The 49,616-nt window shown below is 37.3% G+C and carries 36 protein-coding genes; 19 read left to right on the top strand and 17 right to left on the bottom strand.

The features are described from left to right. Positions 1-399: 399 nt before the first annotated feature. On the bottom strand, positions 400-1,791 hold the full coding sequence (fumC, locus tag AOM43_RS06155; protein WP_013924771.1) for a class II fumarate hydratase: 1,392 nt from the start codon (positions 1,789-1,791) through the stop codon (positions 400-402). A 200-nt stretch (positions 1,792-1,991) separates the two neighbouring features. On the opposite strand from fumC, the gene AOM43_RS06150 reads away from it, so the two are divergent. After that, positions 1,992-2,552 carry an outer membrane beta-barrel protein gene (locus AOM43_RS06150; protein WP_006341538.1) on the top strand — a complete coding sequence of 187 codons (561 nt, stop codon included), beginning with the start codon at positions 1,992-1,994 and terminating at the stop codon, positions 2,550-2,552. A gap of 40 nt (positions 2,553-2,592) precedes the next feature. Here the strand turns inward: AOM43_RS06150 and AOM43_RS06145 are convergent, their stop codons facing one another. The 4 genes from AOM43_RS06145 to AOM43_RS13520 form a co-directional block, all read right to left on the bottom strand. Continuing rightward, complete coding sequence (locus AOM43_RS06145; RefSeq protein WP_059359480.1) at positions 2,593-3,267, bottom strand: zinc ribbon domain-containing protein; 675 nt, start codon at positions 3,265-3,267, stop codon at positions 2,593-2,595. 70 nt (positions 3,268-3,337) lie between these two features. Then, the gene (locus tag AOM43_RS06140; RefSeq protein ID WP_059359478.1) at positions 3,338-4,366 is read right to left on the bottom strand and encodes a cupin domain-containing protein; all 1,029 of its coding nucleotides are present in this window, start codon (positions 4,364-4,366) and stop codon (positions 3,338-3,340) included. 19 nt (positions 4,367-4,385) lie between these two features. Continuing rightward, the gene (locus AOM43_RS06135; RefSeq protein WP_059359475.1) at positions 4,386-4,895 is read right to left on the bottom strand and encodes a disulfide bond formation protein B; all 510 of its coding nucleotides are present in this window, start codon (positions 4,893-4,895) and stop codon (positions 4,386-4,388) included. Positions 4,896-4,902: 7 nt separating this feature from the next. Then, entirely contained in the window at positions 4,903-5,058 is a 156-nt protein-coding gene (locus AOM43_RS13520) for a hypothetical protein (RefSeq protein ID WP_006341543.1), read from the bottom strand. A 182-nt stretch (positions 5,059-5,240) separates the two neighbouring features. Between AOM43_RS13520 and AOM43_RS06130 the strand changes: the two genes are divergently transcribed. The 3 genes from AOM43_RS06130 to AOM43_RS06120 all read left to right on the top strand — a co-directional run bounded on the left by AOM43_RS06130 (position 5,241) and on the right by AOM43_RS06120 (position 10,168). Continuing rightward, complete coding sequence (locus AOM43_RS06130) at positions 5,241-6,320, top strand: serine hydrolase (RefSeq protein WP_059359474.1); 1,080 nt, start codon at positions 5,241-5,243, stop codon at positions 6,318-6,320. Positions 6,321-6,433: 113 nt separating this feature from the next. Further along, positions 6,434-8,242 carry a hypothetical protein gene (locus tag AOM43_RS06125; protein WP_226987427.1) on the top strand — a complete coding sequence of 603 codons (1,809 nt, stop codon included), beginning with the start codon at positions 6,434-6,436 and terminating at the stop codon, positions 8,240-8,242. Between the two features lie 153 nt (positions 8,243-8,395). After that, a complete protein-coding gene (locus AOM43_RS06120) occupies positions 8,396-10,168 on the top strand; it encodes a hypothetical protein (RefSeq protein WP_059359470.1) in 1,773 nt (590 codons plus the stop codon). A gap of 78 nt (positions 10,169-10,246) precedes the next feature. Here AOM43_RS06120 and AOM43_RS06115 read toward each other — a convergent pair whose 3' ends face one another. After that, a complete protein-coding gene (locus tag AOM43_RS06115) occupies positions 10,247-10,792 on the bottom strand; it encodes a hypothetical protein (RefSeq protein WP_013924766.1) in 546 nt (181 codons plus the stop codon). Positions 10,793-11,189: 397 nt separating this feature from the next. Between AOM43_RS06115 and AOM43_RS06110 the strand changes: the two genes are divergently transcribed. Continuing rightward, complete coding sequence (locus tag AOM43_RS06110; protein ID WP_059359468.1) at positions 11,190-15,644, top strand: ankyrin repeat domain-containing protein; 4,455 nt, start codon at positions 11,190-11,192, stop codon at positions 15,642-15,644. Between the two features lie 175 nt (positions 15,645-15,819). Then, entirely contained in the window at positions 15,820-19,242 is a 3,423-nt protein-coding gene (locus AOM43_RS06105; protein WP_059359466.1) for an ankyrin repeat domain-containing protein, read from the top strand. 34 nt (positions 19,243-19,276) lie between these two features. On the opposite strand, the gene AOM43_RS06100 is transcribed toward AOM43_RS06105, so the two are convergent. After that, positions 19,277-21,784 (bottom strand): glycogen/starch/alpha-glucan phosphorylase, encoded by a 2,508-nt coding sequence (locus tag AOM43_RS06100; protein WP_059359464.1) that lies wholly within the window; start codon positions 21,782-21,784, stop codon positions 19,277-19,279. 164 nt (positions 21,785-21,948) lie between these two features. Here AOM43_RS06100 and AOM43_RS06095 point away from each other — a divergent pair, with 164 nt between their 5' ends. Beyond that, complete coding sequence (locus AOM43_RS06095) at positions 21,949-23,271, top strand: phosphatidylethanolamine N-methyltransferase family domain-containing protein (RefSeq protein ID WP_152618842.1); 1,323 nt, start codon at positions 21,949-21,951, stop codon at positions 23,269-23,271. Between the two features lie 100 nt (positions 23,272-23,371). Here AOM43_RS06095 and AOM43_RS06090 read toward each other — a convergent pair whose 3' ends face one another. After that, positions 23,372-23,581, bottom strand: a complete 210-nt coding sequence (locus AOM43_RS06090) for a YgaP family membrane protein (protein ID WP_036746279.1) — start codon at positions 23,579-23,581, stop codon at positions 23,372-23,374. Then, on the bottom strand, positions 23,574-24,059 hold the full coding sequence (locus AOM43_RS06085) for a DUF6790 family protein (protein ID WP_013924760.1): 486 nt from the start codon (positions 24,057-24,059) through the stop codon (positions 23,574-23,576). The genes AOM43_RS06090 and AOM43_RS06085 overlap by 8 nt, the downstream gene beginning before the upstream one ends. 154 nt (positions 24,060-24,213) lie before the next feature. On the opposite strand from AOM43_RS06085, the gene AOM43_RS06080 reads away from it, so the two are divergent. After that, entirely contained in the window at positions 24,214-25,014 is an 801-nt protein-coding gene (locus AOM43_RS06080; RefSeq protein WP_059359462.1) for a substrate-binding periplasmic protein, read from the top strand. Here AOM43_RS06080 and AOM43_RS06075 read toward each other — a convergent pair. Beyond that, positions 24,972-25,535 (bottom strand): hypothetical protein, encoded by a 564-nt coding sequence (locus tag AOM43_RS06075; RefSeq protein WP_226987426.1) that lies wholly within the window; start codon positions 25,533-25,535, stop codon positions 24,972-24,974. The genes AOM43_RS06080 and AOM43_RS06075 overlap by 43 nt on opposite strands. A 120-nt stretch (positions 25,536-25,655) precedes the next feature. Between AOM43_RS06075 and AOM43_RS06070 the strand changes: the two genes are divergently transcribed. Further along, positions 25,656-26,459 (top strand): c-type cytochrome, encoded by an 804-nt coding sequence (locus AOM43_RS06070; protein ID WP_006341555.1) that lies wholly within the window; start codon positions 25,656-25,658, stop codon positions 26,457-26,459. Between the two features lie 15 nt (positions 26,460-26,474). Then, the gene (locus tag AOM43_RS06065) at positions 26,475-27,935 is read left to right on the top strand and encodes an RNB domain-containing ribonuclease (protein ID WP_059359458.1); all 1,461 of its coding nucleotides are present in this window, start codon (positions 26,475-26,477) and stop codon (positions 27,933-27,935) included. Here the strand turns inward: AOM43_RS06065 and AOM43_RS06060 are convergent. From AOM43_RS06060 to AOM43_RS06050, 3 genes are read right to left on the bottom strand one after another with little or no spacing between them, the layout of a single operon-like run. Then, complete coding sequence (locus tag AOM43_RS06060; RefSeq protein WP_059359456.1) at positions 27,932-28,966, bottom strand: hypothetical protein; 1,035 nt, start codon at positions 28,964-28,966, stop codon at positions 27,932-27,934. The genes AOM43_RS06065 and AOM43_RS06060 overlap by 4 nt on opposite strands. A gap of 7 nt (positions 28,967-28,973) precedes the next feature. After that, the gene (locus tag AOM43_RS06055; RefSeq protein ID WP_059359454.1) at positions 28,974-29,828 is read right to left on the bottom strand and encodes a bifunctional methionine sulfoxide reductase B/A protein; all 855 of its coding nucleotides are present in this window, start codon (positions 29,826-29,828) and stop codon (positions 28,974-28,976) included. A 17-nt stretch (positions 29,829-29,845) separates the two neighbouring features. Beyond that, positions 29,846-30,532, bottom strand: a complete 687-nt coding sequence (locus AOM43_RS06050; protein ID WP_013924756.1) for an FkbM family methyltransferase — start codon at positions 30,530-30,532, stop codon at positions 29,846-29,848. A gap of 224 nt (positions 30,533-30,756) precedes the next feature. On the opposite strand from AOM43_RS06050, the gene AOM43_RS06045 reads away from it, so the two are divergent. The 3 genes from AOM43_RS06045 (at position 30,757) to AOM43_RS06035 (ending at position 36,266) form a co-directional block, all read left to right on the top strand. Then, complete coding sequence (locus AOM43_RS06045; protein WP_059359452.1) at positions 30,757-32,964, top strand: F-box protein; 2,208 nt, start codon at positions 30,757-30,759, stop codon at positions 32,962-32,964. Positions 32,965-32,987: 23 nt separating this feature from the next. Continuing rightward, positions 32,988-34,670, top strand: a complete 1,683-nt coding sequence (locus AOM43_RS06040) for an F-box protein (protein WP_013924754.1) — start codon at positions 32,988-32,990, stop codon at positions 34,668-34,670. A 153-nt stretch (positions 34,671-34,823) separates the two neighbouring features. Continuing rightward, the gene (locus tag AOM43_RS06035) at positions 34,824-36,266 is read left to right on the top strand and encodes a hypothetical protein (RefSeq protein WP_059359450.1); all 1,443 of its coding nucleotides are present in this window, start codon (positions 34,824-34,826) and stop codon (positions 36,264-36,266) included. A gap of 41 nt (positions 36,267-36,307) precedes the next feature. On the opposite strand, the gene AOM43_RS06030 is transcribed toward AOM43_RS06035, so the two are convergent. The 3 genes from AOM43_RS06030 to AOM43_RS06020 all read right to left on the bottom strand — a co-directional run bounded on the left by AOM43_RS06030 (position 36,308) and on the right by AOM43_RS06020 (position 38,015). Next, complete coding sequence (locus tag AOM43_RS06030; RefSeq protein ID WP_226987425.1) at positions 36,308-36,760, bottom strand: phosphate-starvation-inducible PsiE family protein; 453 nt, start codon at positions 36,758-36,760, stop codon at positions 36,308-36,310. Positions 36,761-36,776: 16 nt separating this feature from the next. Further along, positions 36,777-37,397 carry an MIP/aquaporin family protein gene (locus AOM43_RS06025; protein ID WP_013924751.1) on the bottom strand — a complete coding sequence of 207 codons (621 nt, stop codon included), beginning with the start codon at positions 37,395-37,397 and terminating at the stop codon, positions 36,777-36,779. Between the two features lie 87 nt (positions 37,398-37,484). Continuing rightward, positions 37,485-38,015 carry a DUF2147 domain-containing protein gene (locus AOM43_RS06020; protein ID WP_006341567.1) on the bottom strand — a complete coding sequence of 177 codons (531 nt, stop codon included), beginning with the start codon at positions 38,013-38,015 and terminating at the stop codon, positions 37,485-37,487. Positions 38,016-38,218: 203 nt separating this feature from the next. Here AOM43_RS06020 and AOM43_RS06015 point away from each other — a divergent pair, with 203 nt between their 5' ends. Next, the gene (locus AOM43_RS06015; RefSeq protein WP_006341570.1) at positions 38,219-39,058 is read left to right on the top strand and encodes a sulfite exporter TauE/SafE family protein; all 840 of its coding nucleotides are present in this window, start codon (positions 38,219-38,221) and stop codon (positions 39,056-39,058) included. Positions 39,059-39,210: 152 nt separating this feature from the next. On the opposite strand, the gene AOM43_RS06010 is transcribed toward AOM43_RS06015, so the two are convergent. After that, positions 39,211-40,086: a hypothetical protein gene (locus tag AOM43_RS06010; RefSeq protein WP_059359446.1), complete on the bottom strand. Its 876-nt coding sequence runs from the start codon at positions 40,084-40,086 to the stop codon at positions 39,211-39,213. Between the two features lie 175 nt (positions 40,087-40,261). Between AOM43_RS06010 and AOM43_RS13685 the strand changes: the two genes are divergently transcribed. The 5 genes from AOM43_RS13685 (at position 40,262) to AOM43_RS05985 (ending at position 49,550) form a co-directional block, all read left to right on the top strand. After that, a complete protein-coding gene (locus AOM43_RS13685; RefSeq protein WP_226987424.1) occupies positions 40,262-42,238 on the top strand; it encodes an ankyrin repeat domain-containing protein in 1,977 nt (658 codons plus the stop codon). Between the two features lie 37 nt (positions 42,239-42,275). After that, positions 42,276-46,814 (top strand): ankyrin repeat domain-containing protein, encoded by a 4,539-nt coding sequence (locus tag AOM43_RS06005; RefSeq protein WP_226987423.1) that lies wholly within the window; start codon positions 42,276-42,278, stop codon positions 46,812-46,814. Between the two features lie 1,074 nt (positions 46,815-47,888). Continuing rightward, positions 47,889-48,413, top strand: coding sequence for a hypothetical protein (locus AOM43_RS05995; protein ID WP_059359442.1), 525 nt, complete (start codon positions 47,889-47,891; stop codon positions 48,411-48,413). Positions 48,414-48,636: 223 nt separating this feature from the next. Beyond that, a complete protein-coding gene (locus tag AOM43_RS05990; RefSeq protein WP_013924745.1) occupies positions 48,637-49,098 on the top strand; it encodes a hypothetical protein in 462 nt (153 codons plus the stop codon). A 146-nt stretch (positions 49,099-49,244) separates the two neighbouring features. After that, positions 49,245-49,550 carry a hypothetical protein gene (locus AOM43_RS05985; protein ID WP_226987422.1) on the top strand — a complete coding sequence of 102 codons (306 nt, stop codon included), beginning with the start codon at positions 49,245-49,247 and terminating at the stop codon, positions 49,548-49,550. Positions 49,551-49,616 lie beyond the last annotated feature (66 nt).

Genomic DNA, 49,616 nt, shown 5'->3' with positions numbered 1-49,616 from the left:
ATTAGGCTGGCTAGTAGATTTAGAAAAGATCTCATGTCACCCTCTTCAAAATAAAAATGAATAAAACAGAGGGGTTATATTAAAATTGAAAATAGTAATCAATATTTTTCTCTATTTTCTCCAAATTTATTTATTTGACCATGAATTTTATCCATGCAAATCAATCAAATCGAGAGCTGTTTTTATGAATAACACAATATTTTTTGGGGAGAATGTTTTGCAAGCAATGCTGAAGATTGTTTTTTTGGAAAAAATACGAAATTCTTTTTGCTACATAACAATAGCATTGAAAATTTGTCTGTACTTAAGAGAACGTCTTACTTAGTTAGACGTTCTTTTTCCCATTCAGACAAATCATTCGGACGCATGTCCACCTACCCGTTGTTTTAGTACAACTACTTAGAGATGAGGTGCGATCATTTTTTTTGGATCGACAATTTGATCAAATTCTTCAGCTGTCACAAAACCTAAGGCCAAACAGGCTTCTTTTAGAGTTGTGTTTTCTACAAAAGCTTTGTGCGCTGCTTGAGCGGCTTTGTCATAACCTATTTTAGGTGTTAAGGCTGTTACTAGCATTAAGGAACGATCCAGCAATTCTTTTATCCGTTCTTTATTCGGTTTAAGTCCATCAATGAGGTATTTGGTAAAGGATCGGCAGGAATCAGAGATCAAATGAATCGCATTGACAAAATTGTAAATAATCATGGGCTTAAATACATTTAGTTCAAAATTTCCCATTGCTCCTGCCATGGTAATGGCATGGTCATAAGCCATCACTTGAATGGCCACCATTGTCATCGCTTCACACTGTGTGGGATTCACCTTGCCTGGCATAATAGAAGATCCGGGTTCATTTTCTGGCAAAGAAATTTCCTGCAAACCACACCGAGGACCTGAAGCCATCCACCGAATATCATTGGCTATTTTATAAAGGGTTGAAGCTAAAGTTTTAAGTGCACCACTAGCAAAAACAAGCGCATCGTGAGAGGCTAAAGCAGCAAATTTGTTTGGAGCTGAAACAAAAGGCAAAAGCGTTTCCTCAGCAATTTTTTTTGCTGCTAATTCTGCAAATTGGGGATGAGAATTCAAGCCGGTTCCAACTGCCGTTCCTCCCAAGGCTAAGCGGTAGAGTGATGACAAAGTCGCTTCTATGTTGGCTAAATTATCATCTAGTTGCGCAATATACCCGGAAAATTCCTGGGTTAAAGATAGCGGAGTGGCATCCATTAAATGGGTGCGCCCAATTTTGATAATATCCTGAAATGTTTCACTTTTTTTTGCCAAGGCATCACGCATGTGCTTCACTGTAGGTAACAACCGGTGTGTGATTTCTTCGACTGCAGCAATATGCATAGCGGTTGGATAGGTGTCGTTAGAGGATTGACTCATATTGACGTCATCATTCGGATGAATCGGCTTTTTACTGCCAATGACGCCTCCCGCTAATTCAATGGCTCTATTGGATATAACCTCGTTCATATTCATATTCGTTTGCGTGCCACTACCCGTTTGCCAAATTCGCAAAGGAAAATGAAGATGGAGCTTTCCAGTAATCACTTCATCTGCAGCTTGAATAATCCATTTACCTTTTTCTTTAGATAACTTGCCTAACTCCATATTAGTCAATGCGGCCGCTTTTTTGATTATGGCGAGAGCTCGGATAACACATTGGGGAGTAATTTCATGTCCAATATTAAAAAAAATCAATGACCGCGCGGTTTGGGCCCCGTAATAAGCCTCTTGCGGAACTTTCATTTCACCCATGCTGTCAGTTTCGATACGATGTGCCATTTAAAACCTCTATTCATTGTGACTACCCTATCCTTAGGATTTATTAGACTTAAATGAAGATGTCAATGAATTTGTTCCTGTAGGTTTTCGGATAAAAAGCTTTTTAGTTGAATTTGTCTATCTGCTTAATTACAATGCTAGTTTTTGCTTCCGCGCTCTTTTGATAGAGGCACATAACGAACTTTTTGGAGATCAATATCATGTTAAAAAACATGCGACTATTCCTTGCGCTTTTAGTCCTTCCCCTCGCACTCTCTGCATCAGAAGGCTATTATGGGGGGCTCTTTGGCGGGGTCAATTTTCTACATAAATCACATACCCATAATCATTTAAAATATGACGATGGTTACGCCATTTCGCTAGTGGGAGGCTGTGCTTTTTTTGATGCTTTCCGTGCAGAAGTAGAAGGCAGCTATCACCGAAATAATTTGAAAAGTGTTCGCTTTGGAGATGAAAAGTTTTCTTGTGGACATGCCCGCAGCTACTGTGTTATGGGCAATTTTTTTTATGACCTTTATTTAGGATGTTTAATAAATCCTTATGTAGGCTTTGGTGTGGGTGTTGAAGCAACCCATTTTGTTATTTCAGCTTCTAGACATCGCTTTAAGCATACAAGATCTGGATGCGCGCGTCAGGTTATTTTAGGTCTAACTTATCCCATATGCCAACATGTGGAAGCATCGATCGATTATAAATTCAGACGAGGTGTTCGTCATACACTTTCCCAATCGGTCTGTGTCGGAATTAGACAGTTTTTTTAAAAAGAAAGCCCCATTTGGGGGCTTTCATTTTTCAGAAAAATTAACCGATATTATAGACTTCTTCAATAGGGTATTCCGAGAATACTGATTTCGAAACAACTTTTTCTTCATAAAACTTCTCTTCTACTTGATTTTTTTGAATACTACGCTCGACAGTTTCTAAACTGTTACGTGCATCTCGACGACTACCATAGCTATACTTCCACTCTTGTAGTACAAGCATATCCCCTTCAACTTGAGAAACATAGCATACCATATAAGGATAGTCGCCCAGATCATCCGCTTTAAGCACTAACAATACATTAGCAGCTGGGTTTTCAAGATACATTTCAATCGCTTTCTTCATTTGCTGACTTGCGTAAAGGTAGCAGGCATAAAAAATTACGATAGCCAACACCACAAGAGCTTGAAAAATTTTGGGATAAAGAGGTTCTTTGGCACTTTTAATGACCGCGTTCAGCTTACTTTGAATGGTTTCTTCTGACTCTCCCCGTGCCATTTGCTGCTTAACAAACTCAACTCCTTCAACTTCCTGCTTGCAACTAGGGCACATGACATGCGCTTTGCGAAAAAAAGGGATTAACGGAATCCAAAAGAGAGAAAAATAATTCTTATAAACATCGATTTGCTGCTGGGCATGATTACAGTTGGAACAGGCGATTGGCAAAGTGTGTGATACAAGATGAATCGGATTGATTCCATAAACGATATACATAGGCAAAACCTCTTTTTAATTAAAAAATAGATTCAGCCTATATAAATACACAATTTGTAGAAAGTTTTTTTTATCCCCCCCCACCAACAACGAGTAAATCATGTTGGTATTTAGGCAGTTTGTCAAAATAAGAAACCGAGACATTAAATAATGCGGCCAAAATATCGTTAGAATAGGCTCCTAAAACTCCTGAAAGACCAATATCCGAAGGATAGGCATGATTAAAAAAAATGGCAAATTTTGCCTGTTCAACACCCGTGTTTTCAATGTGATGCAAATAGCCACGTGGCAAGAAGCTAATATCTCCCGCTTGCATATCAAAAGTCTCTTGAGATCCATCTGGCGAAAGCAGTGTAATGCGCGCTGAGCCACTGATTAAACAATTAAGTTCCGCAGCATTCGGGTGCCAGTGGGGCTCTCTTGCGCCATTTTGTTCTAGGCAAACGCTATAAACAGCAAGGTTTTTTAATTCAGGAAAGAAAAAACCGTTGCTCATTTTGACCCATCCTCCTGCCGCATGAACTTGAGGGGGAGCAGCTTCTAAATCCATCTTATGAGAATTTGTTACATAAGAAAGCTCATCTTTTGAAACATGCTCTTCTTTGACAATGAAGCCACTTTTTTCCGCTTTTTTAATATCCGAAAAAAATTGTGCATCAAGCTCACATGTGGCTCCTAAAATATGATTGGGCATCACTTGAATCGATTTTGACAACTCCAGATCCTCTGGCATCGCATGATCAAAACATAAAAGAGCTTTAAAATCCTGATCTCCAATATTTTCAATGTGATGAATATATCCTCTAGGAACATACACGATATCTCCAGATTCAATACTAAAGGTATCATGTCCGGCTCCAGGACTGAATATGGTCATGAGGGCCTTTCCATCGATACAATAACTCAACTCATCTGCATTGGGATGCCAGTGCGGTTCCCGAAAAGCCTTCGGATGCAAAACTAAACAAGATAGAGACATTCCCTGCAAAGCCGGGAAATTATCTTGACGCGCATCGATTCTATATCCACCAGCCGAAGATTTTTGAGGACTTACTGATCCCAAAGGAAATACATGAGAATAACTTGTGACCGTAACCATATGACCTCTAGATTTAATTTTATTCGCAAACGCCCCATCCACATTGCAGATAGGTAGTCAATATATTCGCAAGAGAGATAGCCAACGTTAATCCCAAGGCAAACTTGGAAAACCATTCTTGATTCAAGGGCACCTGTTCACTTTTATCTGGGCGATACAAAAAGAGAATTAAACTGATGGCACAGACAGCACAGGCAAAAACGATGAATGACCACGTGTACAAACTTAATCCTAAGACAGGTAATCCAAAAGTTGAAAAGCCGGGACAAACATGTAGAGAAATTTGTCTAAGAGCCACAAAACCCCCAAATAAACAGCTTAGCAAGGATAACGCATAATGGCTCATGCGTACTCCAAAAAATAGATTTAAAAGTAATCCTGCAGCCACGCTAATCATTCCAAGTCTTTGAAGCAGACATAAAGGGCAGGGTTCTTCGTGCCAAAAAAATTGAACAAAGTAAGCTGATAGGAGAACTCCACACAAAATCAAAACAACCAGAGCATTGAGGCCTCTTTCCCATATTTGCATGTATTCCTCACCAGTTAATTTTTAATGTATCAGTTGCTAAATGCCAAAGCATTAACAAAGATAAAAATATTCCCAAGATGATAAAACTAATTGCCAAAATCCTTTGTTTTAAAGCGATAGCCCCTAAAGCGATCGAATAGAATAAAAACAATCCCGCCATCATAAACTATCCTTACAAGTTTTAGAACAGCCCTTTAAAAAGATTTATAAGTTTTTCTTAACCCTATCCAAGGACTCAAAAAAAATCAAAAAAAACTTATATTAACAAATTGATAAAATGCTATAGAGATAGAAAACGAAACCTGTTTAACAATCGCAAATGTTTGATTGAAAAGGGCTAAAAACATGTGCCATATTTTCTTTTATACTTTTTTATTTCTGCTAGCGTCATTTGTTCAAGCTGAAAATAGTAAACAAAATCCGGCACTCATCATCGAGCAAACCATCCAAAAGTACATGCAAGAAAAACAGATTCCAGGAATGGCTATCGCACTTTATTACAATCAAAAACCTTATTTCTTTAATTTTGGATTTGCCGATGATCTTTCCAATCAATCAGTGACTTCTGATACATTATTCGAAATTGCTTCCCTCACAAAAGTCTTTACTTCAACTGCGTTGGCTATCCAAATTTTAAAAAGTAAAATGCGCCTCTCCGATCCCGTCATCAAATACCTCCCAAACGTTCAAAAGCGTTTACAAGGGATTGGAAAAGTCACACTTTTGCAACTCGCTACCCACACTTCAGGACTTCCACGAATTCCTCCTCGCCTTCCTCCCCATCGAGGAAAAAAATATCACAAGAATTCCGTCCTCCATTTTTTAAGCGAATGGCAGCCCGACCGGCCGCCTGGAGAACACTATTCCTATTCTAATCTAGGCTATGGTGTACTTGGATATGCGATAGCAGATGTTGAGAACAAACATTATGGAGATTCAATCAAAGAACACATTCTTGAACCCTTGTTTATGAAATCGACCTTTCTTATTGTTCCCCATGCTTACCAAGAGCTTTATGCTCAAGGCTATACAAAAGAAGGCAATCTTGCGGAAAGATCGTCTGTAAATGCCTGGCCTGCTGGCTGCGCTCTCCGCTCAACATCTAGGGACCTGCTAAAATTTTTGATGGCAAGCCTTGGCATTGAAGGCCCACAAGAGCTCATGCAAGCGATGGAGTTGACTCAAAAAAGCTTTTTTAAAATCAATGATCAGCTATCGATTGGATTAGGCTGGCAAAAATACACCACAGACAAACTTCTTTTTGTCGATAAAAACGGACAAGTTCCCGGTTTTTCAAGTTATATCGGCCTCTTACCTAATCAAAAAATAGGAATTGTCCTGCTCGCCAATAAAGGAAAGACCCAAATTACCAAGACGGGACGTGACCTCTTGGAACGTCTTTTTGAAGCATCCCAGATGAAATAAGTTCTTCAAGCTAAAACTTGCTTTATTAAGTGGTTTTAATTAAAATTTCCACTAAATTTTTCTAACAAAAATAAAGAATGCCCTAAGGTTTTTAGTTTTTTATGAACACGATAATGACAACTAAAAATTGGAGTGATATCACCCCATTTAAATCGATTATTTTACAAGGCAAAAACTATCATCTCTACAGAGTGAAAGTACTCGTTAATGATGATAACCACACGATTTCACTTGTTTCGTTAAATATCTTTCAAAGACTCTTTTATATATTTTCAAACAAATTTCTTCCGCAAAAATTCAGCAAGATCCGCGCTTTATCTACATCCGAAGCCATACGTAAAATCAATGAGGCAGCTAGAAAATTCACAATATATGGAGCTGCTGCCTCTTCTAATGCTAAAGCAAAGCGACCGGCTTTAAATAAAAAAATTGACTTTCCAAAACTTTCTGAAAAAAAACAATTTGAATTTTTAACTGAAGATTTAACTGCTCTAGGTTCTCTCAAAAGTATGGATGATATAAAAAAGTTAGCACTTCTTATCGAAACATACGCGTTAGATAGAGAATTACAACGAAAAGCTTTTTCTAACATCGAGCCCTTCACAACCAGGTTGAATTCTGGTCGATTAACATCATTCTCAGAATCTAACCAAATAAGAGCAGTTCTCAGATGGATGGTGATGAATGAAAAAATCGTCGCTTATGACGATTTTGGCCAATATTGGTTGTTCTACACTTCATCAGACCATGTTCCCGAACTACATGGGAATTATGAGCGAGTTACAAAAGAGAAACTTTGCGAACTCCTTCGATATATCCAAACACCCCAAGTTGCCCTTTCTCCCAAACCAGGATTTTCCAAAAATCAACATGCTCTTTTTAATGATCTTTTACGATGTTTGGATAACGCCCGACGTAAGAACATTTTTCGCGAATACAAAACAGCTAGTTTTGCTCTCAGATCACTATTTGATTTCAGACAACGATCAGAAAAAGAAGACAACGAAGTTTTAGATTATTTACTTGAAACAAATACCATTCATGGATGGACATGTGCCCATGAACAAAAGATATTCTTTCAATTATCCTCTCAAGGTCGTTTACCAAAAGATGTGAAAGATGAAACTTGGAATTTAACATGGCGGAACAAAACCACGCTCCAAAAAGAACAAGATTTTATAAGGAATCGCACCCCGATTTCATTAAATCTTTTTTTTGGCAACAAAGAACAACAAGAGTTTGCCGAATCTATTGTTAAACAAATAAATACCCGCTCGTATTATCATGCTATAGTAGAATGTAAATTACTTCCTGCTGAAATTGAAGTTTTAGAAATTTTAAAAAACAACCACCTTATTTTTACATACGAATGTTCAAATCCTCTTACGTTGGTTTTTGCAACCGAAGAAGATTTGCATGAGGATTTTCGCACCAACCATAAGGTTGTGATTCCCCCAAAATGTTTCAGAGAGTCAAAACTAAACACTGCCGAAAAAAGCGAGGCTAAGGAAATTATTAAAAAGTTAAACTTACGCCAAACTCATGCAAAAGAAGTATGGAAACCCACATTACCTCATGATTCTTTCGAAAAAGTCCTTACGTTTTTAAATAAGAAAGCGCATTTACATAAAGTTTTTGAGGTTGATGGAACTTATCATTTTTTTCCAAAATTAAGGGATTTGGTTAACTATTTATTAAAAGAAACGACGATAAAAGAAAATAATTCTAATTTCGTTGGCCTAGCACAGTTAGCTCGAAATTTGGCTTTTTATCCGATTTTTGACTGGAAAGGTTTAGAACATGATGACCAAACATTTGAGATTCTTAACATTTTAAAAAGAGAACGCTTCATTCAATCATTTGAACGGACAAAAAATTCCGATCCTTCAGAGAAAGATACATTCCGCATCTCGCAACAATAAACTCCCACTCGATTTTCCAAAATACGGGAATGATCATAATCAAAAAATAACTTTGATATGATTGACTATATTCCCACCCCCCTTTTATGATGACCTTTCATTTGCACGATACCCTGACATTACTTTTACACCTTCATTATCACAGAGTTACAAATGAAAATTATCGGAACAGGCTCCTTTCAAGAAGTCGTGGAATCAAATATCGAAAAAATCCAAAAAGGCAAATGGTATAGTAACCAGCGCTTTAAAGTTGTCCAAAATCTATCTAACTCTGATCAATTTTCTGTTGTGAAAATACATATTTTTCAAAGATTTTTGATCAAAATTCCCTTTTTCCGATCTCTGGTCACAAAAAAAATGCCCGGCAAAGTCACATTTTTATCCTCTTCCCAAATCAAGCAAAGAATGCATTTTAAAGGTCACTCCTTTAAAAATTTAAAGAATGCAGAAAAATTGCAAGTTGTCATTGCTGGATTAGATGGAGAACTTCGCAATCAATTGAATTCCATTAACGATCTTAAATCCCTGAGTTCTCTGTTAAATATTTTTCTAAAAAATACGACTCATCAAAAAACACTATACCAGAATGCTTCTTCCGACTTATTCATTCTAAATCCTTCCGAAATTAAATTTTCCATGGACCTGACAGAAGCTGTTCTTCGTTGGATGGTATTAAACCATTACATCGTGGGTTTTGATCGACAACCACATCTCTTTGCAATTTACAAAACGGACTCCGCTCATTCTCCCTCAGCTCTTATGCATGAGCAATCCATTATGAACATTTACGCTCACATGAAGCAAATGGAGAAACTCCAGGCAAAATCTGATTTTTCTAAAGAGCAAAAAGTATTCTTTGAACAACTTTATGATGAAGTCAGACTCCTTCACTATCAAAATTTTCTCTCTAAAAAAGATCAAGTTACAGAACTAAAAATCTCGCATGAATTTTATTCTAAAGACCAAGCTCAGGTTTTCGATTACTTCGTTGAAAGTAATTGCATGCATGCCTGGTTAAGTAAAGAGGTCTTTTATATCAAACTAACGGCATCTGCCCATATCCCCCCTCAATTTGAAGAAGAGGTTTGGGGTTGTAAATGGCGCGATTTAAGACTTATTCAAATGGAAAAAAAAATTGGGAGAAATCCCAAAACGTTAAGCAAAAATCTTATATTCGATGAAGACCACATCATTTATGCTCAAAGAATCTTAAAAAAAATCAATCAGCGCAAACAAATCGGGGTGATTACATGGGTTGTCGGTCATCAAACGAATGCTATTATGCTTAAAAATGTTTTAAACCAATTGAAAGATGCAAAAATCATTCATCACTACACAAAAAATGATTTTATATTTTACATCTTTGCGGAACAGGAAGATCAGATTATCCATTTTCAAACAAAACACTTTTTAAAAATTTTCCCCAAGGATATTCGCGAATCTAAACTAAATTTTGATGAGCAAAAACAGCTTCAACAACTAATTACACAACTCAATCAACGCACTGGACCAGGTGAAGTAGAGTGGTCTGGATCAGCTAACGTCATTGCCTTTCTAAATGCATATGGAATTAAGACACAAACTGTTGAGGACAAATACCTCATTTTTAGAAATAAATGTGACCTTGTTGCTAAATTTAGAAAGGAAAATAGCGTTTCATGGAATTCTGATCTCTTAAATGAGATCGCGCTGAATAAAGAACCCTACATTTCAGGACTTAAAGACTTGGTGAGTTGTTTAAATGCGCGAAAGAAGTCGGGCCCCATTAGATGGAAGGGGTTAGAAAATAACTTATCTGACACTGTAGATTTATTAAGCAAACTTGTCTCAAAGGATTTGATCTATAAATTTTCTTGGAAGGATGATTTAGATATTCCTCTTGACTATATAACGATCATACATAAAAAATCGGATCTATTTGCATAAAGCAAAAGGGCCAGATTCACGTTGTTGTTTTCACAAAAGCGTAAGTCTGGCCCTAAATCTAAGCACTAACTGCCGATTTTAGTATTGGCTACCGCAGCAAGATGCAGGAGCTGGAGTAGTTACAGTTGTAGGAGCTGGTGCAGGTGGAACTGGATTTCTATTGCAAATACGTTTGTAATAGTATTTTGGTACATATTTGCATTCACGATCGCAAACATAACGAGGAACTTGTCTTGATTCTGTTGTGCAATAGTATTGTGGAACATAACGTACACAATCTACTTGGTAGTATTGAGGTACATATCTGCAGCATGTTTTTTGATAAGTTTCAGGAACTTGTCTGCAACGTTGAACTTGATAGCACTGTGTATCCCATTCGCAACGATATTTGTTGCAATAGCGTGGTTCGTATTTTACGAATAAGCAGTAGCAATCGCCAACAGCATATTCTCCACACGCACCAGCTTCTCCGCCTTCTCCACCTTGAGGAGCTGCGAAAGAAGATCCGCCTTCAAATCCACCAGATGCAGGAACTCCACATCCGCTTGGACCACATTGAGCATATCCACTATTAAATACAAACGCACAAAGTGCAAAGAAAAGTATTAAAGATAGTTTTTTCATAGCCATTCTCCTTAATAAAAAGGTTAAAGACTTGTGAGAAGTCCTCATCGACAACTCACTTATTATAGAAAGCGACCTTCTTATGTTTCGACCCCCAAGGGATCGTTGCATATGAATTTGCTTTCTTGACTTCAAATTCTTACTTTTTAGAATTAATTTCAATTACTTTTTTTAAACGTTTTAAATAAGTAATTCCTTTTCAATAGTTTTCGATTAAATATTTTTTTTAAAAAAATAAAATGAATACAAAAACTAAATTAAACTCAAAAACAACACGATCACAAACTAAAAAACTAAAACTTAATAAATTAACTTCTTATAAAATCAAATTATTCATAAAATAATCAATTTACAAACAACAAACTCAAATAAACTTTAAAATTTAATAAGGGAAGGCATGAATCAAGGTGAAAGATTTTCGCACACTATTGACACAATGATTTCTCAACCAGTGAACATACTCTGTGATGAGGAGCATTTGATTTTAGAAAAAAATGCTGGGAAAATCAAGCATTCGTGCAACAAGCAACTATTTCAAATTATATTCAACTACATCAGTCACAATAAAATATTTTTAAAAAATAAAAATTTAATAAAAACCGAACAGATTAGAAACAAACTAATCAAAATATTTTCTCCAAAAAAATCCCTACAAATAGAAATCTCTCATTTGTTCGATCGCTTAATTGCAGAAACTCAAATAAATCCATTTGGTTCTCAAAAAAATTTATCTTCTCCTCCAATAGTTTTAATTAAAGTAGCCTCTACAGCAAAAAATTTAGATGAATTTAAAACGAATGTGTATCTCGTCATTAACAACTATCCCCGCTTTCAATTTGGAGAAGATCTCGCCATTTACGATACAGCTTTTGGAAACTTCCCAAAAAAGAGAAATCTTCAAAAAGTTTTTGCAAAACTTTTAAAAAATTTTGAACATTTTTTTGCACCTACAGAAATTGAATTAAGTAAAAAGAATCTCAGGGAACTTGTTCACCTTCAAAAAACCTGCATCCAGCTCATGAAACCCTCTATTCCCGTTCAAATGGGAGTGATCATTGAAACCAGTGCAATTGGAACGACTAATCAAGCAATGTTAAACCATGTCAAAGAATTCATTATCAAAGAAAAGCCCGTCATCATTAATCGCTACCTTTTAAAAGTACATGAAAGCTCCTTAAGCGAGATTAAGGTGGATTTCTATATACAAATAGATGGTTCTCTAGGTGTCATTCTTCCTCAGGGACATCGCTTAGAAAATTCAGGTTTTTCTAGCACACGTTTAGAAAAAGTAGCTTTTGATAAGGCTAAAAGCTCTATTCTACTCACACATCATATTGTTGATGACCTTAAAAAAATATTGATCCACTCAAATGCCAATGGCAACTTTGCACGCTTAATCACTTTTTGTGGACACGGCTATCATCCCATTCCTTATCAAAATGATAGCACAGGTATTATTGCAGGCCTTCCTATAGCTGAATTTCAACAAGCGATACAAAAATTAAACCCTACTTTTCTTATAGTAGAAAGTTGCTTTGTAGGAGGTAAAAATATACATCAAATCCATTTTCCTGATCAGACAATCCGATGTCCAATCGTTGTCCGTTCTCTTTTCGAAACCGTTACGATATCAACACCACACGACCGTTTCGCAACATCTTTCTTGCAAGAAGTAGAAACACTCTTGTTTGACAGCAGTCTTGGCCCCCTACCTAGACAACTTCGAAAAAAAGATATTTATCGCTTAATGTCATCTTTTCCTAAGCAAGGATTGCAAAATTTGCCACAAATTCTTTTTCCTTCCAAAAATAAACACATTCCAAAAGTTTCCTACCCTATATTTGCAAAGGGTGAAGTCGTTGATTTAAATAAAAAAGAGATTCCTAAAGGAAATGCGCGGATTTATCTTTTTTCCAAACCGGTCTTTGAAGATATTTTAACTGTTGAAGGGAATTCTCCAATTGCATTTCTTTCAACCGGAGATACTTCTCAACATTTAATTAAAGCTATAAATGCGCCTGAAATAGAGCTAGAAGCCTTGGCAGATAATACATTTAACATCTGGTCTAAGCTAAAAGATAGTGAGCCAGCTTCAAAAGCTTTTTATATTGCAAAAATGACATGTAAGGTTTACCACGAATCGAAAATCATTTTTCAAATTTTAATCAAAAAATTACCGAATGTTCGAGAAGTCATCTTTAGGATAGAGGGCGAAGAAGATTTCCGTCGTATAAAATTTACAAAGCCTAAAAATCCAAAGGATAATTGGAAAAAAAATCATCCCGATGACAGCTTAAATTATGCCAAAGCTCTCTATGAATATTATTGGACCGCAATGGAAACAAAATCCTCAGAACAATCTTTGTGTGCAGCGACCTTAGGAAGACAAGGTGAAGGAGATTTTATAGATGCATTGAAAAATATGTTTTGGGGTGATCAAGAACTTCCAGAAATTGATTTATTTTCCTCTATTTTACAATATCCTAAGCTCTCAAGTGTCTCTAATGTCTGCTATGCATATGACTCTGATAAGAAGAAAGCTATTTTGCAAGAAGCCTTTGATCTAGCAAAACGTTTAAATAAATCCTTTGTCGCTCAAAAGATAGCGGCTTCCTCTCAGACACCTTTACTGAAAGCGGTTGAAAAAAATGATCTGCAAAAAGTTCAGGAAATTTTGACAAATCATCCTCAATCGATTTATGAAATGAATCTCAATGGATCAACTGCCCTCTTTTTTGCAGCCGGCAAACCAAACATCGGAAGACTATTGATTGAGAAAGGGGCGAAAATCGATTGTGAAAATCGATTTAAGATGACGCCACTTCATCAAGCTGTGTTGCAAGATGATCTCGATTTGGTCACGCTTATGTTAGCAAAAGGATTAGATGTCAAAGGAGCTGGGGGAGGTATGGCTCTTGATCTTGCCATTCAAAATAACAAGACAAAGATTTGTGAAATTTTATTAGAACAACAAGCTGGAATTCATTCTTCTCGTGCCATCCTCTGGAGTGCTGCTCGTTTTTCATCTCCTCAATACATCTTTGAGCAAGTACTTGAATACCCCGAACAACTGAATTTCCGAAGTGAACCTCAAAAAAATACAGCCTTACATGCTTGTGTCTTTCTTCGGGATATTGAGAGAATTAAGCTATTAATCGAAAAAAATGCAAATCCAAATCTAAAAAACGTCGGAGAGCTATCTGCCCTACATTTTGCCGTTCTATATGGAAATGAACAAGCAATTGAAATAATCGATCTCCTCTTAAAACAACCTGTTGAAATCGATAGTCAAAGTTTAGCTGGAAATACACCATTGCATTTAGCGATCAAAAATAAAAATACTCCATTAATTAAAAAATTGATCCTTGCAGGTGCATCTCTGACCACAGAAAATAAAGACAAAGTCATGGCTTTTGATTTAATTTCTAAAGACCTTGAAATGCGCAAAATCTTATATTCCCTCGATTTTAATTTGAGTCTGCCTTCTTACCCCCCCCTTCTTTTACAAACTTTAACAAAAGGAGATTTGGAATTAATAAAAACATTTATCCAACAGGGAGCTGATCTCAATCAATATTATCTAGGCTCTCCTCTGGTTTTTCACTATTTAAAGTCGACTCTGCCGCATATACAAATCCTTCAGCTTTGTCTAGAGAAACTGGATTTAACCCAAACAGATGATCAAGGAAATACAATCTTGCATCTAGCGATGAGTTTCAATCCTGAAATCCTAAAAATGATTTTAGATGTAAATCCAACCTTAAATCAACGCAATCACAAAGACGAAACCCCCTTAATGGTTTTAGCACGCTCATCTACGAATGTGAGCATGTATCGGTTGATGCTCGATAAGGTAAACGATCTAGAAAAAGATGAAATCAATATCATTGCAAAAAAATTGGTTCAAACTGATCTCTCGCGAGAGTTTTTTCACAAATTCATTTTTTCTAGACTGACTGAAAAAGAAATGGATGCCCATCCAGCCACTTCCTTGCATCATGCAATTTTTTATCAAAATATTGAAAAAGTTGAAAAATGGCTGCAAAGCTTTACCGCAACGACTAGCACGGATTTTTTTGGCATTCCACCCATACAAGCTGTTTTTTATTTTGCCCATGACAAACAAGAGATCCTCATTCCTATCCTGCTTCAACAATTAAGTGAATGGAATAAACCCGATTTTTTAGGTCAACTTCCTTTCCAACTTGCTCTCAGGAAAAGTCCCCAATTGACGATATATATGATCAATAGGTATGAAAATATATTGGATCTTTCTGGTATGCAAGGAGTATGTGCTTATATAGCCTCCAACGATTTAGTTAAATCGTTACTTATTGAGAAAAAGGCGGGGATTAACAAAATAAATTCCTTTCTGATGCAAGTAATTGCATCGAAAAATTTCGATCATCTAAAACAAATTTTTGAAACATATCCTCCTTTTCCGATTGATCCCCAAAACATGTTAGAAACCTCTCTTTTATATAGCGCCTTTGATTCAGATGATAAAGATGTCGTCGATCTCATTTTTTCCAAAAAACCCAATCCAAATTTCAGTTTTTGTTTTTTGGGTACTCCCCTACATCATTTAGCTAAAAGGGGGAAAAATTTGCAAAATCAACTCTACTTTACAAAACAACTCCTTGCTAATCATGCAGATATTGATTCAGTAGATGCCCAAAAAAATACACCTCTCCATCAGGCAATTGCCTTTGAAAACGTTTCCTTGGCAAAATTTCTGATCCAAAATGGAGCCTGTCCCCATATCCAAAATGCTTCTGGGCAAACTGCGATTGACATTGCAGAAGAATTTTGGCTTTTTGAACTTGTAGCACTAATGAAAGAACAGAATTGATAAAAACAGTTGTTTCTTATGAGATACAAGATTAAAAAGTCTGATTGACGCTATTCTTTTTATTTAAACTAATAAACCTTAGTTTAAACTATCCACGCACAATAAATTCACGTTCAAAACAAATCGAATTAAACAGTAAAATATTTACGCAATTAATATCTTTACAAGGATAATTATGAATTACGACTACTCCTACTACCTGAATTTGATGCTTCAACCAGAAATGACCATATCCTATGAAGGACACTGTTTAGTTCTTCAAAAATTCTCTGGGCGCTCTCTAAAAGAAATAAATCAGCAAAAACTCCTTAAGTTACTTCAAAATTTTTTTATTTTTTTACAAAGTTCAAAAACATCAGATGTCGAGAAAATTGAAAAAATACAACTTAAATTAATCGAAAGCACCTGTTCAGATCTCTTTCTGCAGGAAAAAGTCATACGTTTATTTGACAAAGTTCTCAAAGACATCCAGAAAAGACCCCTAACACCAACCTCTTCCTACTTTCCTATTTTATTTAAAATCGCACCTCCTAGCACGAGCTTAGAAGAGTTTATCTCTAACCTATATTTGGTTCTTAATCATTACCCACGCTTTCAATTTGGGGAAAACCTAGCGGTTTACGATACGGCATACAAAAAATTCCCTCCTAAATGGAATTGTCACAAGGTTTTTAAAAATGTGCGAAGCACATTTGAATACTTTTTTGTGACTATTGATCGAGATTTGCAAGTAAGCCCCAACAATGAACTTGCACTAAAACGGACCGAATTAAACAATCTTCAAGATTTGTTCATCGAACAAGCCAAGCCAATTAAATCAATTCAGATGGCCTTAGTCATTGAAAATAGTCCTCTTGAGAGAGTGAATAAGGCAAACTTTTATACCGTCAATGAATTTGTGCGAAACAAAAAACCTGTTATTGCCAATCGGTATCTTCTAACCGCACATAAAAAAGACTTAGAAAAGTTGAAAGCAGATATCTATATCCAACCCAATGGACCGTTGTGTGTCATCTTACCAAGTGATGAAACACTAAAAAACTGGGGATTTACACCGGACGATTTAAAGCTCTATCCTTTAAGTGAGGCTAAGACATCCACTATAGAGTTACATATCTCTAATGATCTACAAAAGATCCTGATGCCATCTAACGAAAAGGTTAAATTTGCGCGGCTTATTGCTTTTTGCGGACATGGCACCTATCATAAAGATGGGAAGTCCGGAATGATTGCTGGGCTATCAATTGTTGATTTCCAGAAGACATTACAAGTTTTGAATCCCGCTTTTTTAATTCTGGATAGTTGTTATGCAGGTGGCAAGAATATGCAAAAGGTTCATCTCCCAGATGGAACCATTCCATGTCCGATATTGGTTCGTTCAAGCTTTGAAAGTGTCACTTTTTCAAGTCGAAAGGATAGGTTTCTGTCTCAAGTCATTTCGCAGGTAGAAAAATATTTGTTTCGAAACATCACATACCCCCACGTTAAACAAATCCAAAGAAATGCAATTCAGCAAATCATAGCCGCCCTTCCCAAACAAAAAATGCACAATGCTTCCCAACTCTTATTGCCAGCCTCTCAAAAAGACATCCCCAAAGTATCTTATGGAGCCTTTAAGGAAATGACTAATGCAAGCTCACCAAAAGAGCTTGATCAGTCCTTACCCCTTATTTATTTTTTTGCGGAACCTGTAATTGAAGCTCCTTTAGCCATTACAGATTCTTCGCCCGTGACCTTCGTTTCAAAAGGCAGCACATCTCATCATTTTATAAAAGAAATCGATGCCAAAAATCAGGAATTTGAATTCCTGATTGAGCAAACTTTTAATGCTTTCAAATCAAGTAAGAGCCAATGTGAACCGGCTTCAAAAGCCTTCTTTATCGCCCATATGGCTTGTAAAATTAACGGGGACCTAAAAAATCTCAATCAAATTGTGATTTATTGTGCCCCTCATAAGCGAGAGGTGTATTTCAGAGTAGACAAAGAAGTTCATTTTAACTGTTTGAAATTTGCAAAAAATATAAACAATCAGTGGGAAAAGAGATGTCTTGAAATAAACTTAACTCTGACAAATGCAATTCTTACATCCCTTCAAATTCTCGCTAAAACAAAACCATACGAGAAATATTTATCCTCGGTAACTGCTGGTAGACAAAGTGATGATGATTTTTTTGAAATTTGGAAAGCAGAATTTTGGGAGAAAAAGGATGCTTTGGAAGTGGATTTATTCTACTCAATTATGCAGAACAAAGTGGTTTTCATCCCTGGTGCAAAAATGAATGAATTCTCTGAAAAAAAACAGGTCTCAACAACGACAACTCTTCATCTCGCTTTAAACTGCTTTTATAACAGTCCTGATTATACAAAAAAAATGAAGATGAAAATCCTCTATAGAGGAGTCCAATTCGCTTCTTTTTTGAAAAAAACAGATTTAATCCAAGTCATCAAAGATAGTGTAAATACCCCTTTTCTCAAAGCCGTAAAAAATGGGGATGTAAAAATGATTCAAAGAATATTAAAGAAATCCCCTCGATCTATCAATGATTTGAACTTCGATGGATTGAATGCCCTCACTTTAATCTCTGAACGGTTAGACATTGCAGAGCTATTGATCAGAAAAGGGATAAAAATGGATGTAAAAAATAAATTAGGAGAATCGACACTCCTATACACCATTACACGTAGTCATGTCCATCTTTTATCACTTATGTTGAAGCAAGGACTGGATATCACTGGAGATGAGGGCGCTGCCGCCTTAATTTATGCAATGATGGGGGGAAATAAAAAAATTTGCAGTCTATTGATTGCACATCGGGCCGGAATCGACTCTTCTCAACCCATCCTAAATTATGCTGCTCAGGATACAAAAACCAAAAGTTTTGAGAAAATTATAGAATACCCAAAAATGCAGATGTATATCCAAGAATCACTCAATATTTGTGTGTCTAATCTCGATTATTCAAAAACCAAGCTTTTGTTGGAGAAAGGAGCGAATCCAAATGTGACCCAGAAGTTGCAGCTATATCCGTTACAATATGCGGTCGCAAAATCAGACCAGCAAAGCTTGAAAATTGTCAGTTTATTACTCAAACATCATGCATGGATAGATATTCAGGACGAAGATCTAAATACCCCTCTCCATTGGGCCTTAGTTAAGAAAAATGTTCCATTAATTATCAAATTGATACGCAATGGAGCTTCTTTAACAAAAAAAAACCTCTACGACATAACCCCTTTTGATCTGTTCCTAAAGGAAAAGGATTTGCTACACATGATTCTCGAGATGGAAAACATCGACTGGAATGCCTCAACTCAATCGGATTTTCCTCTTTTACTCGAAGTTTTTTATAAGAGCAATTTACATTTAGCAAAGTGGCTCATGAAAAAAGGAGCAGATATTGACTATCGCTACTTAGACTCTCCACTCATATTTCATTACTTAAAAAATACACCTATCTTAGATCGAAAAGTGATCCTTTTTTTTATTCAACATGCAAACTTATTTTTGCTTGATTCTAAAGGAAATACGATCTCTAACGTAGCCTCAAAGTATGCAGATGCTGGAATATGTAGCCTATTCTATAATCTAAAAAAATAATCCCATCAGAAAGAGCGGCAAATCTGTCGCTCTTTTAAGCAAATTTTTCCCGAATTTTCACAGGCTTTACATGCCAAATATCCTGACAATATTCCCGAATTGCCCTGTCTGACGAGAATTTACCCATTCTGGCAACATTTAAAATGGATGTCCGGGTCCAGAGTTTTTGATCTTGGTAGATTTCATCTACCCGATCCTGACAATCGATGTAAGATTGATAATCAGCCAGAATCATATAATTATTCTGATAAACCATCTCGTTGATCAAAGGGAGAAAGGCACTTCTATCTCCATGAGAAAAAAATCCAGATTGAATCAAATCGATGACTTCACGCAAATGTAAATTGGTTTCATAAAATTCCATGGGAGAGCATTGTTTGCTTCTTAAAGCTTCGACTTCCTCTGTATTTAAACCAAAAAGAAAAAAATTGTCTTTTCCCACTTCCTCTCGAATCTCAATATTTGCCCCATCTAAAGTGCCAATTGTGAGCGCCCCATTTAAGGCGAGCTTCATATTACTTGTTCCAGAGGCTTCCATGCCGGCCGTAGAAATTTGCTCCGAAAGATCAGCTGCCGGATAAATGCTTTGGGCATTCTTCACATTAAAATTCGGATAAAACACCACTTTCAAACGCCCTTTTACATCGGAATCTTGATTCACAACTTCCGCCACAGCATTTATAAGTTTGATCATTAATTTAGCCATCCAGTAACCAGGGGCCGCTTTTCCTCCAAAAATAAAAGTCCGTGGAGTCATTTCCAAATTGGGATTTTTTTTCAGACGATTATACAGAGTAATAATATGCAAAACATTGAGGTGTTGTCGTTTATATTCATGGATGCGTTTGACTTGTATATCAAAAAGTGTATGGGGATCGACCGCAATACCCGTGCAATCTCGAATTCGTTTGGCCAAACATTGCTTGTTCTCCAATTTCACCTGACGCCAACGCTCTTGAAATTCCGCTTGCGCGGCATAGTCTTCAAGATGTTTGAGTTCATTTAAATCGGTGATCCATTTATTCCCAATTTTTTCAGTAATCAGTTGGGCCAAACCAGGATTGCTTAAAAGCAAAAATCTGCGTGGTGTCACACCATTTGTGATATTGCAAAATTTTTCAGGCCACAGCTCGACAAAATCAGATAATAGTTCCTTTTTTAACAGTTCTGTATGCAAAGCAGCTACCCCATTTACTGCATGGGAGCCAACACATGCCAAATAAGCCATGCGCACGTAACGCTCACCATGTTCATCAATTAAGGACATGCGTATAAGACGGTCTGGATCACTAGGATCGTGAATGCGTACTTTATCAAGAAAACGACGATTGATTTCATAAATGAGTTCTAAATGCCTTGGTAATAAACGTGCAAAAAGAGAGATCGCCCATTTTTCTAAAGCTTCTGGCAAAAGTGTATGATTGGTATACGCAAACGTTTTTGTTGTGGTCTCCCAGGCGATATCCCAACCAAGCAAATATTCATCGACGAGTAATCGCATGAGTTCAACAATCGCAATAGAAGGATGGGTATCATTTAATTGTGCTGTAAATGTTTCATGAAAATTCTCTAGTTTTTTCTTTCGGTATAAATGAATGCGGATCATATCCTGGAGCGAACAAGCGACAAAGAAATACTGCTGCTCGAGTCTTAATTGTTTCCCTTGCATGGCTTGATCATTTGGATAAAGCACTTTGGTAATATTTTCTGAATAGACCTTATCTTCAACAGATTTGTAATAATCCCCCGTATTAAAGGATGAAAAATCAAAAGATTTTGTCGCTTCTGCCTTCCACAAACGTAAAGGATTACAAGTATTAACCCCATATCCAAGCACAGGGATGTCAATAGGTATGCCTTTGATAACTCGATCCGCCACCCACTTGACATGATAATTTCCTTTTTCATCACGATAAGAAACTGTATAACCGCCTAATTTAACTTCTACACTAGCTTCTGGACGGCAAATTTCCCAAGGATTCCCTAAACTCAACCATTTATCAGTCTGCTCGACTTGCCATCCATCCCGAATGACTTGTTGAAACATTCCAAATTCATAATGGATCCCATATCCTATTGCAGGAAGCTTTAGAGTAGCTAATGAATCTAAGTAGCAGGCAGCGAGCCGTCCTAGTCCCCCATTCCCTAAACCTGGTTCTGGTTCAATTTCAAGGAGATCTTCTAATTTATAACCGTAAGCTTCAACCGCCTTTCTTACGGCATCTGTAATTTCCAAATTCACGACATTATTGCCTAATTGAGGACCCAGTAAATATTCGGCCGAAAAATAGCAAACAACACGGCTATCTGTTTTAACAATGGTGTCAACTGTTTCGATCAAACGGTGGAAAAGTCGATCCCTAATGCTGTAAGAAACCGCCATGTAAAATTCATGCGGCGTTGCTCGAGAGGGCTCTTTTCCTAATAAATAAAAAAGATTGTCTTCGAAGGCTTTTTTTAAAGATTCAACACTTAATCCAGTACGAATCGATTTATCCTGACTAACCTTCTCCTGAGAGGGCAAATCCGCTAATGTACTCATCTTATATCCTTATCATTCACATGGGGTTACCTTTTCTTTTTATGTTAGAATTATTTTTTTATTTAAATAAAAAAGAGATGCAGCTACATGTTTGTTAATAACCCAAATCGCGACCATTTCAGGCCAATGCGAGCTAACAGATAAACTAAAAGGAATTTTCGTTTATGCGCAGTACACCTACCGTTTATGACCACATGCGGACTTCATTAAAAACTCTGGTTCCTTTCTTATTGATTACGTTATGCCCTCCATCAGCGATTTTGTTTTGGTATACGAATGTGTCGCTTGACGGATCATTTGTCAATTTGTGGCAACAGATCCAGCACCAAGGATTTTTTCCTTTGCTTTACGAAGTTTGGTCCCCGTTTTTCTTTGGAACGCAAACGGCCTGGACAATCTTGGCCATTTTTGCAGCTTCGCAGCTATTCTTTATGAAAGCACTGCCTGGAAAAATCTACCAGGGTCCCATTACCCCAAAAGGAAATGTTCCCATTTATAAAGCAAACGGTCCATTTGCATACTTCTTAACCTTGACACTCTTTCTTGTTTGTTCCTATGGACTTGAATGGTTTTCACCTACAATCCTATATGACAATTTAGGACCTTTGCTAGGAGCATTAAATATTTTCAGTCTATTTTTCTGCTTGTTTCTCTATATCAAAGGTTATGTAGCACCCTCTTCAAGTGATGCTGGTGCTTCTGGCAATCCGATTTTTGATTATTATTGGGGCACAGAACTTTTCCCGCGTTTACTTGGTTGGGATGTTAAGATGTTTACAAATTGCCGTTTTGGAATGATGAGCTGGCCGCTACTTCTGATTTCTTTTGCAGCCAAACAACAAGAACTCTACGGGTTAAGCGATTCAATGGTCGTAGCCGTGCTTTTACAGTTGATCTACATCACAAAATTTTTCTTTTGGGAAACAGGCTACCTGCGTTCACTTGACATTATGCACGATCGTGCCGGCTATTACATTTGCTGGGGATGTTTAGTGTGGGTCCCGGGGGTTTATACCTCTCCAACTCTTTACCTTGTGAATCACCCCAACCACTTGGGCCTTCCATTAGCAGCCCTAATCTTTGCCCTCGGAGCCGTTTCTATTATGATCAATTATCTGGCAGACCGACAAAGACAAAAAGTACGTGAAAGTGATGGAAATTGCACCGTATGGGGTAAAAAGCCATTTTTGACAGTGGCCAATTACACCACAGGTGATGGAAAACAAAAGAAAAATATTCTGCTGGCTTCTGGCTGGTGGGGAATTTCGCGCCATTTTCACTACGTTCCAGAAATACTAGGAGCCTTTTTCTGGAGTGTCCCGGCTTTATTTGCAAACTTCCTACCCTATTTTTACGTTGTTTTTTTAACAATCTTATTAATAGAGCGTGCCTTCCGAGACGATCGTCGCTGTGCACTTAAATATGGCGAAGATTGGGAGACCTATTGCAAGCACGTCCCCTACAAAATTATTCCTTATATGGTCTAAGATTTGAAAAGACCAGCGAGTTTCACAAACTAGCTGGTCTATGATTTGCATGTGCAGATTTCGAATAAATAGCTTCTTCTTTCACATACACTCTAAACTCTTACCGATCTCTTTTATCCGGACTTATCGGACATGAATTTTTCCCAATAAGCTGATAATACACGCACCAACTTGCCAAGGCTTCATAAAAGCAGAACAATGCACATGCGAGGAGAATCCAGCTACTCCACCACCAGGCAAGAGCCAATAAGACAACACCAAAGGACAATCTCAATAATCGATCCGTTGTCCCGATATTTTTTTTAAACATCCTCTTTTCCCCAACGATTATAATAATAAAGCATCAAAAACCCATAGATAAGGGGAATGACTCCATCACCAAACCACACAAATGGTCCCGCATTGTAAGGAGCAACATCTCCTTTCCCCCATTGTACAAAATGTCCCCAAGCACATCCAAATAAAAAAACGACGCTTCCTAGAACAGTCGGCACCCAAAATAAAGAGGGAAACCAAGGGCTTAAAACGCCTAAAATTCCAAAAGCTAAATTCGCTACAGCGACTTCAAACTGAAAGGGATTTCCAGTAGGCCACCCAATATTACGCGCCGTTTCGTCGGGCATAAAAGTATGCGCGTAAAATCCAATTAAACCCATACACCCGATGTTAAAAAAGATAATCGATTTTAAGAGAATGGCTAACTGTTCTTTTTTGGTTGTGACTTTATCTTGAAAAATTTTTACAATCGCGTAGATAAGCGCGATCACAAATAAAAAAATTGGTAACATATCAACCTCTTTATTAATCGATTTCCAGCAAAACAGGCTTTTAATATTGAATAATTTCAAACTAGCGCCTAAGCCATTTTTTTTCTATATTTTATTTGCATTTTATAAAGAAAATATTTAGTGATTAAAATGAATCATGTTTTAGGAGATCCATATGAAACTCTTCTTTTCAATCTGTGTTGCTTTAAGTACTTACTTATGCACAGGCTTAAACGCTTTAGAAAAAGCAAGTTATAGTACAATTACTCCCGGAGTTTTAAAAATCGGAAGTTCATTTTCAAATCCCCCCTTCATTAATCGACAAAAAGCGGGTTTAGAGGTGGACTTACTTAATGCAATTTGCAAACAGCTAAAACTCCGATGTGAGTGGGTAGAAGCAGCGCCCAATCAAATTATGGAAGGACTGGATAATCAACAATATGATCTAATTGCCGATGGATTGGTAATGGAAGAAGGACATCAACAAGTGATTGATTTTTCAATTCCCTATTTAGTCACACATTTAAGTTTAGTGGTTAGTAAGCTTAAAAATTCATCCATTAAATCCGTGCAAGAATTGCGAGGAAAATCAGTTGGTGTTCTTAGCCGAACAGCCGAAGAAGAGGGAGCTAGACAGCTACTAAATGATCGGCAAATTGGTAAAATGGTGATCTATCCTTTTGGCGATATGAATGAAGCCCTGAAAGATCTCGAAAAAGGACAAATTGACGCTTTTTTGCTCCTTTATCCTCATGCTTACTTACTTGTTAAAGAAAAGGGAAGTTTAAAAATTCTGGGATCACTTCCTAAGCCCATCCAAAAAATGGCCTTTGGATTTAGCAAAAGAAACCCTGAATTTTTAGCGGCCTTTAACCGAGCTTTACAGCAAGTTCAGCGAGATGGAACGTATGCCAAAATTTATAAAAAATGGTTTCACGAAGCTCCTGCGGAAGAATCTCCAAATAGCAGACGTTGAGGAATATCGGTAAAAATGACTTCTTCTTGAGAAAGATCCAGCACCCACACACGGTCAAAAACATCGCCTTCCCATGTTGCTGGAACTGTAGATGCCCCAAATTGCTTTGCCATATCAGGAAGAACATGATGTTCCCAACAAATCAAAACCGTTTTATCCTGAAAACCAGGATGCGTTTTAATCCATTCGATCATCTTGGGATATTGAGGATCTTCAAAGTCTGTATTTAACTGGATGCCCATCGCATGGGCTAATGGCGCTACGGTCTGAATAGAACGGACTGATCCATTTTCAGGACCAGGTTTTAAAGCAAAAATAACCACAGGCGTTCCATATTGCTGAATTTCCGACCGCCCTTGAAAATAAGGAATTAAAGCAGCTGCCCGCTCTAACCCTTTCAGATTTAGGCAAATCCCTTCTAAAGGCTTTTCGGCATGACGCATTAACAATACCTTGTTTGGTATGGCGTGAAGAAACGTGTGTAAGATGACCAATCCCGTTGTTAACCAAACGCGTAACATGCGAAACCTCCCTTTATTTTTTAGAATTAAAATTATTGATTGATAAATTTCAATTCAAATTCTTATGGTGAGGCTTTAGAATCGAGGCTTAAATTTTGCTCTGCTTTATAGAGAGGTCGCATGGAACATTCCCGATTTGTCATTCTGTTCTTCATCTTCTTTAGCTTAGCTGGTCTTTTCGTCGCACTTTCCTCTTCTAATGGAATGTCTTCATCAAATGATACCCAGGAATGGAGAACAACCTTACTAGACCCTGAAATGGCACCCGAAAATATCAAACCATTAGTCATGCAAGGATTTCGGATTTTATTCGATACAAAAAAGCATGCTCCCCAATACGCGGGTGATGAAATCAGCTGCACAAACTGCCATTTTAATTGTGGCAACACCTTTGGCGGAGAGAACAACGGAATCTCTTTAGTTGGTGTTACAAAGAAATATCCACGTGCGATTCTCGATAATCCCCATTATACCTTAGAAGAAAGAATCAATGCCTGCTTCACAAAAAGTCTCAATGGTAAGCCTGTTCCTTTAAAATCGAAGGAAATGAAGGCCATGATCGCCTATTTAGAATGGATATCAAAGGGTGTCTCAAACCAAGCCCCTTGGTTAGGTCTAAAAAAGCTACGCTCACATGCTATCCCAAATGCAGAGAAAGGAAACGCTCTTTACCAGCAACACTGTGCAGCGTGTCACGGTAAAGATGGTGAAGGACAATTACGTCCTGACAATCTTAAATATCCGCCTTTGTGGGGTAACCACTCATTTAATCAAGCTGCTGGCATGAACGATCTTCCCACTTTGGCAGCCTTTATTTACGATAATATGCCCTATCAAGAACCTCGATTAACTGTTGAGGAAGTTCTTGATATCGCCGCATACATCACTTCCCAACCACGACCTATTGAAATACGAACCCCTTAATGTGAGATAAGACATATGCTTCCAAATAATCACAACAACGTCGATTTAGATCAGGTTGCTCATCAAGTTATGCTTGATCACGGGTTTATTCCTGATTTTTCCCCACCGGTCTTGAATGAATTAGATCACATTAAAGAGGCTCCTGCACCACTTCCATCCTATAAAGACCTGCGCCATTTGCTGTGGATCTCCATTGATAATATTGATTCCAAAGATCTTGATCAGTTGACCTATGCAGAGCCCATGCAAAATGGGAAGACGCATCGGTTATATGTGGCTGTAGCGGATGTTTCTGGAACAGTTCAAAAAGAATCGCTCATCGATTTACAGGCCCAAAACAATACAACGTCGATTTATACACCTACTGTCATTTTTCCTATGCTACATCCCAAACTTTCAACAGATATCACTTCGTTAAATCCACAGGTGGATAGAAATGCAGTGGTTGTGGAAATGGAAATCGATGAAGCCGGTAAGTTTGAACTGTTGGATGTCTACTTAGCCAACGTACACAATCATCAAAAACTAGCCTATCCAACCGTCTCCGAATGGCTTGAACACGGTAAACCCTTGCAGTCTGTTTCACCAGAAGTCCACGAACAACTTAAGTTACAAGATTTGATCTCGAACAAAATCCAACAATTTCGAGAACAATTGGGAACTTTAAATTTTGACACGATTGAAGTGAAACCTATCCTTGAAAATCACATACCGGTCGCCTTAAGCAAAGTCGTATCAGATCGAGGCCATACCCTGATTGAAAACTGTATGATCGCCGCGAATTCCTGCCTCTCCAAATATCTAATTAGTCAGAACGTCCCTATCCTTAAGCGGATCGTCAAAAAACCGCAGCGTTGGGAAAAAATTGTCGAGATAGCAAAAATTCATGATGTTTCCTTGCCTCATGAACCAAATGCAAAAGCTTTGCAAAATTTTCTTTTGCAACAACAGAAGCAAGACCCTCTAAGATTCCCAGATTTGTCATTAACCATTATCAAATTGATTGGGCGGGGAGAATACGTCCCTAGCTATCCAGGCAATGAAGCTCCCGGACATTTTGATCTCGCTTTAGAAGATTATGCTCACACGACCGCCCCAAACCGGCGCTATCCAGATTTAATTATGCAGCGACTCTTAAAAAGCTTTTTACAAAAGCAAAATCCTTCTTATTCCGATGCGGAGCTGCAAACTTTAGCACAGCACTGCACGAAAAAAGAGGAAGATGCCAATAAAGTAGAAAGACATTTAAAAAAATCTGCTGCTGCAATGATTCTAAAAAACCAGATTGGACAGATCTACTCAGCCATTGTCACAGGTGCCAGTTCAAAAGGCACGTGGGTGCGCCTTTTGGATCCACCAGTTGAAGGTAAACTCGTGAGTGGATTCAAGCACTTGGATGTTGGCGATACCATCGAAGTCGAACTACTCCAAGTTGACGTAGCTCAAGGCTATATAGATTTTGGACGTCATCACTAAGATTTAGTATTTGCTTTGATGTAGTTTGAAAATTCGACCAACACCTGAATACGATTCAAATAGGTGTGTTTTGTTTTGACAAAATCCATCAATTCATAAAGTTCTTCGAGCTTCATCTCTTTGATCCGTTTTTCTGCATCATAAAAGAGCTGAAAAGTATTCGGATTGTAGACGATTTTGCCTTCAAATAAATCATAAATTGTTTTGGAGTTTGTGATACCCATTTGGCCATAGCTAATGTTTTTAAATATTCTGCAAGGAATATAACCTTTTTCATTTTGCCACGTCCCCACAATTGCAGGAGCCATATAAGAGCGTTTAATGAGCTCGCAGTTCTCCTGCATGCTAATTCCTCTTTTAGGAGTCCATGGGTTTTTGTGAATAAAGTTAATGTTATTCATGTGGCAAGCTTTTTCAAATGGTCCAATTTCTAAAATATTGCCAAACAGTCCTCCTGAATAAGTTCCTACCCAATAAACCGAAGGTTCTTTTACAACTGTTTTCAAACTCTCTTTTACATCATCAATTTCATATGGTAACAAATCTGTTGCCCAGGGCATATAAACACGTTTTCCTTGCGGATCACAATACACAAATGGCTCAACTTGAATGAGTGTGTCCGGATTTGGAACAGATTCTAGAATGGGATTTCCCACTTCATCATAGATATAAAGGCCATGGTTATACACTTGTAAAATGATACAATTGCCTTTTTCGATTAAGGACTGGTACTTGGGAGATCGACAATAATGCAGGATGTATTGACAATCTTCCCGTAAAGGGATGTTGTGATCCACTTGTCCTTCAGTCAAAAATAAGCTATTAGAAAAATCAAAATCTTCCACATAATCTTGATCGTCAAACCAATACGTAGGATAGCCTAAGAATTGAAAGGCTCTATAAAATCCGTTATGCACATAAGAGTGGGTGTGTGAATGAAGCTTGTGCCCCCAAATAATCACCTTATCAAAGGCATGTCCAGGCTGTACAAGGGCAACAAAAACGATAAATATACGCAAAAAAACTTTCATATTAAACTCAAAATCGAGGGGTCCACTGATGACAATAGGGTTGTTTGCCGGTTTTTCCATAATAGGACTGATGATAATCTTCAGCCGGATAGAATGTTGATGCAGGAACAATTTCTGTGACTACATGTGTCCCGTATTTTTCCAAAATTCTCTTTAAATCTAAAGCAATTTCTTTTTGCCGCTCTGTCAGATAAAAAATAGCCGAGCGGTATTGGTTGCCCACATCAGGACCTTGCCTCTGCGATTGTGAAGGATCATGAATTTCAAAAAAACACTTTAAGATAGTTTCGTAACTGGTTACCTTTGGATCAAATAACACTTCCACCGCTTCAGCATGCCCTGTTTTGCCAGTGCACACCTCTTCATATGTAGGGTTTACGACAGTTCCACCTGTGTACCCAGATGTTACCCTCATAACACCTGAAAGCTTTTTCAATAAATGTTCAACACCCCAGAAACATCCCCCAGCAAATAGTGCCCGCTCGTACCCTTCCTTGGTCATAGCAGGAATGAAAGACAAAGAAAGGGAATTAACACAATGCCTGATATTTTTGGGGGTTAAAGCTTCGCCAGAAAAAACATGTCCCAAATGTGCGCCACAATTGCCACACAGGATTTCGACACGCGCACCATCGACATCTAGCTTACGTTCTACAGCTCCAAAGATTTCGTCATCAAAGCTTGGCCAACCACACTGGGAAGAAAATTTATCCTCTGATAAATACAGAGGAGCATCACAGCGTTTGCATACATACACACCAGGTTCTGCGTGCTGATCGTACTGCCCCGTGCCTGGGTATTCCGTCCCTTTCAAATTAATAATCTTCTCTTCTTCTGGTGTAAGTTTATGGTACCGTTTCATTCTGACTCCTTGGTGTATTAAAGATTGACATTCATAAAAAGTGCATTCCCATGCCAATTTGGCACACTTTCTATCCAGATTTCTCTAAATCCATTTTCTTTGAGCCAACTTTTTAAATCGGAATATAACACACAACCTTCCCAAAATTTTTGGAAGTTCACTTCAGTGTAGATGAGCTTCACATTTTTTAATTGGTGAAGAGCCCCTTTAAAGGCATTTAATTCATTTCCTTCCATATCAAACCATATAAAATCGATTTTTTGAACACCCTGTTCTTGTGCCCACGCATCCAAAGTATTTGCCTCTACAACAATCGGATGATCTAAATCGGAATGAAAATAGTCATCATTAAAATGCTTTGTAGGTTTGCGCAAAGAGCTTGCGCCTCCAGCTAAGTAGAACAAAAATTGCCCTTTCTTATCAGATAGTGCACATGGATATGTTGTAACGTTAGAGCTAGTATGAACGGTTTTAAATAGTTCATTATAGGATTCTGGAGAAGGTTCAAAAGCATAAATATGTCCTTGTGGCCACAATTGGCTCATCACAATTGTATCTTCGCCAAAATGGGCTCCTGCTTCAACAATAACAGGATTATCAGGTAGCAAACTTTTAATTAACTCAAAAGGAGCTCGCTCTTCAGCGACACATAAACAGGTCATCATCATCAGTAAGCTTATTCCAAAATGTACTTTTCTTAACATCGTCATTCCTTTGTGATAAAAAACTTGAATAAAAATTTAATTATTTATCACATCCATTATTGCGTCAAATCAATTTGAAAGATCTGAAAAAATGGGACCTTTTATGACAATGCTCATCATCTTTTAAAGGCATTTTCATCCAAAAAATGTTTGCGAAAATTTCCAAAATTCATTTAAGATCTGAATACTTAACGACTTCGATCCGACTAAACCAGAACTGACATATGTTGAACACCGCTATTACTCCGCTTCATGCACTCAATTTTTTTTCTCCATTTGATCTTGTTCCTGATGAAGCTTTGCTTTCCATTTTTAATCAATTAGCCAAAATAGGCCCTTCCTCATTTCACTCGACTTTACGTGTTAGTAGAAGGTGGCAAATGATCACTTGCGATAGGTCGCTTAAATGGGTACATCTTTTTGTGATTCCCGCACTTAAGCAGGTCAATTCTTCGCAGCAGCCCCTGCACGAAGCTTGTTTAGAAAAGATAAGAATATTTTATCGCTCTTTAAGAGAGTATACAGAACAGCCTTCAGAAGAAAAATCCATTTTCTTTCTTAATACATTTTTGAAAGAAACATTAAAAGTACTTTCTGAGCATTACAAAGAGGGAAATACTTTAGAAAAAAACATCATCATAAACTTTTTATTTCATATCCATGATGAGATCAAGCACATACTTACTGAAATCCAGGAATCTTTTAATTTTGAAGAGATCATCCTCTTCATTCAAGAAGGCCTATTTGCTTTTTTAGAGGGTTGTCAACAACTATGCCTGGAACAAATCCCTGTTACATTTGCGCAAATTGATAACTTTATAAAAAATATCCATCAGCATGACACAAAAGAAGATCCTGCCCTCTATTATTCTGAAAAAATGGGTGGCAGCGATATGTATGCACTTAATCTTTTGGGAAAATATGTTCCCGGTACTAAACAAATACAACATCAATGCTTAAGATTTGTTTTCAATGCTTTGACTTGTCTAAAAGCTAAAAATTATATTCTGCAGCTTGAGAAACACTCCTTGCTTGCCGAAGCAGTTGAAGAGATGCTTGTTAAAAAACAAGCTATTTTTTCGAAACATCTTTACATCTGTTCCTCCGAAACTGTCTTGAGCTGGCACATTCTTTTGGACATATCTGATGAGATTGCCTCTTTTGCCGCGATTACACTTCAAATTTCCAAAAAAAATACCTCTCATTTAATCGTCAGCTTTAATGGATTAAGTCCAAATAATCGCTGGAAGAAATTTGCTGAAATTACATCTCTTATGGACAACGCATGCTTGGTAAATGATTCTTATAGCCGTGGCTTAGAGTTTAAATATGCGTTAAAAAACTCTGCAAAAATCAATCTTTCATTTATTCAAGAAATGATCTTTAGCTGGACAAAAAGCACCTTTTCTACCGATTCTCTCAAAAAAATGCTTGTGCATGTTTCCAAGGATTGGAAATATTTTGATCGGTTAAATCCTCAAATTTTCTTAAAAACCCCTCATTTTAATAAGGTGTTTTTGGGAGATATTCATATGAGGAGAAAAATTGCAATGCTATGGTTAGTTGGAACAGCTGAGAAAACTGTTGCAAGTCATCTCCCCTCTTATAGCATTTCCAAGCAGTTGATCAATCAGGCCACAAATGCTTTGATAAATGATCTTTTGAGAGGATCAAAAGGGGCTTATTCTTCTATTGAATTCTTATGCACGCATCCCAAAATTGCAGAAAAAATGCCGAATGTTGTTAAAACCTTAACTCAAGCCCTTCAAAAGCATAAAGAGATCAACTTGTACATCCAGCACAGCCTTGAACAAGGAAAAACTGGGGAAGCAATAGAAATCGCTATTTCCTATAAAAATCCTCAATGGCTTGCTCTTGGAATGGCGCAAGTGATCGAAAACCAGGATCAACAACTTTTTTTTGATACAGCCATAAAGCTCTATCAAAAAAATAAATTTTCTTTATTTCTACCTTACAAAAATAAAGTCAAACTGCCCTTAGAACAGACCCAAAACTTAGACAAACGAGAACTCCATTTAGAAGTTTTAAAAAAATATGATTCGATCATAAAAGACTTGCAAGATTTATACATAAAAAACATTGTAAATGAAAAAGCACTCTTGCTTGCAGGACACTGTTTAATCGGATTTTTAGTGAAAAATGCAGAAAAGTACGCGGAAATGCGGATCTCTGTCATGATTTCGCAAACATTTGCAAATGGTTTAGCAAATCCCGATAAACAGCTTTCTAACCAAGCGTATGCCCTTTTAGAGCTAATTTGTGATCATTACCAAACATTTAAAAATGAGAATAAACATTTTGATGCATTTAAAAATGCCTTTACTTCACTTATAGATGCTTGTGAAGAAGCTACAAAAGATAATGAGCCCTTACAAAAATCTATATATACTTTGAAGAAATTTCTAAATTAATCATTTAAGAAAGGTCTTTTGCTATGGACTGTAGAGAATTAAGTGGATCACCTGTATATCCTAGAACATTTTTATCTCCCATTCATTCACTCCCCAACGAAACCTTAGTTCATATTTTTCGCATGCTTCTTGAAGAAGCCTCACCCGACACCTTAATGCAGGCAGCAAGAACATGCAAACATTGGAAAATTTTAATTTACGATCGTTTGAAGCATGCTAAATCATTTTTCTGGTTTAAGTTAACCATTCTGCCCATCCTTTTTTTACCTTCTTCTGAGCATTATGCGATTGGGAAGGAGTATCGTGATTGGATTCGACAACAAATCCATTTGCTTGGTGCAGCCAATACTTTTCAGGAGCTTATGGATTGTCTACAATCGACAAATACCTTTTTAGAAAAATATGGATGCTTGCTAAACGAAACTGAAAAATATGTCCTCGTTAACTTTTTATTCTATCTCGAACATCGACTGCATGAAAACCATCCTTTCAAAACCTCTCTACAAGTGCAGAATGAGGTTTATCCATTTGTGGAACAAACCTATTTGCTATTTAAACACTGTTTCAACTTGATTAGCAAAGAAGAAGAAAAATTGTTATTGCTTTGCGAAAATGAAGATTCTCATTTCCCTAATTATTTACAAGAACTTCAAGACAAATTAAACACCTTAAAAAATCAAACATTTGCATACACAGATGGTTTTAGTGTAGAAACTGCGGCAATAGGTTCTCATATTTTTTTTGAAGCCATCTCTCCCATTTTGCCTAACTCGCTGCAAGATGTTTATGCTTTATGTAGAGCAAACACCCGTACGATTCTTTCGTATTTAAAGCTTAAAAGTACGCCTATTTCACATCCACTTTTAATGCAGTTTGAGAAAGAGTTAGGCCAGCTATTACACAACAGCCATATTACACATGTGTCCAAACATTACCATGCAGACTATGCAAAGAATATTGAAATGGTTTGGAATATCCGCTATCCAGACTACGTTTTAACATTAAAAATGCGGATTTCACACGATAATGCAACTGTGCTGACAATGCATTTTCAAGGTAAAAATCTGAATAGCCGCTGGGTTAAACTGTATGGTTTGTTTTCGCTCATTCCACATTTAATCGCCTTGGAATTCCCCCATTTAAAAACAGCCCCTTCTTCTGCAATCAATTTTTCTCAAAGTATCAAGGTTCAATTTCCTTTATCTGACATAAAATATCTCATGGTTTTCATTAACGCTATTACATCAAATTTTTTAAAACTGGATTGCAACCAATCCCCCCTCGATATCATTAAATTAGCTTATCCTCATATGACTCTAACCTGGGAAAACATGGAGGCCACTTGTTTTCAAAAAACGTTAGATTACAACTTTATTCTGTTAGGCATGAGTATTTCCCCCTTGCTAAAACTCAAGATAGCGACCTATAGCTTGCTCGGCATTGCAAATGACAATTTGGGAAGCATCACTGGTCAGAAATCTTTTAATAGCACTGAAAGACATAGGCAAATCCTGAGCCTTTATAAATTGAGCGAGTATTCACTGAAGGATATCTGCTTGATGCTTCTTTTGACTGAATTAGAGATGCATTTTCTTGAAACGCTTCCATTTGTCAATCAACTTTTAAAGAATGAAAATTTCCGTACACGGTTGCCTCGACTTTACAACATTCTCTATGAAACCATGGAAAAACGTGCACGGTTGTAGCCTTAAAAGTAACGAAGAGTTTACATCAAGTGGTTTTTTTAAAATGATTGACGAAATTTCAACCATTGAAGATGCTTGTTTTTTTATTGCCTAACAGCGGATTTGTGACTTTTCACATTTCTGCTTTATTCAAATTAAAAAATGGGATTCACTATGCTACAACGCTACTCGCACTATTACCTTTTCCTTATATTTTTGGCATGTGGATGGTGCCACACGGCTTTCGGTGACAATCAAACACCTACGGTCAGCCATGTCTCCTCCGGGGATAAATTACCTTTTCGGGTCAAATTGGAACTCGCCGATTTTTCTTTACCTTACGGCATTCAATCTTTTGTATCTGCTAGTTTTAGCGGCAGATTCGTTCTTCTAGCAGGGCGTACAAATGGATTGCATGGATTCAATAACGACAACAATAACTTTCCTCCTTCTGAGCAAAACACCATGGTTTATGTCGTGGATCCCAGCACCAAAACTGTATATTCCAAATCCTTAACCGATCCTACATCTGGACTCACCCAACAGCAAGTCGACCACCTATCGGTTACAAGTGCACAATTTTATCAGCACGATGGGGTTCTCTACATCACTGGTGGGTATGGTGTTGATACGGCTACTGGCGAGTTCAGTACAAAAGATACCCTGACAGCCATTGACTTAGGAGGCTTGATGCATTGGGTCATTAGACCTTATCCAAAGGAAACACTTGCTCACCATGTGCGTCAAATCCATAATCCCGTTTTCCAAATCACGGGTGGATATATGACAAGAACCAAGAAGGGAGAAACGCTACTCGTTTTTGGTCAAAATTTTGAAGGCTTTTATACACCAAGCAGCAATGGACAATATAGTGAACAGGTGAGACGATTTAGAATCCACGATAACGGGAAAAAACTGTCAGTCGATGTCCACCACGCTGTACCTAAAAAGCAAGATCCCGCTTATCGACGAAGAGACTTAAATGTTGTCCCGATCGTCCACCACGTCTTGGGAGTTCCTTTGCAAGATTATGCTGCCTTTGGTGGTGTCTTCACTCTGACAGGTGGTGCATGGACAGTACCTGTGATCATCAATACTAAAGGTAAAGCTTCAATGGATGACCCTGAGAATCCAGAAACATTTAAGCAAGCCATGAATCAGTATGTTTGCCCAACCTTGCCACTTTATTCAAATCATACAGATGACATGTACGTGCTATTTTTTGGTGGAATCAGCTATGGTTTTTTTGAGAATGGGCAATTCCAAACAAATCCAGAACTTCCTTTCATCAATCAAATTTCTGCAATTCGCCTGAATAAAAAAGGGGATTTTAAACAATTCATTTTAAAGCAGCAATATCCGGTGATCTTGTCCTCGCAATCAAATCCTGGAAGCCCTCTTCTATTTGGAGCCGCAGGACAATTTATTCCTGTCGATGATTTACCTGCTTATGGAAATGGCGTGATCAAATTGGATCAATTGAGCAGACATTCCTCTGTCATTGGATATATTGTGGGTGGAATTCAAAGTACATTACCCAATACAAATACTTCTTCCGATTCGGCAGCATCGCCTCACATTTTCAAGGTGATTCTCAAAAGAGTCCATTGGGAATAGGAGAGATCAAGAGCACAAAGAGTTCCTTCTCTTTGTGCTCTTCATGAGACTTCATTTTTAGTGACTAACCAATACGTAATGCCTAATGAGAGGATCAAGGCAGCTGTCGCATACAATTCCGGCGCTAGTGCTTTCGAGTAATCTAAAATGATCACCTTTCGAGCAACGGCGGTTAAAGCTGTAGCTAAAACAAGGGGCACATGAATAGCATCTTTCTTTAAATAAAAAATAATGTTTAAAAAAATCTCAATCGCAATAAGTACCGCTAAGAAGGATCCTAAAGTAGATAAAAGCCTTTCTGTACTAAACCTCGATGTCACCGACGAAACGATATTCTCGTAAAGATGGACAACAACATCGACTAACGACCAGATGACGACAATCACCATCAGAATAGCCAAAAACTTAACACAATACACAATAATTTTGCTCAGTTGATGGACCAGTGGATCATGTGTCGACTGTATAAGGCTTTCTTTTGGTAAATTGTTCATCATCACCTTTTGTTAATTACTCGTTGGGATGAGCGGCTTTAAATACATAGGCAGCAGCAGCTCCTCCTAAAAAGTTAGCGACTAAGAAAATCCAAAAATTGGTCCAAGCACTGATCTTTAAAAGAGAGATTCCTAATGCAACAGCTGGATTAAAAGCCGCTCCTGAAAGCGTTCCTACAGCATATGCCCCCACTAGAACTGTGAATCCAATCGCCCAACCATAATAGGAATTGCCTTGGGTCGCACGAGCAGTGGCCACATTTAATACAACATAGCAAAGAGCGAAGGTAAAGAGAAACTCTGCGATTAAAGCTTTAGCTGCATCAATTGTTAGGGGGGCCTGCGCAAATCCGCTTTTAAAATAGGCAGTCAAAAGAGCAGCTAAGGCACCACCCAAAAATTGAGCGACCCAATACAACCATAGATCTTTTGTCGTAAGACGTTCTCTCAAATAAACAGCCAGAGAAACAGCCGGATTATAATGTCCTCCTGAAATATGCCCCCCTGCATAAACCATCACGGCTAAAGCGGCCCCAACGGCCAAAGGAGCTAGTGGCCCGGCGCCAGGTTCTAGCGCTGTCATTCCAACAGTTAAGACAAGAAAAAAAGTTCCAATAAATTCGTAAATATATTTCATTTTAACATCCTCAATCATGGATTTTATATAATAATTTCTATACTAATCGCATGTTGCAAAAAGGAGAATTTTCGAACAACACATAAACTATTTTTTTGAGCTTTTTACCCGATTCACTTTGGGGATTACAGGGACCAACTCTTTTAAATCGGGTTTTTTTAATTCTCTTGGAAAATCATGCTCTGCAACTGGCAACCACGTTTGATTACGTCCAAAGAAAAAGATTTGGCCTCTTACAATTAAGTTCCCATTTTTTGGCCACATTTGCGCATCATAAACTCTTCCATGGTCGGGATCTAAGATTTTTCCATCTGTGTATTTCTCCCCATTTTTTTTAAGATTCCACATGATATCCATCCCTGAAAAAAAGGGGTTTCCTTGAACTCCTGCGGCGCGTGTTTTAGGAGATTCGATCGAATCTGCAATTTCACCGTTGTGACCATATGTGGCAATGATGCGTCCAAAATATTTCCCCTCATATTCATAAATCGCTACGATACTTTGAATTCTTCCGGTTTCATCATCGACACTTTTCCAAAATCCTTGCACTTCGTCTATGGCGTAAGTTGAATTGATTGAAATCATTAAAAATAAAAATAGAGATAGGAGTGTCTTCATGAGCGATCCTTTAGATATGTTTTTAAAATCATGCTTAAAACCTCACTTTTGCCGGTCTTTTTGGGAAAGTCAACGTTTTTTTATCTCATTCAAATTTATCATAAATATTCTTGAATTTGACTAAACGGTATGCCAAACTGATCAAAGGCAGCGGGCCAATCTGCGTAAGCTCATTGACATCTAAAGCATTTGGACGGATTGACATGCATTTTTCTTTAAAAGGTTTCCTTTGGTTGGCGGTCCTTGCCATCATTTTTATGGGGTATAGTTCCCTCTACTCTCTTTCTTTTGACAAAAGTTTTGTAGTCTTAATTCTAGTCTCTTTTTTTTGTGAATTTGTCGATAGCGGGCTTGGAATGGGATATGGAACGATTCTAACGTCAACACTTTTATTGATGGGCTATCATCCTCTCGACATCGTCCCTACGATTCTTTTATCAGAATTATTTACGGGCTTTGCTTCAGCTTATTTCCATGACCAAATTGAAAATGTCGATCTTAAATTTAATGGTGTGCATTTTAATCGCGCTGTTTTATTGGCCGCAACAAGTATGGTTGGCTTAAGTTTGGGTGTTTATACCGTTCAAATCTTGCCCGAGAACTTGATCATCATGCTGATCGGATGCATTGTCTTTATATCTGGACTTTTTGTGGTTGTTTTTGCCAATCAAGTATTGGAATATAGGAATTGGAAAATGGCTTTATTAGCCATTGTGGCTGCCTTTAATAAAGCCATTAGCGGAGGCGGTTACGGTCCTCTTGTAACGAGTGGACAAATTTTAAGCGGTGTCCAAGGTAAATCAGCGGTCGGGATTACTTCCTTTGCCGAAGCTTTTACCTGCCTATTATCCGTGATTTTATTTCGAACGCAGGGAGAATTTACTAAACCTGAACTTCTAGCTCCCATGTTATTCGGGGCACTTTCTTCGGTTCCTTTCTCAGTCTTCTTAATAAGTAAATTTAACGAGAATTATCTAAAGCGTGTTATAGGCTTTTTTACCATGCTGCTAGGATTTCTATTATTTTTGAAAATTGAATTCTAAAATTTGAGATGCCATGGGTTCCTTTTCACAAGCTGAGCACAGATAACGGAATCTGGGCCTTTTAGCGAAAAACATTGCCGAAACAACATTTAAGCTTCCACGCTAACAGATCGTTTCCTGGTGCCAGCTTGTGACTAGGAACGCATAACATCTCATTGCTTCTTATTCGGAATCTCGTTTATCGTTTCCAGTGCCATATTAACTTCATGATCAGGCATTTCATTGATCAAGGTTTTTTTGTCTGCCAAAAATGTTGTTGCCCACCACATCGCCTCGTAATCTTCACCAAAATTTTTTAATCCATTCTGGAGAAATTTGACATATCCAGGAATAGGATTGATTTTGTCATTGGTGTAGCGATCTCCTGTTCCTTTATAATCTGGAGCGATTAAAGTATATGCAAGGATAAGCTCCGCCGGTTTTGATTCATCCAATGCATCATTCCATCGCACAACAAGTACAGGCATTAAATCGTACCCCACTTCCCCTTTGGTCAAGGTCAATAAATCGGGTAAGGGTAATTGAAGGAGTACACCATTAAGCACCGCATCATTTTTCACAAAGACATTGAGAACAGCCACATCGTTGGATCTTCTGACATTTCCCCATTTTTCGGCGACATTTGATGGCATTTCCCGATTAAAAACACGTTGAATTCCAAAAGCGACCGCAGGAGTTAATGTTTCAAGTGCTTGTGAACTAATCGTTTTTGCAGTAGGAGAACCTTTATCGATTAAGCTGCTGTAAGCAAAAAAAGGAACGGACGTTTGATTTCCATATAGCTCTTTTAGGTTTTCCTCAGAGATGGGATACGCAAGCGTTTTGACTTTTACAATATCAGGTCGTGCTGCTGTCACTTGTTGAATTAGCTCCTGATGTTTTTTCGCTTTCCAAGGTGTTCCAACAGTAGAGTTGATTGCTGCGTCTTTAAAGAGTTGATAAGGATTATTTTCAATATCCAAACCAAAAGCAATAGTTGTAAAGTTCAAACCGGAAATTAAAATAAATAAAATATTTTTAAAACCCATAAATTTACCACTATACTATAACAATATTTGATAGTAATGTTTATGTACTATATAATTTCATCTAATCATACAAAATTAATATTTACAATAATTTAAATTAATCCATTCTTTTCATCTTTAATTAAAATTAAATATTAGACACTTACGGATTAATTTTTATTCAAGGAGTACCAGCATGAACCCAACTTTTGGTGAAATTAATCCGAATTTTTGCGATTGGGTAATAAATAGTCCTGAAGAACTAATTATTAAAAACATAAATGAATCAGAGAATTTTATATCTGAATTGGCCCAAAAATTACTAGTCAATAATGGTGAAATAAATACCTTTAATAAAATTATTGACTGTATAAAAAAATCAAAAAAAGGTCGACTTGATATCGCAACCTTTGAAATCTTCGCCTCAGCTATAAATAGGCAACAATTAGATCAAAAGAATTCTAGTGCCTGCACTTTGAGAAGTGTTGCTCCAATTGAACATATTCTCATGACATCCACCCCCGATTCAATTAAAAATTTACACAAGTCAAATCTTATTCATCCAAATTCCATCAAAAAATCTTTAATTTATCTTTGCCATAATCCATACACAAGCCATGAATTAATCAAGCTTTTCATTGAGCTTGGTGCCGATGTTAATTTTAGAGATGGCCAACACCAGACACCTTTATTTATTGCTAGCCAAAGAAATCCTAAGCTTATAGTACCACTCTTACAACACAATGCGATTCCAGCTAAAGACGCTTTTTTTGGGGCATGCTTTAACCCTCAGACAGCACCTGATGTTTTACAAAATTTAATTACCAAACTTGCTGAAATACAAGAAAATAAAGACTTCGTTAATATCCCAGACAAGAATGGGAATACACCTTTAATGTACGCCTGTCAAAGTTCACCACACCTTATCGCCACTCTTGTGCAAAATGGAGCGAATCCCTGCATAAAAAATCCTTTAGGTCTGTCGGCTATCCTTTTCCTTAGCAAGCATTCTTCACCAGCATTTGAACATTTTCGGGAACTCCTCCAGGCTGGTGCCAACATCAATGACTGCGACTATGAAAATCATCATATCTTTCACACTCTTTTTATTGCAAAAGTCATTAATTTAGATCTTATTAAAAAATTATTAAGTTTGAATGCCAATATTTATGCTCTAGACAAGCATGGCAATTCTATTTTACATTATGCCTGCGAATCCAATATCTCGCCCGAAGTCATTCAATTTGTTTTAGAAAATGTGATGGACCCAAAAGCATTTCTTGAACACACAAATACCCAAAAACTTTCAGCTCTTCACATTGCATGTGGACACAGCAACAATCCCTCTGTTATTGCAACACTCTTGCATTATGCAAAACATTATCAAACCTCCAATCTGGAGCAAAGTGATGTACTTGGTCGAAAACCTTTAGACATAGCCTGCACTCATAATCCGCAATATATCGAAATTCTCGTGGAAAATGGCGCTATACCTGAATCCAATCTCCTTTCCCTCTTATGCAGTAATCCTTCTAATCCTGTGGAAGGTTTCACCTTTTTACTAAATCTTCTAGCAAAAACATACAACCCTACAGACCTAATCAATGAACAAGATGACACAGGGAAGACGCTTTTAATGAAAGCCTGTGAATTGAATGCATCGTTCATTAAACCTCTCATTGATAAAGGAGCTGATGTTTTTTTAAATAAAAAAACCCAATCCCCTTTACTAATAGCCTGCTTTAATAAACACGCTTCCTTAGAAGATATTAAAGCCATCGTCGAAGCAGCAGAAAGAAAAGGTCTCATCCATGCTTATCTGAATCAAACTGATGAAAACCAAATTTGTGCTCTCCAAGCTGCAAGTTTCAAACATGCAAGTCACCCGGAAATCATTGATTATCTTATTTCAAAGGGAGCTAAAGCGAGTGTAACTCATGTTCAATGGGGGTCTCTACTACACCTAATTTGTCGAAGTCAAGATGCGACCCCGGAAGCTGTCCAAAAAATTATTTCAGCGGTTAAAAATGAAGATGTCAATTTTGACGCCTATATCAATTTACAATCTTCCGAACAAACGGCTCTCGGTGTGGCTTTGCAAGCAAAGATTAATCCAAAAGTCATTGAACTTTTAATCAACGAAACCCGCATCGATCCACATCGATCCAACTGATCTCTCCTATTTGCACTTTGCCTGCCAACACCCAGGCATGAAAGAATCGACTCTAAAAGTTATCATTGAAGCGGGAAGATATGAGCAAGACATATCCGAGTATCTTAATACAACCTTAAATGGAAAAAATGCCTTGGAAGTCGCTTGTCAGGCAAAACCTGTTAACCCAAACACGGTCTTATTCTTGCATAAATTAGGGGCGAGGACAACAGCAGGAAACCTCCTTCATCATCTCTGCAAAAATCCTAGCTTGGACCACCGCATTTTAAATTTTTTTATTAAAAATACAAATGATCATTCTTCCCTAAAGGAATATGTAAACGAGGGTGATCAAGAAGGGTTGTCGCCTCTTGAAATCGTTTGTTTGCGCAATCCAGTAGATCTTAAAAGCATTCGCGTGTTAGTCGACGCTGGAGCAAGTCTTGTTTTTTTGAGTTCAGATTTAGCTAGAAATGAATCTATTCTTCCGTGCGCTTGTTCAAATAAACACTTAACGCCACAGCAATTGGAGTACCTCATTCAGTTGACTTTAAGGGCAGATCCTAAAGCTCTGGATTTTCAAAATACAACAGGAGAAACACCACTCCATATTTGCCTTGAATCTAATCCAAATCCGCATAACATTCAAATCCTACTCAAATACGGAGCTAATGTTTTTATTCCTAACCTTGAAAATAGCTCCCCGCTGCATATCGCCTGTGCTACTTCTAATATCGATCCAACGATTATCAAGCTTTTGCTATCGACAGGTAAAAAACAAGATGCTTCTTTTGATCTAGTCAATCATCAAGATCTTGCTGGCCGTACTGCCCTACATATTGCCCTGCTAGCGAATCCAATTAATCTCGACGTTGTCTCTCTATTACTAGAAATGGGAGCAAATTGTGATTTAACCGATTGTAACAACGAATCTCCTTTACATTTCGCCTGCAGAAATCCTTCTGCTACATCTCGTTGTATTCAACTATTAGCAAAACCTGAGACGATTAATTCCCATAATGAGAAGGAGGAAACGCCTTTACATTTGCTCGCTTTAAGAGAAAATCCTTCATTAGAACTGTTTCAAGTTTTATTCGACCTAGGCGCTGATGTGGATTATGTGGATCATAACGAAAATTCGCCTCTCCACAACGCGTGTGAAAATCCCGAAATGTCTGCAGAGATTATTGAAGCCATTATAGCCAAAAGCCAAAACCCTTGGGGATTGGTTATGGCACAAAATAATGATAAATACACATCTCTACACTACATTTGCGAAAATTCGGAACTTCCAATGGCTGTTCTAGAAATTCTCGTCAAAAGAATCGGTGAAGATCTCAAAGAATACTTAGAAGCCAAAACAGATATCGGCCTAACGGCTATTCAAATTGCATGTACTACTATTCCAATCAATGCAAAGTTAGTGAAAGCTTTGATCAAACTTGGCGCAAATCTTGATGTCACTGATCAAAATGGGAATACACTTTTACATATTCTGTGCCACAATTCTGGGCCAGAAGTAGCAGGTCTTATTAAAAAAATCATTAAAAAAACGCCTCATCTTCGTTTGCAAATAAACAAAAATGGCAATACTCCTCTTCATCTAATTTGTCAAAAGTCTCCCTTTGACAGCCAAATTTTTAACTTTCTTTTGAGAGAAGAATCTGATCTTTTCGTCTCGAACGCTGAGTACCTCACTTGCCTAGAGCTCCTTATTAGAAATTCAAAAGTTGATTCCAAAATTCTGAAAGAACTGTTTTCACCCAAGCAATTACAACAATTTGCCTCTTATAAGTTTAAATTGGACTTCACATTACTCCACTGGGCTTGTGCTGAAAATAGGTCCCTTATCCGGTTACTTTTAAAGTCTAGATCGGATATCCATGCGCTTACCACAAACAAACTTTCAGTCCTGCACTTGATTTGTACAAATATTGATGCAACCCCTCGAGATTTTGAACGATTAATTAAAAAAATCACAAAATCCTCTCCAGATGAGATGACTGAAGCGCTTTCACTTCAAGAACATCTTGAACTTAAAAGCACAAACAATGAATTACCTCTGCTAAATGCTTGTTCGAATAATTTTAAGCTCGTAGAACTTCTTCTTAAATGGGGAGCTGATGCCTCTAAAGTGCCACTATTTGAAATTTGCAAAAATCATGAACTCCCCCGAGAAATTTTGGAGCTCTATATAGAAGCGCTAAAAAAATTCCCTGATTTTGCATCTTTAATCAATCAGCAAGATTCGAAAGGCTTATCCGCTTTGCACCATGCTTGCATTTCTAACTTAGATCTCTTGGAATGCTTAATCAGCAATGGTGTAAAAAGAGAATTAGGCGACAGTCAAAAACGCACCGCTCTCTTTCATCTATGCCTAAATAAAAATGTTCAACTAGAACACATCCAATTGTTTATTAAGGACAATGCAGCTGAGCTTGTTAACCATCAAGATATCTGTGAACTGACCCCTTTTCATGTTGCTTGTAAACAGACTTCTTTCGAAGTCATTAAAACCCTCATTCCCTATGCCAATTTCTTTAAAGATAATGAGGGACGAGCTCCGTTTTTCTTTGTCCTGGTCAATAGTCGTCTATCTCTGAATGAGATCTATGCCCTACTTGATTTAGGTTTACCAATCGATTCTTTTGCTCATCCAAATTTTCCTTTGTCTGAATTTTTGTCATTAGTCATCCAAAGGCACAATACTTTTTTATTAATCTCTGCTATTCAAAAAAGATTAAGTATTAAGAAAATTCATGAGTTTTTCAATACCTCCTCTTACTTTAATGTGGATGCGTATTTTAATTTGATCAAAAATTATCTCTTTCATCTTTTAATGACCCCTCTTATTCAACCTGAGGAGATTGAATTTGAACTAGATTATCGAAAAGCGCTCAATGAATCTCTACCACACATTTTTGCAGAAAAGGAATCTCAATTTACAGGAAATCCCCTTGAAATTCCTCTTCTGCTCCAAGACACCCAATTAATGATGAAATTTGAATCGGCAATCTTAAAACATTGGGGAGAGGTTGACCTCGCAAGCTTTCATGATCATTTATGGAAAAGCAGTTTTGCACGAGAAGATCTGCAAAATATGCGGTTTACTGTTAATCCAGCGCATTTTTCCATGACCAGTTCAGAAAATAAAGATATCCCTCCTGGACCTAATTTTGATTTAGATAATCTTGAGAAAATGTTTTTAGAGATTAATTTTACAAATCCTGATCTACCCGGATACCGGGATCCAAAAAAACTCACATGCGATGGTGACCCGACAACCATTGAAATCCTCCACAAAGGTACTAAGCTAGATGGAGAAGGAGGTATTCAAGGACTCATCAAAAGAATCCGAGAAAAACCACGCGATTTCACAGGTGTTCCTAAAGATGAAACAGAATATCTGAAACACTATGAAGATTTCGAAAATGTTCTAAGACATCTTGGCAACCTCCTACTCCATATGGATGATGCCAATGCCAAAGCGACCATTTTGATTGATATTGCTGTGATGGGACAATTCTGCGGCGGAAAAATTGTCGAAGCAAAAAGAATGTACGCGCTTTACTGCACCCCTTTTCAAGAGCTCGATGAAACATTGCCTCTTTTTGCTGGCAATCATTTACAAGGACATCGACAGGGAATTTTAGAAAACTGGGCAAAAAAAATACCTGGAGCAGCTTATGAAACGCACCGCTTTAGTCAATTCATGTATTTAGTGGGTGAAACATTAAATTTGCCTTTCTTCGAAACATTTGTAGAAGATGAATATTCGGGAATTCAAATAGGCCAGGAAGAAGTTTTAACAAGATTTCAGTATGAATACACCCCAACAGAAATTTTTAGAAATGTTAAAGGCTTTCTATTAGACAGATTGAGCAATCCTAAACTCCGTGAACTCATCGTAGACTGGTTCAAAGATAATGCTCCGACCAGCTATGAACATACAGAACGATTCAAAGCAGCTTTACAGAAAATTGAGGATCTAAAAGCTTTAAAAAAATCGAGACAGGAAATTAGACAAATTCTCTTAAAAGAAGATGAAATCTATTTGTCCCACGATGAATCTGTAAAAAGTGCTATTTTAAATCATCGCAAACAAAATTATTTACAAGAATACAAAGTCACACAGGTTGAAGAATGGAATAAACCTTTTTATGACCGCTTGTTGGCAAATGTTAGAGATATGGAAAAAGCAGGCCTTACCTCAGCACAAATTTATGATTATTTAAAGACACAAATTATAGATTTACAGGAAGACATTTCTCCTGAAGCAGCGCTTACCGAACATAGAAGATTAGAGCATTTTAATAGTCTCATTAAAGAGGAAGATTGGAATAAAAGTTTTTATGACGATATTTTACAAAAAGCCTCTAAAATGTCTCGTTCAGAAGCTCGTCAATATCTTCTAGAAAACAAAATTCCTTTCAAAAAAGATAGAAAACTTAAAACTCTTTTGAAAGAATTTTTTAAGAGCGAGCTTCTCGAAACTCTTCTCCCATATGAAGTTAATGAAACCACAGGGGATGTGACTTACTCAATAAGTGATGAGACTGTTTTTCATCTATTAAAGAAAATGCATATCTTATCCTAAAAAATAATTCTCTTTTTTTCTCAGAAAATACTTTGATATTTTTGAAAAGATATTCTTCTCTTTAACACAACGAGAGCATCCAGGTGCTCTCGTTAAAGCTTTTCTGAGAAACAAACATGAACAAGCAAATGATTCTTCTATTTGCTTTATTATGTCATTTTTTCTATCCGTCCACTCAACTTAAAATTTTTATTATTACTTAGTCTATAGCAGAGACCCGTTCATGGCCCCCTTTTTGAAGAAACCGTACGTCAAAGCATTTTCTTTAGTGTTAGATTAATCCTTGCTGATGCGAATTCCTCGGGAAATAATGGGAGCACTATCCAAACCTATATGCAAAAGTACCCAAATTATTTACTCTTATCGTCTACAAAATGAATCTCTGCTTGCCAAGCCTCGACCCATTAACACAAAAGTATTCATACGCAATATGGAAAATTCGACGAGTTTTTTTAAATACGATGGGGAAGGAGATTTTTGGTGCCGTACAGCAAGTCAAGGAGCAAAATACAAAAAATCCCGAGATTTAGCGGAATCGTCTTTTAAAATTCCTGTGTTTCAAAACCTCCGAAGATGATCCTTATAGAAAACAAGAATAGTTAGAGTAAACCTCATGAACTGTTGATTATTTAGCTAAACCAACTGGTCAAAAGCAAATGTCAAGGCCTTTCAGAATCGGGACACGCATTTTTATTCACATGGCGGTTATTGCAGATACTAAATAAGTTGAGGTGAAGATTATGGCCCCCATTTTGCATTCTCTCTGCTTACCCGATAAGCACTATCTTCTGTTAAGACTTCCAAGAAGTGGTTAGAGAATTTTATAGATCTTTCCAAGCGATGCATTGAAAAACATGGGGCCAAAAAGTGGGGTTATGGCTTTTATTAATGCTTCCCCGAAAGATGTATCGAAAATATCAAGCTGCTTAAAGAAAAACCGATGCATTGTCATGATTATTTTAAGGATTATACGCAGATCTCATATAGTTAGTTATCTATCTGATGAACCATCCGTAATTCTTTCCATCATACGCTATTCCTTGTGTAATTTAAAAAATTAACAAAGGAATAAAGATGGGATTTTCTGCTACAGGAAGCTTATTAAAAGGCTCTTCTCTTCGACCCGATATTTTAACGGGAGTGCTTGTGGATGATAAAAACGTTTACATCAGATCTGGTCTCAATTCGCGACTTAATATACTTGGGTATATACCAGTTATCAGCTCACTATCAGGTTATGGTCGACTTGGATTAGGTAGTGTCCATGCAGTCATTCATTTACCACTGACCTTCCGCAAAAAAAATCGCAAACATCACCTGGCGGAAATGAAACTGGGATTAAAAAATATGGGAAGAGGGGCAATTGAAATGATTCCTCTAATCAATATAACGTTGATTGCCGTTGATAGACTGAGAATGCGTAGAGATGAGAAAAAAGCTTTAAAACAAATTAATAACTACATATTAGCTTTCGTAAATAAAGGGACATTATTTGCATATGGGCAAGTAGCGAGCACACAAACACTCCAGGAGCTTGATGATAAAAGTATTAAATGGGTCAAGAAGGGCAAGATGCATGGATATGATTTACAAAAATAAGTGATCCAAGTAAGAAATGATATAGAAAAAAATCGGTGAAACATTCCCATTTATTTCTCGCCAAAGCAAGCGTTTGAATCATTCTCTAGACTGATTCAAGCGTTTTTTTCTCATGTTAATTCCAGAACAAACAGAAATCATCTAAAGTAACTCTTCGCCTATCCTCAACTCCTTGACTTTTAATAAATTAAATGATAACATTTTATTTAAAAAAGGATTGAAAATGGATTTTTCTATTACTAAAAACTTATTATCTGGGTCTACACATCGCCCTGATCTTGTAACGCAAGTAACAGTTCGTGCCGGAGAAGATGTGCGTATCAAAGTAATTGCCGTAAGTAAGTTAAATAGGCTCGGATATATTCCGATCATTAGCTCATTCTCAGGGACTGCTCGAGCTGGATTGGGTTCCTTTCACACAGTCGTGCACCTATCTTGTGCAATTGTAGGAAATCGGAAGCATAACCTGCTGGAAGCAAAGCTAGGGGCAAAAAATGTTGCAAGAGGATTGGTTGAAATGATCCCTCTTATAGGAAATGTGGCGTTGTTTCTTACGGATACAGTCCGACTTAATATATATCATAGCAAAGCATTGGACATCATTGATGATAATAGAGAATTATATGATGGCCATTACGTAATTTTTAATAATGAAAAAGAATATTCTATGCATCCCTTAACATAGGTCTTCATCTTTAGAAAATTAACCATTCATGGAGCACTTATTTCTTAGTGCTCCTTTTTTATTCTTCTCATTGAAATTTAGCTTGTTTTTTAAGAAAAAAAACATAAGCTCTTTTTATATTCATCTAATGATAAAAGGAGTAAACGATGGGATTTTCTGCCACCGGAAATTTTTTATCCGGTTCTGCACAGCGACCAGACATTATAACGACAACAGACATATTTCCTGATAAAAAGGTAAATTTGAATTCACTTCCTGCGAGTCGATTGAACTCTTATGGGTATATACCTTTCTTCGGCACGGTGATAGGTACTTTTCATCTCACAGCCGGATCCCTCCACACAGCCATTCATTTTATAGCTCTCGCCATCTTTAAAAAAAATCGCGCACATCACCTTTCCGAAACAAAGCTTGGCTTGAAAAATAGAGATATGATCAAAAGTTGTGTATGAGGTGAAAAAAAGAGAGCGCATCCTTAAAATGTTTTTTACGACAAAAACTAAATGGGAGTGCGCTCA

The organism is Parachlamydia acanthamoebae, from assembly GCF_000875975.1.
In the GTDB taxonomy this organism is placed as follows: Bacteria; Chlamydiota; Chlamydiia; order Chlamydiales; family Parachlamydiaceae; genus Parachlamydia; species Parachlamydia acanthamoebae.
This window is presented reverse-complemented; position numbering and strand designations above follow the sequence as displayed.

Bases quoted from the DNA above. Each gene is read 5' to 3' on its own strand.
- fumC (WP_013924771.1), bottom strand. From the start codon at position 1,791: ATGGCACATCGTATCGAAACTGACAGCATGGGTGAAATGAAAGTTCCG.
- AOM43_RS06150 (WP_006341538.1), top strand. From the start codon at position 1,992: ATGTTAAAAAACATGCGACTATTCCTTGCGCTTTTAGTCCTTCCCCTC.
- AOM43_RS06145 (WP_059359480.1), bottom strand. From the start codon at position 3,267: ATGTATATCGTTTATGGAATCAATCCGATTCATCTTGTATCACACACT.
- AOM43_RS06140 (WP_059359478.1), bottom strand. From the start codon at position 4,366: ATGGTTACGGTCACAAGTTATTCTCATGTATTTCCTTTGGGATCAGTA.
- AOM43_RS06135 (WP_059359475.1), bottom strand. From the start codon at position 4,895: ATGCAAATATGGGAAAGAGGCCTCAATGCTCTGGTTGTTTTGATTTTG.
- AOM43_RS13520 (WP_006341543.1), bottom strand. From the start codon at position 5,058: ATGATGGCGGGATTGTTTTTATTCTATTCGATCGCTTTAGGGGCTATC.
- AOM43_RS06130 (WP_059359474.1), top strand. From the start codon at position 5,241: ATGTGCCATATTTTCTTTTATACTTTTTTATTTCTGCTAGCGTCATTT.
- AOM43_RS06125 (WP_226987427.1), top strand. From the start codon at position 6,434: ATGACAACTAAAAATTGGAGTGATATCACCCCATTTAAATCGATTATT.
- AOM43_RS06120 (WP_059359470.1), top strand. From the start codon at position 8,396: ATGAAAATTATCGGAACAGGCTCCTTTCAAGAAGTCGTGGAATCAAAT.
- AOM43_RS06115 (WP_013924766.1), bottom strand. From the start codon at position 10,792: ATGAAAAAACTATCTTTAATACTTTTCTTTGCACTTTGTGCGTTTGTA.
- AOM43_RS06110 (WP_059359468.1), top strand. From the start codon at position 11,190: ATGAATCAAGGTGAAAGATTTTCGCACACTATTGACACAATGATTTCT.
- AOM43_RS06105 (WP_059359466.1), top strand. From the start codon at position 15,820: ATGAATTACGACTACTCCTACTACCTGAATTTGATGCTTCAACCAGAA.
- AOM43_RS06100 (WP_059359464.1), bottom strand. From the start codon at position 21,784: ATGAGTACATTAGCGGATTTGCCCTCTCAGGAGAAGGTTAGTCAGGAT.
- AOM43_RS06095 (WP_152618842.1), top strand. From the start codon at position 21,949: ATGCGCAGTACACCTACCGTTTATGACCACATGCGGACTTCATTAAAA.
- AOM43_RS06090 (WP_036746279.1), bottom strand. From the start codon at position 23,581: ATGTTTAAAAAAAATATCGGGACAACGGATCGATTATTGAGATTGTCC.
- AOM43_RS06085 (WP_013924760.1), bottom strand. From the start codon at position 24,059: ATGTTACCAATTTTTTTATTTGTGATCGCGCTTATCTACGCGATTGTA.
- AOM43_RS06080 (WP_059359462.1), top strand. From the start codon at position 24,214: ATGAAACTCTTCTTTTCAATCTGTGTTGCTTTAAGTACTTACTTATGC.
- AOM43_RS06075 (WP_226987426.1), bottom strand. From the start codon at position 25,535: ATGTTACGCGTTTGGTTAACAACGGGATTGGTCATCTTACACACGTTT.
- AOM43_RS06070 (WP_006341555.1), top strand. From the start codon at position 25,656: ATGGAACATTCCCGATTTGTCATTCTGTTCTTCATCTTCTTTAGCTTA.
- AOM43_RS06065 (WP_059359458.1), top strand. From the start codon at position 26,475: ATGCTTCCAAATAATCACAACAACGTCGATTTAGATCAGGTTGCTCAT.
- AOM43_RS06060 (WP_059359456.1), bottom strand. From the start codon at position 28,966: ATGAAAGTTTTTTTGCGTATATTTATCGTTTTTGTTGCCCTTGTACAG.
- AOM43_RS06055 (WP_059359454.1), bottom strand. From the start codon at position 29,828: ATGAAACGGTACCATAAACTTACACCAGAAGAAGAGAAGATTATTAAT.
- AOM43_RS06050 (WP_013924756.1), bottom strand. From the start codon at position 30,532: ATGTTAAGAAAAGTACATTTTGGAATAAGCTTACTGATGATGATGACC.
- AOM43_RS06045 (WP_059359452.1), top strand. From the start codon at position 30,757: ATGTTGAACACCGCTATTACTCCGCTTCATGCACTCAATTTTTTTTCT.
- AOM43_RS06040 (WP_013924754.1), top strand. From the start codon at position 32,988: ATGGACTGTAGAGAATTAAGTGGATCACCTGTATATCCTAGAACATTT.
- AOM43_RS06035 (WP_059359450.1), top strand. From the start codon at position 34,824: ATGCTACAACGCTACTCGCACTATTACCTTTTCCTTATATTTTTGGCA.
- AOM43_RS06030 (WP_226987425.1), bottom strand. From the start codon at position 36,760: ATGAACAATTTACCAAAAGAAAGCCTTATACAGTCGACACATGATCCA.
- AOM43_RS06025 (WP_013924751.1), bottom strand. From the start codon at position 37,397: ATGAAATATATTTACGAATTTATTGGAACTTTTTTTCTTGTCTTAACT.
- AOM43_RS06020 (WP_006341567.1), bottom strand. From the start codon at position 38,015: ATGAAGACACTCCTATCTCTATTTTTATTTTTAATGATTTCAATCAAT.
- AOM43_RS06015 (WP_006341570.1), top strand. From the start codon at position 38,219: ATGCATTTTTCTTTAAAAGGTTTCCTTTGGTTGGCGGTCCTTGCCATC.
- AOM43_RS06010 (WP_059359446.1), bottom strand. From the start codon at position 40,086: ATGGGTTTTAAAAATATTTTATTTATTTTAATTTCCGGTTTGAACTTT.
- AOM43_RS13685 (WP_226987424.1), top strand. From the start codon at position 40,262: ATGAACCCAACTTTTGGTGAAATTAATCCGAATTTTTGCGATTGGGTA.
- AOM43_RS06005 (WP_226987423.1), top strand. From the start codon at position 42,276: ATGAAAGAATCGACTCTAAAAGTTATCATTGAAGCGGGAAGATATGAG.
- AOM43_RS05995 (WP_059359442.1), top strand. From the start codon at position 47,889: ATGGGATTTTCTGCTACAGGAAGCTTATTAAAAGGCTCTTCTCTTCGA.
- AOM43_RS05990 (WP_013924745.1), top strand. From the start codon at position 48,637: ATGGATTTTTCTATTACTAAAAACTTATTATCTGGGTCTACACATCGC.
- AOM43_RS05985 (WP_226987422.1), top strand. From the start codon at position 49,245: ATGGGATTTTCTGCCACCGGAAATTTTTTATCCGGTTCTGCACAGCGA.